The organism is Corallococcus sp. bb12-1, from assembly GCF_026626765.1.
In the GTDB taxonomy this organism is placed as follows: Bacteria; Myxococcota; Myxococcia; order Myxococcales; family Myxococcaceae; genus Corallococcus; species Corallococcus terminator.
Genome location: NZ_JAPNJZ010000010.1, coordinates 226,932 through 284,602 on the forward strand (window position 1 = coordinate 226,932; position 57,671 = coordinate 284,602).

Sequence of the window (57,671 nt, forward strand, 5' to 3'; positions counted from 1 at the left end):
ACACCATCATCCGCAACAAGCCTGACAACCAGCCCGCCCCCTTGGATCGCCGCAAAGAAGTTGCGAACCACGGAGTCCGCAATGGACTCCTTCCAGCCATGGGGATCGAATCCCATGATGTAGAGATCCGTCCCAACGGACGTTCGCCGGAAAGGCTCAATGATGTCATTGGCGTTTCGCACCGCACGCACTCCGGGAACACCCCCGGACTGTTCTCCCCAGAAGCCAATCGGCCGATGAACCTGCCCCTTCTCGCGAAACGAACTCAGGATCGTCTTGCCGATGAACGCATGCCTGCCATCGCGTGTCTGCGTGGAGTAGAAGACCGTGCGGAGGCCCGAGAAGGCAAAAGGTGCGCGTTGCCCGATGCCGAAGGTGCCACCGCCAACGCCGTGCATCGAGGCACTTCCTTGCTTCTTGATGAGTCGGAACCACGCCTTGTCTTCATCCAGTTCCCCACCTTCAAGCCCTGTCGTGTTCTCATCCCGGATGCGGAGAACGGGCAGGTGTGATCCGGAAAGAAGCTGCAATGCCTTCTCGAACCACTTGCGTCCGTTTTCGTCCTTCTGGCGCTCGGTCTTGCACGGTTTGAGCATGTACTCGCGGCACTCCCCGATGATGGCCCGCAGCCTGTCCACCTCCGGGACCTGAGTCATGGGCAACTGAAGCAGTTCAAAAGTCACGGTCACAGGCTTCCCGTATTCGACTCGAGCATCCCCGCTGTTCTGGATGGTTTCACGGGCAAGCGAACCGGATTTCCGGAAAAATTCGATTCCCGGATCATTCAATCCGCTCTCTTCCCCGCCTTGAGTCGTAGGAAAGAACCACTGTGTCTCTGACATCGGATACTCCTGCAAGGAGGTCACCCCGACCGACTATTCGCCACCCCTACGGCACAGCGTACATGACGGAGTAATCGCACACCACACTGGCCAGCCATGCCGGCCCGGGTTCCGTTACACCTGGAGGGTCAGGGTCATTGCGTGCACCAAGGCGAGGGCCTCCCAAGAAGCCCTGTGCCCTGTCCTTCCGGTTCTCAGGAGGGGGATGGCAAGCTACCTTCCCATCAATCCCGTCGCATGCGGGCCTGCGTTACCACCAAAGTAGTATGGATTCAGGAGGAAGGGCTGCATGGGACTCACCCGCTCCGAGCAGATGTCGCGGATCCGCGGCAAGGACACCTCCCCGGAACAGCTTCTCCGCTCGGCTCTCTGGCGGGCAGGCCACCGCTACCGACTCCAATCCCGAACCCCTCACGGCAGACCGGACGTGGTCTTCGCCGGAGCGAAGGTGGCCATCTTCGTAGACGGGTGTTTCTGGCATGGATGCCCCGAGCACTATGTCCGCCCCCGGACCCGCAATGAGTTCTGGTCTTCCAAGCTTCTTGAGAACGTAGAGCGGGACCGGAGGCAGTCGCTCCGGCTTGAGGCGGAGGGATGGCGCGTCTGCAGGTTCTGGGAGCACCAGGTGTTCGAGTCACTGCCGCAGGTACTGGAGACCGTCCGGTCAGCACTCCAGGATGACTCCTGGAGCCCGGAGGGTTCGTGGAGGGTCATGCGGGTCGACGCACTGCCGGGAGAAGGCGATATGGAGGAGCGATGGCTGGAGGACCTACGTGGACAGGGACCACGGCGCTCAGTGGTGGTCCGGCGCAGCACGAAGAAGTGGAAACGTGTACACGGGCAGTCCGGTAGCGGCCTGTAGCTTGCAGGGATGAAGTGGCGGGCCGGATCCGCTGGGTTATAAATCGACCCCAGTGCTCCCGAGCGTCCAGTCGGCGCGGAGGAGGATTCAAGCGAAAGCTTCGCCGGAGCGGTCGGGCCTGTTCTTCCAGAAGACGAACACCGGGCACTGCCAGGCCATAGGACCCAGAACACCATGCTTCGACCCATCGAGTACAAGCTCAACCGCCTCGCACGCGGAGAGCGTCCACGACTGCTTGACTTGTTCTCCGGGTGCGGAGGACTGACCCTTGGCTTCCAACTCGCGGGATGCGAGATCGTTGGCGGTGTGGAATTCGACGAACATGCTTCGCGATCTCACGCCCTGAACTTCCATCATGGCCTGCGTCCGGAACTCTTTGAAGCGCATGCCGCCCCAAAGGACATCACGGTCACCGGCCCCCACGCCCTGCTTCGTTCCTTCGGAATCAAGAAGCCGGATCACGAGGTTGACATCCTGGTGGGCGGCCCGCCGTGCCCTGCCTTCACCCGCGTAGGCCGCGCAAAGCTGCGCGAGGTTCATGAACACCCCGAGGCCTTCCGCCACGATCCCCGGGCCAAGCTCTACCTTCCGTACCTGGAGTACGTGAAGGAACTCAAGCCCGTAGCGCTCTTGATGGAAAATGTGCCGGACATCCTCAACTTCGGAGGACACAATCTGGCAGAAGAGGTGTGCGAAATCCTGGAAGGGCTGGGCTACCGCTGCAGGTACACGCTCGTCAACGCAGCCAACTACGGTGTGCCGCAGATGAGGGAGCGGTTCATCCTTGTCGCCATCCATGAGGCGGCAGGGGCCTACTATTCATTCCCAATGCCAACCCGGAAGGTTATTTTTCCTTCCGGGTATCAGGGCACACGTGATGTCGCTTTGAAACATATCGTCCTGGGTGACCTCTTTGCGCCCAAGACCCGGTATGTGCCCATCGTTGAGTCCAAGCGGAAGAGCCGCCCGCCAGTCACCGTAGGCGAAGCCATCGCGGATCTTCCATCAATCACCGGCCACCTTGACGGGACCATCCGCCGCGGCGCGCGGCGGTTTGATGAGGCGGTAGCATATCGCTCGGATGTCACGCCTTCGGCCTATGCGCGCTTGATGAGAACGTGGTCCGGATTCAAGGGCGACGGTCAGATCTGGGACCACTCCATCCGTTCCTTGAGTGACCGCGACTATCGACTCTTCCGTGCCATGAAATGCGGCGACGATTATCCGAAAGCCTATGCGCTGGCCGAGCGCCTCTTCACAGAACACCTTGCGAAGGAGAAGCGGGCTGGCCGTCACTTCGAACCCGGATCCCCGGAGTATGAAGAACTCCGCAGCAACTATGTCCCTCCCTATGATCCGGGGAAGTTCCCGAACAAGTGGCGGAAGATGGCGCCGGATGAGCCCGCTCGCACGTTGATGGCCCATCTCGGCAAGGACTCGTACAGCCATATCCACTATGACAGTGACCAAGCGCGTGTTCTTTCGGTGCGTGAAGCAGCCCGTCTCCAATCGTTTCCGGATGGGTTCAAGTTTTCGGGCACCATGAATCCTGCGTTCAGACAGATCGGGAACGCCGTTCCCCCCCTTCTGGCCAATGCCCTCGCGGAGCCACTCCTCAAGGAACTGGGTGTCCATGCTGGAGCACCTGTCGACATCCACGACGATTCAAAAGCCCAAGTCAGCGCGGCCGGCTGAGAATCAACACGAAGCAGCACCTGGGACTGGTGGACATGAGCAGTGCCAAGATCGCGATCAAATCCCTGACGGCATCCGACCTGTCGTTCTTCAAGGCGCACGTAAAGCTGTCGAAACAGAAGGCAATCAACCTCAATAGCGACATCTTCATTGAGCGTTTCTACCCCGGCCTCAAGGGTACCTTCGATCAGGTCCCCATCGCACTGACAGTGATGGGCCCAGGAGGGAAGGCTGCGCACCGCCTGATGCGCAAGGCCCTTCGAACCAAAGGAGCAAAGAACTGGCGCCTCAACGGTGAGGTCATTCACGATCCGGATGGAGAACCAGAGCGTTATGACGGGTTGGCGGAGGGGGATTTCGCGGTCATTTCCTTTGAAGGCAATGAGCGTCCTCGTTCCGCTTCGCTAGTCCTTGTTTCTGTCACGAGCGACAGCAGGCTCCACACCGCTCTTGCGAATGCTTTCGACTTCTCAAGCCAGAACAGCATGAGGTCCGTCCAGGAAGCAACCATCGCAGATCTCCGCGCAACAACCGTCAACGCCTACGCCATTGGCGAACACCCATTCGACGCCCTCTTCATCCAGGACACAGTCGAAGACATTCTATTTGGAAGCACCATAGCGGCTCCGACTGGAGCAATGTCCTCTAGGCGTTCGGTCGCGATGACGGCACAGGAGTTGCGCGACCAGCTTCTCGTCGCTGAAGAAACCGGCCAACTGGGTGAGGAACTGTTCGAGGTGTGGCTGACAAATACCGGCCACGACGAATCCGATTTTGAATGGGTCTCCGCAACCCATGCGCGCTCGGCATTCGATTACGACATTCTTGCAGCCAGGTGGCTCGGGGACGCACCCCATGTGTTCGTTGATGTGAAGACAACGCGTGGCTCATTCGAGAGGCCGCTCCACATGAGCATTGCCGAACTGCGCTTCGCAGCGGCCACGCCGGGATATCGGATCGCGCGCATCTACGACGTAGCCGGCTCCAAACCAAGACTCAAGATCCTTCGCGATATCAGCGCATTCGCGCAGCAGATCCTGGCCAGTCTCGTTTCTCTTCCCGCCAACGTGACGATCGATAGCGTCCAGATAAAGCCGGATGTTTTCACGTCTGAATACGACGGCGCCCTCGGATGAGGCGGAACAGCAGCATCCCCGCCAGCATGGATCCAACGAACAACAACACGTCCCGTCCACCCGTGGCCAACGCGGTGAACGCAGGGCCCGGGCAGTAGCCCACGAGCCCCCACCCCACGCCGAACAGCGCGGCGCCAACGATGAGCGACCTATCCACCCGCGTCTGTGAAGGCGTCGGGAACCGGGGGGCCAGCACCGGAGCAGGCCGACGGAGGATCAGTCGCAGGAAGACGGCGTGCACGCCCACCGCCCCGATCATGACCATCGCCAGGGATGGATCCCAACGGCCCGCGACATCCAGGAAGCCCATCACCTTCTCGGGCTGTGTCATCCCGCCCAGCCCCAGGCCGAGCGCGAAGAGGACACCGCACAGCCCCGCGCTCAAGAGGGCCTTCACGTCCCACCTCCCAGCACGTGGCGGACGATGAAGACCGTCAGCACCGCCGTGACCATGAACGTGAGCGTGGCCACCAGCGACCGCCGCGAACCCCGGGCGATGCCGCACACGCCATGCCCGCTGGTGCAGCCATTCCCCAGCCGCGTCCCCACCCCCACCAGCAGCCCTCCCGCCACCAGCCACCCAGGCCCGGGGACATCGGGAGCCCCCAGCGCTCCGGGCCAGACGATGCGCAACAGCAACCCTCCTCCCACCAGTCCGCCCAGGAAGGCCAAGCGCCAGCCGCGCTCCCCATCCACGGAGCCGAACAGTCCCCCCGCGATGCCACTGACGCCCGCGATGCGCGCGTTGAACAGCAGGAGCAGCGAAGCGCTCAACCCGATGAGTGCTCCACCCAGGAGAGGAAGAATCAAGGAGGCCATGGATACCCTCGGGAGCGTGTCCTCGGGTGATTAACACCTCCGACGCCGACTCGCGGACCTGAAGCTATTTCCGCGAGGCCCAGCACTGCCAGGTGAGCCACGCGGAGACAGGCACGGCCAGAAGCCATCCAGTGCCCGCGCTCCAGCCGAGCCACAGACTGAAGAACAGCCAGGCACCATCGAAGAGCCCGAGCGGAAGCCAGGCCTTTCGATGCCCCAGCATGAACGCGACGCTACAGCCCATGACCAGGACGCCCACGAGGCCCACCGCGAGTGACACAGCGGAAGCCTGGAGGAGCCCCTCCCCACGGTGCCCCGGAGCCACCGCAGGCTCCGAAGCCCAGACGTATCCAATCCCGCCCAGGAGCGCCGTATAGACGCCTCCGACGAGGTTGAGCCCCCCCACCGTCCACGTGCTCGCGTTCCTTCCGACTGGCATCCCACGCATCCGCCCCTCCAGGCATCGAGAACATCTCACCCCTTGCCTCCCGGAACTCTGGAGCCCCAACCACCAGACGCTCCAGCCCTCCGTCCACGGCCCCTGCCCGCCCCCCTGCCCCCCTGCCGTCAGCCCCGCCTACATGGGCCGTCCCACAGGGGATGACCCGTCCAGGAACTGCTGCGTCCGGCCCTCTTGTGGCATATACCCACACCATGCCTTCCGCCCTCACCGCCTCCCAGATCCGCGAGGCGTTCCTCCAGTTCTTCGAGGAGCGCTCCCACCGTCGCGTGGCCTCGTCCTCGCTGGTACCCGTCGGCGACCAGACCCTGCTGTTCACCAACGCCGGCATGGTCCAGTTCAAGGACGTGTTCACCGGCCGCGAGCAGCGCGACTACCGCCGCGCCACTTCGTCGCAGAAGTGCGTGCGCGCCGGCGGCAAGCACAACGACCTCGACAACGTGGGCTACACCGCCCGGCATCACACGTTCTTCGAGATGCTCGGCAACTTCTCCTTCGGCGACTACTTCAAGGCCGAAGCCATCGCGTTCGCCTGGGAGTTCGTGACGAAGCGGCTGGGCCTGGACATCTCCCGGCTCGCCGTCACCGTGTTCAACGGCGAGAAGGGCATCCCCTGGGACGAAGAGGCCTTCGCCCTCTGGGAGAAGCAGGGCGTCGCGACCGACCGCATCCTGAAGCTCGGCTACAAGGACAACTTCTGGGCCATGGGCGACACCGGCCCGTGCGGCCCCTGCTCGGAAATCCACTACCACCAGGGCAACGACATCCCGTGTGTCGAAGAGGCCGCGGGCCGTCCGTGCCAGGGCGTCGCGTGTGATTGCGACCGGTGGCTGGAAATCTGGAACCTCGTGTTCATGCAGTTCGAACGCAAGGAGAAGGACGCGCCCCTCATCCCGCTGCCCAAGCCGTCCATCGACACGGGCGCGGGCCTGGAGCGCATCGCCGCCGTCGTCCAGGGCAAGCGCTCCAACTACGACACCGACCTCTTCCAGGGCATCCTCGCCACCGTCAGCCAGCTGTGCGGCCAGCCCTACACCCAGGAGACCGGCGCCTCGCAGCGCGTCGTCGCCGACCACGCCCGCGCCACCGCGTTCCTCGTGGCCGACGGCGTCCAGCCCTCCAACGTGGAGCGCGGCTACGTCCTGCGCCGCATCATGCGCCGCGCCATCCGCCATGGCGCCACGCAGCTGGGCCTCAAGGACCTGTTCTTCTACAAGGTCGTGGACCGCGTCATCGAGCTCATGGGCGACGCGTTCCCCGAGCTGCGCGAGAGCCGCACCTTCCTGCTGGAGGTCGCCAAGCACGAGGAGGAGGGCTTCCGCCGCACGCTCGACCGCGGCCTCAAGCTGATGGACGACGAGCTGGCGAAGCTCCAGGCCTCCGGCCAGAAGATCCTCACCGGCGACGTCGTCTACCTGCTGCACGGCACCTACGGCTTCCCGTGGGACCTCACGCAGATCATCGCGCGTGAGCGCGGCTTCGACGTGGACCTGGAGGGCTTCCAGAAGCTCCAGGAGGACGAAGCCTCCCGGCAGAAGTTCGACACGAAGACCCAGTCCGTCGGGGACATCTTCCAGGACGTCGTCGGCCGCACGGGCGCCACCACGTTCCTCGGCTACGACGGCGAGGGCCACGAGGGCGAAGGCAGCGTGCTCGCGCTCGTGCAGGACGGCGTGGAAGTGCCCCAGGTCTCCGCGGGCGCCACGGTGGACATCGTGTTGGACCGGACGCCCTTCTACGGCGAGTCCGGCGGCCAGCAGGGCGACACCGGCCGCATCGTCGCCCATGGCGGCAAGACCGTGGTGCAGGTGAAGGACTCGCAGCGCCCGGTGCAGGGGCTCATCGTCCACACCGCGGAGGTGGCGGAGGGCACGCTGAAGGTCGGCGACATGGTGCAGACGTCCGTAGACGTGGAGCGCCGCAAGTCCATCCGCGCGAACCACTCCGCCACGCACCTGCTCCACAAGGCGCTCAAGCGCGTGCTGGGCGAGCACGTGAAGCAGGCGGGCTCCGTCGTCGCGCCGGACTTCCTGCGCTTCGACTTCTCGCACTTCTCCCCCGCCACGCAGGACCAGTTGGAGCAGGTGGAGGACCTGGTCAACACGTGGGTGCGCGACAACGCGGGCGCCCAGACGCGCATCATGTCGCTGGACGACGCGAAGAAGTCCGGCGCGGTGGCCATGTTCGGTGAGAAGTACGGCGACACCGTGCGCGTCGTCACCGTGCACCCGGAGTCCACCGAGCTGTGCGGCGGTACGCACGTGAAGCGCAGCGGTGACATCGGCCTGTTCAAGGTGACCAGCGAGAGCGGCATCGCGTCCGGCGTGCGGCGCATCGTGGCCGTCACCGGCGTGGGCGCGCTCCAGTTCGTGCGCGAGCAGGAGCACGAGCTCAAGAAGGTCGCGGCGCTCCTACGCACGACGCCCAAGGAGGTCGCCCTGCGCGTGGAGGCGACCCAGAAGCGCGTGAAGGAGCTGGAGCGCAAGGTGGAGGAGGTCGCGGTGAAGGCCCAGACGGCCTCCAACAAGGACCTCCTGGAGCAGGCGCGCGACGTCAACGGCACGAAGGTGCTGGCGACGCGCGTGGACCCCGCGGACGACAAGGTGTTCCGCGGCATGGCGGATCAGCTGCGCGACCGCATCGGCTCCGGCGTGATTGCCATTGGCGGCGAGAAGGACGGCCGCGCCATCATCCTGGTGGCCCTCACCAAGGACATGGTCGCCAAGGGCATGAGCGCGGGCAATCTGGTGCGCGAGATGGCCAAGGAAGTGGGCGGCAAGGGCGGCGGCAAGGCGGACATGGCGCAGGCCGGCGGTCCGGACGCAGCCAACCTGCCCGCGGCGCTGGAGAAGCTCTACGAGCTGGTGAAGGGCGCGAGCCCGGCGTGAGTCTCCACGCCCCAACCTGGCCCGGGATGTTCCTGACGGCGGCCCTCCTCCTGGGGGGCTGCACGCAGGACGCCTCCACGCCCGAGTCCGGGCAGGAGGCCGCCTCGAACACGCTGGAGAAGCTGCGTGCGGAAGCGGACCGCGTGAAGAAGGGCGGCGCGGCCTCCGCCCGTCCGAGGCAGGAACCCGAGAAGGAGTCACGGCTGGCGGGGCTCGCCGCGGAGATGGGCGACACCGGCCCGAGCAAGCTGCGGTTGCCCGCGCCCAACGACACCGTGCACGTGGACACGGTGGCGATGAAGCTTACCGGGTTGCAGTCGTCGCACTCGGTGAAGGGCAACTCCGGCAAGACGGGGTTGGGGCTCACCACGGAGGACCTGTTCCTGCGCGTGGAGCTCGTCACCCAGAACGTGGGGAAGGTGCCCGCGCCGCTGTCGCTGGACGGCGCGTGGCTGACGGACGCGAAGGGGCAGACGTACGCGCTCGCGCGTGACGCGCAGGCGGTGGCCGGCACGCGGCCCCTGCCCACCACCTGGGCGCCCGAACAGCGCACGGAGGTGGTGCTGATGTTCGAGCTGCCTCCGGAAGCGGTGCAAGACGAAGGGCTGGCGCTCGTGGTGAAGGGCGCTGGCGGGGACGTGCGGATCCCCTTGCGATGACCGGGCCGGCCCCCAAGCTCCTCCCCCTGCGCATCCGCCTGCCGTACACGGCGGAAGAGGAGTTCATCGAGCGGTATGGCTCGAACGTGGGGCGTGGCGGAGTCTTCGTGGCCACCCGGGCCCTCAAGCCGGAGGGCACAGGACTGGCGTTCGAGTTCGTCCTCGCGGACGGCACGCGGCTGCTCCGCGGTGAAGGCGTGGTGAGCAAGGCCCAGCCGGACGTGGGCAACGCGCGGGCCGGGATGACCGTGCGCTTCACCAAGCTGGATGCCGCGAGCAAGGCGCTCATCGACCGCATCGTCGCTCGGCGCGCTGGGACGGAGGCGGAGCGGGAGGATCCAACGCTGGCGTCGCCCTCCGCGCCCAGGACGGAACCGGCGCCGCTCCCGCCGGGGCTCGTGCGCAAGGCCGCGGCCGTGGCGCCCTCGCGGCCTTCGATGCGGATGGCGGCGCTGCCCCCCGCGCGGAGTTCGGGCGAGACGCCGTCCACACACCGCGAAGTGCCTCCGCTTCCGGGTACCCCAGGCGTGCCGCCACCGGGACCGGAGGTGTCGTCGGGAAGTGCGCGGCGGGATCTGGATGCGACGCCGAAGGCGCCCGTACCCGTGCCCGTCGTGGAAGCGCCTCACGCGGTCGCGCCCCCGGTCCTGGCCGAGCCCGAAGAACCGGTGTCGCTCTTCCCGGAGCACGAAGCGGGAGAGGAAGCCCTCGCGTCGATTCCGGACGTGGGTCCTTCGCGCGATGCACGGGGGAACAAGTCCATCCCGGGGATGCCGCAGCGGTCGACCCGGGAGATGTTCACCGTACGCTCCGCCTCCGCGGAGTCGCCTGGGATGAGGCAGGAAACGAAGGACTGGAAGGCGCCGCCTGCCTCTTCCGGATCCTTCCCCGCCGTGAGGCTGCCGTCCGAATCCGGTTCGACGGCGCAGGGCGGGTCGTCATCCGTGGCGGGGCGTGAGCCGGTCCGGCCCACGGATCCGGATCCGTTCGAGTCCTCCGAGGAAACGACGGACGCGGCCGGGACAGAGGCCTTCGCGCTCTTCACCGAGCCGGAGTTTCCGGAAGGACGCGCGGAGACGCCGGTCTGGAACCAGTCCCCGGTCGCGCCTCCCGCCTTCGAGGAAGAAGCACCTTCGCCTGGACCGGCGACGTCCGAGTCCGCCCCGGGGCTTGATGCCACCGCGATGGCTGGGCTCACGCCTGCGTCGGTGGAGGCGTTCGATCCGAACGGGGTGCTCGGGGAAGTGCACGCACCAGGGCTCTCGCAGGAGGCGCCCGCATCCCACGCGGACGTGGCGGTTCCCGGCGACACGGACGCAACGCCAGACGCGCGGTTCGATGCTGGTGCGGCGGAGGCTGCATCCCAGGACACGCCCGCGTTCGTGGAGACGGAGTCGGCCCGTGTTGAGGCGGCGCGCACGGGAGTGGCGACCGATGGCGAGCAACCGCTCGACTTCGATGTCGACCTCCACATGGATGCCGAGGAGGGAACTTCTCCGGAGGCCAGCGCCCCTGAAGCTGCTGACGGTGTGCTCGGGGTCGAGCCCACGGAGCCCGCCTCCGAACCGGAGCCCGAGGTTTCGCCGTCACTGACGGCCTCGGAGCCGCTCCGTGCGTGGGAGCAGGATGCGGTGCCTCGCAATCCGGAGGCCGAGCGCCTGCTCGCGTGGGGCATCGACCCCGCGTCCATCCAGCGCGAAGCGAGCGACCGACCGGAAGAGGTGGATCCGTTCGCCGCCGCGCTGGAGCAGGCCGTCGCCACGAGCGGCCCGGCGGACCTGTTTCGCGACGATGAGGTCGCGGCTTCGCGTTCCGATGCGCCTGCCACGAAGACGCCAGGCAGCGGCGACAAAGTCGCGACGGCGGACGACCGGACCGGTGCGAGTCCGGACGCGGATGCGGTGTTCGAGAACACGGCGACTCCGGAGGCCACGGAGCCTTACGTCACGGCACCGTTTGAATCACGCGCCGACGAGCCCGCAGAGGGGTGGGCATTCTCGCCCCCGGTGGATTCCGAGTCCCCAGCGGACGAGGCCCAGGCGGAGCGGCCGCGCACGGACGCGGAGGCTTCCGCGCCAGTCGAGACGCCCGCGAGCGCGCTGAGCGAAGAGGATGCATGGACCGCGCTCGTCGGGGCGCCCACGTTTCCTGAAGCACCTCCGGATGCGGAAGTGCTCGCTTCCGGATTCACACCGACGCCCGAGCAGGAGGCCGCGCAAGCTGATGCAGTTCGTGCGGAAGAAGCTCCCTTCCCTCCCGCGCGGACACACGCGGAGCAGTTCGCTCAGGGCGAGGACTCTCCAGATACCGGGGTCTCATCCGCAGCGGAGTTCCACACGGAAGAAGCGCCTTCTTCCGAAGCGGCGACGTTCCAGTCGGAGGGGTTGAGCGAGGAAGCGGCTACGGCGGAGTTTTCGACGACGCATGCCGCATCGACGGTCGAGGAGGCCTCGACGGAAGGCGTGTTCTCGGACGCCGATGCCGCGCCCGAGCAGTCCCTGAACAACGCGGAGCGCTCACACGCATCGCTGGAGGATCCTGCTGCCGAGGCGTTCGCGGATGCCACTCCGGTCGAAGAGGGATGGGACGACGAAGAGCCGTCGGTTTTCACGGCGGACTCCGAACCCACCTCCGGATCCTTTGCGGACCACCGTGGCGAAACAGTCGCGGGGCAGACTGGCATCGAGCCTTCGGCGGCGAACTCCCTTGAGCCCGCGAGCGAGGAGGCGCCCCCGCTTCCCACCTCCACGTCCGTGGCTTCTGTCGGGGCAGGGCCAGAGGGCACGGATCCGTCCGCGACCGAGTCTGCGAACCTCTTCGCTGGCGATGGTCCTGCCCCAGAAGTGGCAGCTCACGCCCTTGAGACCTTCTCGCAAGAAGAGACCCCGCACGACGGTTCGGCCACCCCGAAGGCACCGCCCTCGCTTGAAGCCACTTCTGTCTCTGGCCAGCCAGCTTTCCCCAACGTCGCGGCACATGCCTTCGAGCCGGGGGGCTCCACGTCGGTAGGCCAGGAGGATGCGGCCTCTGCCGCCCAGACACCGTCGGATTTCGTCGCGAGCACGACGGAAGCGCCCTCTCCGGAAGCTGAGTCCGCGAGCACCACATCCTCGGAAGCAGGCACCCTGCCTGCGCAAGACACGGCAAGCACTGCGCCGGATCCGCTCGCGCTCACCACGGAGCAGTCAAACACCGCGACCCATACGGACCCGTCCGAAGGCGCGTCGAACGCGGACGCTTCGGTGCCCTCCCGGCCAGACGCGGAAGACACCGCAGCGGATGCGTTCGCTACCAGCACGGTCCCACCGGGTGAGCCACCGCACGAGGAAGCAACGTCCGCATCTGAGACGACGCCGACCCGTGTCGAGCCTTCGACGGACGCAACGCACCACGCGGCAGCGGCATCCGCGGTCTCGAAGGAGTCTGCCGCCACGACGGATGCAACGTCCCACGCGGTAGCGGCATCCGCTGCCTTGATGGAGGCTGTCTCTACGACGGATGCAGCGCCCCACGCGGCAGAGGCATCCACAGCCTCGGAGGAGTCGGCTTCAACAGCGACCGCAACGCCCCTTGCGCCAGCGGCATCCGAAGCCTCGAAGGAACCTGCCTCCATGGCGGGTGCAGCGCCCCACGCGGCAGAGGCATCCGCAGCCTCGGAGGAATCTTCATCCACGGCGGATGCTGCTTCCCACGCGCCAGCGGCATCAGCAGTCTCGAAGGATTCAGCCTCCACGACGGACGCTGCGTCCCCGACAGCCTCAACCGCCCTGCTAGCACCTGTCTCCGCCACGCCCACGACAGAGGCAGCAGAGAGCAAAGCCGCAACACCAACCGGCACCCACACCGCGCTTCCCATCGCAGAGGCCGCGTCCTCGGCCGGCCCCTCCGCCGACACGAAGCCCACCAGCGCTCCGTCCCCATCCTCAACGCCCCCCACCGAGGACGCCGCCAGGCCCACCGCATCCCAGCCCACCCCGGATACGGATCCAGCGGCCCCACCGTCGCGCCCCGTTGCTGTCGCAACTCCCGCCCCCGCGCAGCCCCCAGCCCCCAGCCCCTCGGAGACTCCTCCGCCTCCCGCCACCGAAGCGCAGGGCCGAACCCCCAGCGACACCGCCGCGCGAAACCGCCGCCGCACGCTCTTCGACCTGCCCACCGCCGCCCCCGCCACCACGCCCGCGGCAGCGGAGGTCGTGCTCGGCATCGACGTGGGCACCTCCCACGCTCGCGTCGCGGTCTTCATCGACGGCGTCGCCACCCTCATCCCCATCCCCGGCACCGACAGCGCGGGCCTCCCCTCCGTCATCGCGATGGACAGCGACGGTGAGCTGCGAACCGGCCACGCCGCCCTCATCGAAGCCGCCCGCGCACCCCGCCGCGCCACGCTCGGCCTCAAGCGCCTGCTCGGCCTGCGCGCCCGATCCCCACACCTGCGTTGGCTCGGGCCACAGCTCCCCTTCCCCATCGCCACCGACCTTCGCGGCGACGCGGGCGTGGAGCTCGGGGGCCGCGTCGTGAGCCCCGCCCTCTTCACCACGCTGCTCCTGCGCGAGCTGCACCAGGCCGCCACCGCGTTCCTCGGCCGCAAGGTGACGCGCGCCGTCCTCTGCGCGCCCTCACACTTCACCGAACGCCAGCGCGCCGCCCTTCGCGACGCCGCCCTCGATGCCGGCCTCGACGTGCGCCGCGTGCTCACCAACAGCGCCGCCGCCGCGCTCGCGTACGCGCACGGACGAGGCATGGCCCGAAAGCGCGTCCTCGTCGTGGACCTGGGCGGCGGCGGGCTGGAGGTCTGCGTGGTGCAGGTGACGGGCGACGACCTGGAGGTCATCACCACCGGCGGCGACCCCACCCTGGGCGGCATGGACTTCGACGCCCGCATCGCCGAAGCGCTCGTCAGCGACCTCTCCGAACAGGGCCATCCCCGCCCCGAACACCCGCTCGACTGGCTCCCCCTGCGCGCCATCGCCGAAGCCACCAAGGAGACCCTCTCCACCCAGGACTCCGTGGACGTCGTGCTGCCCTCCGGCCGCGGCCCCACCCTCGACCGCGAGCGCGTGGAAGCCCTCACCGCCGACCTCGCCCAGCGCGTCGTCGCCGTCACCCGCGACGTGCTCGAATCCAACGCCCTGTCCCCACAGGGCCTGGACGCCGTGGTGCTCGTGGGCGGACAGGGCCGCTCGCCCCTCGTGCGCCGCCGCCTGGAAGAGAGCCTGGGCGTACCCGTGCGCGAGGACGTGGACGCGCGCAGCGCCGGGGTGCGCGGCGCCGCGATGCTCGGCCACGCGCTGCTGCTCGCGGAGGTCGGCAAGCCCGCCGCCAGCGTCTCCGAAGTCCTGACCTCACCCATCGGCATCGCCGAACACGCCGGCACCTTCCGCCGCGTGCTGGAACGCAACACCCCGCTGCCCACCTCCAAGACGCTGGTGCTGCCCATGGCGGCGCCCGGCCCGCTGGTGCTCGCCTTCTTCCAGGGCACCGCGCAGGCCTCCGCGGAGAACGAGTGGCTCGGCGCCCTCACCCTCTCCGTGGAGCGCCCCGGCGAGGTCGAGGTGCACCTGGAGCTGTCCACCGACGGCACCCTGGCCTTCAGCGCCACCCTGCCCGGCGGCAAGCGTCAACCCGTGACGCTCGCGACCGAGGACCTGGACGACGCAACCCGCGAGGCCCTCGTCGCCCGCTCGCCCTTCCTCACCGAACCCGAGGCCCGCCCCAGCGGCCTGCTGTCCGGACTGAAGAAGCTCTTCGGCCGCCGGTAGGGCCCTGGGTCCCCTGGCTCCTCCTCCAGGGCAGGTGCGGTGTCTGTCCCGGAGGACCCAGCTTCCATTCCAGGTTTCACAGTTCACAGACCGGGAGGAGCCTGGACATGAGAAAGCTTTCGATGATGGCGGGAGTGGTGGCGGCGGGCGTGGGCATCGCGGCCCCGGCCTTCGCGGTGGACGCGACCCAGGTGGGGCGCAAGGTGGGCCTCAACGAACAGGATGTCGAAGCCGGCCTGGACGTGCGCGTCGGCCTGGGCGGCTTCACCGGCGACCTGGGTGACGAAACGGGGATAGGCGCGCTGTTCGGCATCACCGCCGTCGCCCAGCCCTCGCCCCTCGTCGGCGTGGAGGTCGGCTACGAGGGCCAGAGCATCCCCATCGATGATGCCCGCGTGAGCGGCGGCAACCATATCTGGCGCAACAACGGGACCATCCTGGGCAAGCTGGGTCCCATCGTCGACGAGAAGTGGCACCCGTTCGTCGGCGTGGGCCTGGGCCTGAGCTACCTGGACGCCTCCAGCGGCTCGGAGCCCGTCTTCAGCAACGACTGGCAGACGGAGCTACCCATCGCGGCGGGCATCGACTACCGCCTGGGCAACCTCTTCGCCGGCGTGCGCGGCACCTACCGCCTCGTCGGCGGCGAGGAGCTGGTCACCGTCCCCGGCACCGACGACGACGCGAAGGGCAGCCTCTTCAACGGCAACATCACCGTGGGCGGCCGCTTCTAGCCCGCCGCCCCGGGGTCCGCGTCCGCGAAGGGACGCGCTTCACGGCCTCACAGCTCGAAGCGCGTCATCAACACCTCCGGACGCGGATCCTCCGCCCACGCATCCAGCACCGCCTGCGCGGGCGACTTCCCTGAAGCGGCCACGGCCTCCAGCGGCGCCAGCAGCGGCGCGTCCAGCGGATCCAGCCGCATCAGCCCCCGCTTCGCGATGGCCACCATCTCCCCGGCCAGCCGGTGCAGCTCGTGCGCACCCAGCTTCCCGGCAAGGCCCTCGCGGCGCGCGGTGTCGTGGAAGGACAGGTGTTCGGTGAAGTTCAACCGGGGCAGGAGCAGCTGCGCCTCGTCCAGCGCCTGGGGGTCATAGAGGATGCCGCGCCAGAGGGCTCCAAGCGCCCCCGTCATCGCCGCGCTGGCACAGTCCGCGCCGCGCACCTCCAGCACCTTCTTCAGCCGCACCTCGGGGAAGAGCGTGGACAGGTGGTCCGTCCAGTCCCCCATGTCCGGCGGCCTGCCCTCGTAGCCCTCCTTCAGCAACTGGCGGAAGGTGAGCTCCGGGTGGCGGTACTCGCCGTTGCGTCGCAGGAACAGGAGCGGCGCATCCAGCGCCCAGTCCACGTACGCTTGATAGGAGAAGGAGCCGTCGAACCAGGACGGCAGGTAGCCGCACCGCGTAGGGTCCACCTCTTCCCAGACGCGGCTGCGGAAGGTCATGTAGCCGGACGGCTTGCCTTCCACGAGCGGGCTGTTGGCGTACAGCGCCACCAGCAGCGGCGACAGGCGCGCCACCGTCACCGTCTTCTTCACGCAGTCCGCTTCGTCCGACCAGTCCAGCGACACCTGCCCGGTGGACGTCATCAACATCATGTTCAGCGCCAGCCGGCCGCGCTTCGGCAGCGTGCGGCGCATCACCTGGTAGCGCGTCTTGGGCATCCACGGCATTTCGCCCGTCGTGCCCACCGGCCGGTAGCCCAGCCCCACAAGGCGCAGGCCCAGCTCCTTCGCCGCCGCCTTCGTCTCCCTCAGGTGCGCCAGGTTCTCCTCGTGCGCCTCGCGCGCCGTGAAGAAGGGGCTGCCGGACAGTTCGAACTGGCCGCCCGGCTCCAGCGAGATGGCCTCGATGCCCTTCTGCAGCGCGATGACCGGCGACTGGGGCGTTTCGCGAAAGGGCTCGTAGCCCCCCGGCGCCAGCTTCTCCAGCAGGGCCCCCACCCCGTTCGGCCCCTCATAGGGGACGGGTTGGGCGGACCCCACCGGGTAGATGAACTTCTCGTGCTCCAGCCCGAGCCGGTGCTCGGCCCGGGGCTTCTGCGCCTTGCGGAGCTCTTCCACCAGGGGGGCGGAGGAAGTGAGGGGCTCGGAGGCCACGCGCTTGAGGTCGAGGGACATGAGGGCGCCCTATATAACGGGGCTCGTTTCCCTTGCCCTCATTTGAACGACCCGACCCCATGCGTCCTGTGTCCCCCGTCCCCGTCCTGTCGCCCCGACCCCGTCTGTCGGATTTCTTCCAGGGGGTGGGGCTGCTCGGTCGCGCCTTCGGGCTGGTGTTCCGCTCGCGCCGGCTCCTGCTGCTGTCCACCGTCTGCGCGGCCATCACCGCCATCGCCCTGGTGGCCCTGGGCGTCCTGCTCTACCGCTACGCCCCCGGCGTCCTGGGCTCCGTCTGGACCCGGCCCGAGTCCTGGTACGGCCGCGCCGGCTGGTACACCGTCCTCATCCTGTCCTCCCTGGTCGCCTGGGTGGTGGGCGCCAACGTGGTGCCGCCCCTCCTGCTGACGCCGCTCCAGGACCCGCTGTCGGAGGCTACCGAAGCCGAGTGTGGGGAAGCGGACGCCTCCACGTCGCCCGCTTCGTTCCTGCGCGGGATGACGACAGGGCTGTTGCACACGCTCGCGCGCATGGCCCTGCTGTTCCTGGGGCTCCTGCTCCTCCTACCGCTCAACCTGGTGCCGGGCCTGGGCAGCATCGCGTTCACCGTCCTGGCCAGCCTGTGGACGATGCTCTGGATGGCCGGTGAACATCTGGCCGCCCCAATGACGAGGCACCTCTACCCGTTCTCCCAGGTCCGCCGCATGCTTCGCGAGCGACGGGCCCTGTGCATGGGCTTCGGGGCGGGCGTCTACCTGCTGCTCTGGGTGCCGATCCTCAACACCTTCTTCCTCCCGGTGGCCATCATCGGGGGCACCCTGCTGTACCGGGGCCTGAGGGCCACGGGCGACCTGGCGGCGCCCCCGGACGCGCTTCCCACGCCCGGGAAGCCCCCCCAGAAGCTCCGGGGAGGCTCGGAGGGGGCGAAATAAAGGGGGCGGCCGGCTGTCCGTACCCGTGAGGCGATCCGGGAACGCATTGCCTGCGGCAGACGTTCTCGGACGCTAGTGACATGGCCATGCCTTGAAGCACCTGGAAGCCGTGATTAGGCTTGCCCGGCCGCTACCAGGACCCTGGCCCACGCCGAAATGTTCGGATTCACAGGGTTTTTCACGCATCACCCCGGGGTGCCCAGAGTGCCCCAGCTTGGATGAACCGCATGCCGCGTATCTTCCGCCGCATCACCGCCGTCGCCGTTCTGTTGGGGGCCTGGGCATTCGCGGGCAGTGACCGCGCGCCCCTCCCGCTCACCCTGGGAGCGGCACAGGCGGGGCAAGACTCCTGGGACGGCGCCCTGCCGTCCAACGCCAAGAGCGAGAAGGCTCCGCACGACCTCAACAGCCTGCGCGTGCTGACGAAGGTCATCCTCTACGTGAAGGAGAACTACGTCGACCCCAAGCGGGTGAAGCCCAAGGAGATGATGATCGCCTCCCTGGAGTACGTGGAGAAGAGCGTCCCGGACGTGCTCGTGGACGGCAACCCGGAGACGGGCAAGCTCAACGTCAACGTGAACGGCAAGCAGAAGGAGTTCGACATCTCCCACGTCGACTCCCTGTGGAAGATGTCCTTCGCGCTCAAGGACGTCTTCGACTTCCTGTCGAAGAACATGCGTCCCATCGAGGAGACGCGCGACATCGAATACGCGGCCGTCAACGGCATGCTCTCCACGTTGGATCCGCACTCGGTGCTGCTGCGCCCGGAGCTGTACCGGGAGATGAAGCTGTCCACCAAGGGTGAGTTCGGCGGCCTGGGCTTCGTCATCCAGATGAAGGAGGGCAACCTCACCGTGGTGAAGGTGCTGCCCAAGACGCCCGCGTCGCGCGCCGGCATCCAGAAGGACGACCGCATCAAGAAGATTGGCGAGGAGTCCACGGTCAACATGGACCTCAACGAGGCCGTGTCCAAGCTGCGCGGTCCGGTGGACAGCCGCATCACCATCACCGTGGAGCGCGACGGCTGGGACAAGCCCCGCCCCATGACGGTGGCGCGCGCGATGATTTCGATTGAAAGCGTGCAGCACAAGCTGCTCGCGGGCGGCGTGGGCTACGTGCGCCTGAAGAACTTCCAGGGCAACACCACGCGCGACCTGGAGTCCGCGCTGACGGAGATGCGCAAGCAGGCGGACGCCAAGGGCGGCTTCAAGGGCCTGGTGCTGGACATGCGCGGCAACCCGGGCGGCCTCCTGGATCAGGCCATCCAGGTGTCGGACACGTTCCTGTCCAAGGGCACCATCGTCGCGACCGTGGGCCTGTCCGACAAGCTGCGCGAGGAGAAGCGCGCGCGCATGACGGAGGGCGAGGAGTCCTACCCCATCGCGGTGCTGGTGAACGCCGGCAGCGCCTCCGCCTCTGAAATCGTCGCTGGCGCGCTGAAGAACCTGGACCGCGCGGTCATCATCGGGCGGCAGACGTTCGGTAAGGGCAGCGTGCAGGTGCTCTATGACTTCCCGGACGACAGCGCGCTCAAGCTGACCATCGCCAAGTACCTGACGCCCGGCGACCTCTCCATCCAGGAGGTCGGCATCGTCCCGGACATCCAGCTCATCCCCACGCGCGTCACCGCGGACCGGGTGGACGTGTTCGCGCCCCGCAAGTCCATGGGCGAGGCGGACCTGGATCAGCACTTCGGCAACCCGGACTCCACCACCGTCGCGAAGAAGCGCGAAGAGGTGCTGGACCGCGAGAAGCCGGGCACCAGCCTCAAGTACCTGAAGGTGGACGAGAAGGCCGCCCAGGCCGCCGCGAAGAAGGAAGAGCCCAAGGAGAAGGTCGCGGCCAAGCCCGGCGCCAAGGAGAAGGACAAGAAGGCGCACGGCGAGAATGATCCGCTGCTGGACGTGGACGTCGCGGGCCAGGGCGAGGACCTGGACGACCAGCTGGACGCGGAGTCCCAGGAGGAGATCAAGGAGGACTTCGAGGTGCAGTTCGCCCGCGACTTCGTCCTGCGCGTGCCGGCGGTGAAGCGCACCGAGCAGATCAAGCAGGGCAAGACGTTCGTGGAGCAGAAGCGCAACGAAGAGGAGCAGCGCATCAACAACGCCATCGCGGCGCTGGGCGTGGACTGGAGCCCGGGTCCGACGCCGAAGAACGTGCTGGTGGACGCCAGCTTCTCGCCGGGCAACGACGCGAAGATCGCCGCCGGTGAGGCGCTCGACATGGTCATCCAGGTGGAGAACAAGGGCACGGAGCCGCTCAAGCGCGTGCGTGGCTGGACGGAGAGCGACAACGCGTTCCTCGACCGCCGCGAGTTCCTCTTCGGCGCCATCGCGCCGGGGGAGAAGAAGTCCTGGAAGGTGCAGGTGCGCCTGCCCAAGGACCTCACCAGCCGCCGCGACGACGTGAAGGTGAAGCTGTTCGACGACCACGGCTCGCTGCGCGACACGCTGGTGTCGGAGCTGTCCTTCGTGGAGCTGCCCCGCCCCACGTTCGCCTTCAACTGGCAGGTGCAGGATGACTGCGCCGAGTGCAACGGAGACGGCGTCGTGCAGCGGGGCGAGGACGTCACGGTGGTGATGGACGTCACCAACACGGGCGCGGGCGCGGCGCTGGATTCGTTCGCGCAGATCAAGAACGGCGGCGACGCGAACGTCTTCATCGAGAAGGGCCGCTTCAAGCTGGGGGAGATCAAGCCCGGCGAGACGAAGACGGCGCGCTTCCAGGTGTCGCTGAAGAAGGGCTTCAAGGGCGACACCTTCCCGCTGAAGCTGGCCATCCTGGACGAGCCCCTGGAGGAGTTCGTGCTGGAGAAGCTCCAACTGCCCGTGAAGGACGGCCCCGTCGCGACGCTGGAGGCCAAGAAGGGCCTGGTGAAGCTGTCGGACAAGGCGGAGCTGTTCGGCGCGCCCACCTCCGACGCCCGGGCCGTGGCGAAGCTGCCGCAGGGCGCGACGCTGGCGCTCGAAGGCGCCACGAAGGGCTACTACAAGGTCGCGCTGGAGAAGGACCGCTTCGCCTTCGTCCGCACGCAGGACGCGAAGGAAGTGAAGGCGGGCAAGGCCGTGGCGCCCAAGACGGTGGCGTGGAGCACCACGCACCAGCCGCCGGACATCAAGCTGGACGTGGACCCCTCGCACGGCGGCGTGGTGGTGAACGGCGACAAGTTCACCCTCTCCGGCGTGGTGAAGGACCCCAACGGCCTGCTGGACGTCTACGTGCTGGTCAACGACCAGAAGGTCTACTTCAAGGCCGTGGACCCCAAAGGCGGCGAGCCCAACACGCTGAAGTTCACCGCGGACTTCGCCCTGAAGGAGGGCAACAACAACGTGCTGGTGGTGGCCCGCGAGAGCACCGAGTTCGCCAGCCGCCGCACGCTGGTCATCCGCCGCCGTCCGGCGGAGGTGGCGCAGAAGGTGACGACGCCCGCCGCCGCGGCCACCACGCCGGTGAAGCCGCGCCAGCAGTAGTGTCCCCGGCCTCGATGCCGGAGCCTGGGCGCCTGAGCGCCTGAGCCGGGCGGCCTGCTTCCAAGAGCCTCCTTCCCCACACCGGAGGAGGCTTCTTGGAGGAGGGCCGCCCGTTTTGTTGACGCTCTACCGAAGGCCGATTTAGGGTCCTCGCAGGTGGGCGCCCGCTTGGCCGGAACGCGTCCCGGAGGCGTGAATCCCCAATGCGGACGTTCAGTCGGTGGCTGGTCCTCGCGACGGCGCTGTCCGGGGCTGCTGCCCACGCGGACGACAATGACCTGCAGATTGCCCGGTTCGGCATCGACAGGTACGGGCAGGAGAACGCCGCGGCGCTGGCGAGCGCGGACTTCCGCGCCTTCGCGCGCACGTTCGGCGCGGTCATCAACTCCGCCAACCTGATGCCCCCGCGCACCACGGGCCACTCGGGCTACGCGTTCAACGCGGAGCTGTCCGTGGTGTCGCTGCCGGACAGCGTCTTCCTGCCCACTGAGCGCGAGCAGCCCGGCTCCGTGCTGGTGCCCTCCGTCCACGTGCGCAAGGGCCTGCCCTTCTCACTGGAGCTGGGCGGCCGCGTGGGCTGGGTGGAGAAGAGCGGCATGGTGACGGCCATGGGCGAGCTGAAGTGGGCCGTCAACGAGGGCTTCACGTACCTGCCGGACGTGGGCGCGCGCCTGCACGTGACGAAGCTGTTCGGCGCGCACGACCTGGACCTCACCACCACGGGCCTGGACATCGGCGTGGGCAAGCAGTTCCCGCTGGGCGGGATGATCACCCTGACGCCCTACGGCGGCCTGGACCTGGCCTTCGTCAGCGCCGCGTCGCGCACGCTCATCTTCAACCCCGACCTGACGCTGGAAGAGTCGCAGGACGACGACTCGCGGGCGACCCTCGCCAACGGCAACGCGGGCGCGTACGCCCGGGTGTCCGCGGGCGACAACCTCACCCCGCGCTTCTACGCGGGCGCGCGCTTCATCGGCGGCGCGCTGCAACTGGGCGCCGAGTTCTCCGTGACGAGCCTGGGCAGCTTCGACGTGACGGGCGACGGCACCCGCGACCTGCCCTCCGTCGTCGCCTTCAACACCACGCTGGGCCTGGACTTCTAGGCCAGGCCCCCCACCACGTCCGGGGCGCGGTCGCGCAAGGCATCGCGCATGCGTCCCGGGCGGTTGGTGATGAGGTAGGAGACGCCCAGCTCGCGCAGCTCCCGCGCGCGCCGAGGGTCGTCCACCGTCCACGCCGCCACGCTGAGCCCCGCCTCCCGCCACGCGCTCACCCGCTCCGGCGTGCACGCCTCGTGGAACGGGTGCACCGAGTGCGAGGACACCAGCGGGCTCACCACGTACGCCTGGGGCGCCCAGGCCTTGTCCGGATCAATGAGGAAGCCCCGGCGCAGCGTGGGGGCCACCGCCGCCAGCCGGAAGAGGCTCAGCGGGTTGAAGCTGGAGAGCACCACGCGGCGGGAGAGGTCGCGCTCGGCCACCAGCCGGGCCACGCTCGCGGCCAGCCCGCCGTCATCGAAGTGGTCGCACTTGAGCTCGATGTTGACCAGGAAGTGCGCCGGCAGCGCGTCCAGCACGTCCTCCAGCAGCGGGATGCGCGCGGGGGCGTACCCCAGGGACGAGCCCACGTCGGCCCGGCGCAGCTTCCACCAGGGCGTGGTGCGCACCTCCCAGGGCAGTCCGGCCAGCCGCTCCAGGCGCTCGTCGTGGCACACCACCACCTCGCCGGAGCCGCACACCATGGCGTCCAGCTCCACCCCGTCGGCGCCCTGGCGCACGGCCTCCGTGAAGGCCTCCAGGGTGTTTTCGGGGGCATCGGCGCTGGCACCACGGTGAGCGAGCAGGAGCATGGGCGCGCAGTCTGCGCTGGAACCGGACGCCAGGGCAGCGCCGTGGACGGCCGGGCGTCCGGGGGCGGACGTGCGCCCAACTTGCCTCCCGGGAGGGTTTATTGCAGTGTCCGGAGCATGCTGGGTGCTGGAGAATTCATCGTCCTCGGCTTCGTCCTGCTGGTGGTCTTCTCGGCCGCACGGATGGGGCAGTTGGGCAACGCGATGGGCAAGTTCGTCTACTCCTTCCGCAAGGCGTCGCGCGGGCAGGACCTGGTGGACGTGAAGACCCTGCCCGGCTCGCGCCGGGGCAGCACCGACGCGGACTTCACCGAGCCCCCCAAGGACCGCCGCGCCTAGCCGCGCCTCAGAACTCCTCGCCGTCCGGTAGCACCAGGGGACCGGGCGGGGTGCCGGGCGCCGGCTCCAGCAGCAGGCGCGCGGCCTGCTGTCGCAGCGCGGGGAGCAGGCCCGCGTCCGCCACCAGCTCGCGCAGGTCCGAGGCGTTGAGCAGCGGGACGATCTTCGCGCCCACCTCCGGCGGCAGGTACGGGTTGAAGACGAGCGCGCGACGCACGGCGTGCCGCACCGACCAGCGCGAGGCCTTCCAGATTTCGACCAGCGGCTCCGGACGTGCGGGCCTGCGCGCGGCGATGCGCACCACCAGCGGTTCGGTGAGGCGGGGGTTGATCAGCACGTTGCGCAGCACGGCCGGGTTGCTGACGGTGGCCAGCCGCGACAGCACGTCCGGGTCGCGCGTCATGCGGGCCTGCTGCTTCAAGTGGCCCAGGGACTGGTTGGCCGCGAGCGCATCCGAGCGGGCCGCCGCGTCCGCGTCCAGCTCCTTGCGCGCGGGCCCCTGGGCGAAGAGGTCCGCCACGGCCTCCAGTGACTGCACGTGGGCCATGCGCCGGAGCGCGTCCACGTGGGGGATGTGCTCGGCCTCCTGATCCAGGGCGGCCATGAAGTCCGACAGCACGCAGGTGGCGGGGGCCTGGCCGGCGCGGGCCAGGGACAACAGGTGGCCGATGAGCTCGTTCGTGTCGAACGGCTCACGCCGGGCCAGCTCTCGCGCGGCGGCCTTGCGGCGCACCGTGGCGCCTCCGCCCAGGGCGTGCAGGTTGCGCGCGAGCGCGCGGGCCTCCTCCAGGGTGGACATGGCGCCTTACTCCCCCGTGCGGTCCGCCGTGGGCGCGGAAGGCGCGGGCTCCAGCGTCACCTCCAGACGGAAGCCAGCGAGGTCCGCGGGGTACTCCTGGAACACCACCAGGAAGGGCACCTTGCCGCCCGGGGGCACCGGCAGCGAGGCAGCGTCCAGGCGCTGGCGCAGGGCGGTGGCGGCCTCCGCGTTCGTGACGGCGTAGAGGTCCTCCGGGGTGGCCAGCGCGCCCGCGAGCCCTTCGGTGGAGCGCACCCGCTGCTCTCCATCGAAGAGGGCGGCGCGCACGCGCACGGACGCGGCGGCGCCGGTGCGGTTCTCCGCCTCCCCGCGCACGACGAAGAGCATGCGGCCATCGCGCGTGGCGTACAGGCCGTTGGACACGTCGCTCGCGGTGAACGGGCGGGCCGGCGGCATCACCAGCGTGCGCAGCCGGTCCGGGGACAGGGTGGAGGCGTCCACCTGTCCATCGCGCAGGTACACGATGCCCAGGGCGCCCAGGGCCACCACCAGCACGGTGGCGACGGTGAGGTTGACGACGAAGCCCGTGAGCTTCCGCGCGCGGCCGGGCAGCCGGCGCTGGGGCATGCCCACGTCCTCCAGCCGTGCCGAGGGCTTGGTCACCGTGACGGCGGGCCCTCCGCGCATGGAGGCCAGGTCCACCACCTCGCGGCGGGGCGTGGTGATCTTGAAGGGGTCGCCGTCGTCGTACGCCGGCATTTCTCCCAGGAGGGAGACGCCGTCCGCGTCCGGTGCGGCCTGGGCGGGAACGTCCCCCAGCAGCGCGGCACGGCCGGTGTCCGAGGCGGCCATCCCCTCTTCCCCGGAGGCGCCGCCGCCGGAGAAATCGAACAGGTCGCCCATCGCGTCCGAAGGGGCGGCGGGCGGCGGGTCCTCGGGAGCGGGGGCGGACAGGTCCGCGGACGGCGCGGCCATGTCGATGGACGCGAACGGATCCTCGGACTCATAGCTGGGCGCCGGCGCGGCGGGCGTGGGAGGGAGCGCCCCTCTTGGAGGGGCCGTCACGACGGTGTTCGCGGCCGGGGGCGCGGCGGCGGGAGCGTCATCCAGGGAGAAGTCGAAGAGCGGGTCGGGAGCGGCAGCAGGGACAGCGGCCGCGACCGGAGCGGGACGGCCCGCGGGCGAAGGCGCGGTCCGGGGCTGCGAGGAGGCACCGGCCCTGGCACCCGAAGACGGCGCGGAGGCACCAGGCCCAGGACCTGAAGGCCGCGCGGAGGGTCCCGCCGGAAACGCCCCGGGCGCCGAAGGGCGCGCGGAAGGTTCCCCCAGGGAGCCATCGAGCCCCACCGGAGCGGATGAAGCCCCGAAGGCGCCAGGACCCGAGGGCGGCACCACGGGAGCACCCGCGCTGGGACGCAGCGCGCCCGGAGGCCCCGCCGCGAACGCGCCCGGAGGTGCGGGCCGAGGAGCCGGAGCCGGGGGCGCGAAGGCTCCAGGAGGCACCGACCGGAGGCCCGTGACCGAGGGCCTGGGCGGAGCACCGGGGCCCGCCGAGGCCACCGGCCGGGGTGCCGGCGCCGGGGAAGCCACGGGCGGAGCGCTGGCCGGCGCGGGCAAAGGTCCAACATCGGACATGAAGTCCGCGAACGGATCCTCCTCGTTCAGCCCGGAAAGGTTCACCGGGGGAGCCACCGGAGCGGGGGCCACCTGCCGCCGGGCCGCGACGCCAGGAGGCGGCATGGGCGCATCGAAGGGCGTCAGCGGCCCCCCGACACCTGACGTGGCGGGGGCCCGCACGGGAGCCGCTGGCGCGTCGTCCACGTCGATGTCCACATCCACATCCCCCCAGGAGCGCGCGGGGGACGGCTTCGCTCCGGGCGCGCCAGGGCCGCCGGGCGCGTAGTAGGCCGAGCCCGGACGGGTGACCTCCCCGGTGGGCTCGGGGGCATCACCGAACGCCTGGAACGGGTCCGCCTGCTCGGCCGGAGCCGGAACTGGCAGGGGGGCCCTCAGGTCAGGCGCGGGCTCGCGCGCCACCCGAAAGGTGTTCTGGCATTTGGTGCAGCGGACCTTGACCCCCTTTTCCGTCACCTTCTCGTCGGGGATCTTGAACCGCGTCTGGCACTGTTCGCACTGGACGATCATGAGGTAGGGCCGGGGGGAGTTGGAGCATAGGCCCACCAGGAGGGCACGGCGAGTTGGTCCCGGGTAACTTGCTCGCTTCGAACCCCTTTGATACGAGGTTCGCCCCTTTGGAACTCAAGTAGTAAACCAGTAAATGCCAAGGCGCAGCCGGGGTCGGAGACGACAGACATGAGCGAGGCCGAGCAAGCAGGCGCTCCCAGCAGCAAGGAGCCGAAGATCATCAAGCGCTACACGAACCGGAAACTCTACGACACCGTGGAGAGCCGGTACGTCACCCTTGATGAAATCGCCGCGATGATCAAGGAGGGAACCGAGGTGCGGATTGTCGATAACCGCACGAAGGAAGACCTGACCTCGGTCACCCTGGCGCAGATCATCTTCGAGGAGGAGAAGAAGAAGAACCAGATGCCGCTGTCGGTGCTGCGGGAGATCATCCGCCACCCCGGCGAGTCCATTTCCGGGTTCATCCAGAAGGAAGTCACGCCGCGCGTGGCCTCCATCCGCGAGGAGGCCGAGCAGCGGCTGGACAAGCTGCTGCGCCGCGAGGACGGCTCTCTGGAAACCACCCCGGACCCCGCCGCCGTCGCCCCCGCGCCCACCCCGGGCACGCCGTCGGCGGAGGCCACCGCGAGCCTCAACCCCGCGGAGCTGCTCAAGGCCAGCCAGCGCGCCTTCGAGGACTTCCAGCGCCGCATGGATGAGCGCGTGAAGCAGGTCGTGGAGAACCTCACCGGCAACCTCCCCGCCCTGGGCCGCGACATGCAGGCGCTCACGCAGCGGCTGGAAGAGCTGGAGAAGAAGCTCGACGCCGCGGAGAAGGGCGACAAGAAGGACTCCGGCGCCGCCTAGGCGTGGAGTGAAGCACCGGTCGCCTGCGCGGACTCAACCGCCGGGTGCCGCTCAGGCCACCTTCCGGGGGGCCCGCTTCCGCTTCGTCGGGGCGGGCCCGCCGTGGATCTCCGCCGCGATGGCCGCGAGCATCTTCGCCCCCGGGCTCTGGGGTGCGTACTCCCAGACCGTCTTGCCGTGGCTCTGGGCCTCGTCCACCTTGACGTTGTAGCCCAGCGGCGTGGCCGCGAGCGCGTCCGGGAAGTACGCCTTCAGCCGCTCCAGGATGGCCGTCGCCAGCGCCGTCTTGCGGTACAGCGTGGGCACCACCTTGGTGACGCGCAGGTCCGGGCGTCCCTCGGACTCGCCCACCTGGCGCACCGTCTCCGCCAGCTCCGCGCACCCATCCAGCGCCAGGTACGTCAGCGCCACCGGCACCACCACCTCCGTGGCCGCCACCAGGATGTTGCGCGTGGTGAGCCCCATGGAGGGAGGCGCGTCGAACAGCACGACGTCATAGCCCGCGGCTTCCGCCTCCCGCATCCGGTCCGCCAGCCGGTGCGCGCGCCGGGGGTCCTGCGCCACCACCACCGGGAAGTCCGCCATCTCCTTGTACGCGGGCACCACGTCCAGGCCGGACACGCCCGTCGGCTGAATCACGGACGCGAGCGTCACGCCCGGGTCCGTGAGCAGGTGGAAGACGTTCCGGGGCAGCGTGCGCACGTCCAGGCCCAGCGACTTGCCCGCGTGGCCCTGCGTGTCCAGGTCCACCAGCAGCACGCGGCGGTGCTTCGTCAGCGCGAGCCACGCGGCGGTGTTCACCGCCAGCGTCGTCTTGCACGTGCCGCCCTTCTCGTTGATGAACGCGATTCGCCGCATGGCCATGGCCCCGGAAGGCGGGTGCTACTTCTTCTTCGGGTTGGACGTCGCGTGCTCCACGAGCGTGTCCACCTTGCCCTCGACGGAGGAGAGCAGCCGCTCCAGGTCATCCACCTTCGAGCGCAGCTGCTCCAGGTCCGCGGTGGACGGCAGGTTCATGGCCGACAGCGCCGTGCGCAGCGCGGTGTCCAGCGTGCCCTTGGCCGCGAGCGAGCGCGACACCAGCGACTGCACCGCCGCCACGAACTTCTCGTTGGAGAGCAACTGCTGCGCGAGCTTGCCCACGCGCTCCTCGCCCGTCTCCACGAGCATCTTCATCATCGGATTGTTCTTGAGCATGGCTTGGAACCGTTCAGGTCCAGGCCCGCCGCCGGGCTTCGGCCCCCGGGGACAGGCGGGACGTCGGGAAAAGGACGCCGCACTCTGGGAGGGGCCAACGCGACGTGTCAAGCAGGGGAACAATGGGTGTTTCCCGTCGTGGACTCTCGTTGACTCTCCAGGGGGCCATCCCTACGGTTCGCGCGCCCTTATGCCCGGACTGCTCGACAAACGTCTCTGGATCGTCTCCGGCAAGGGGGGCGTGGGAAAGACCACCGTCGCCGCCGCGCTGGCACTGGCCTCCGTGCGCGCCGGGCGCCGCACCCTGGTGTGCGAGGTCAACACGCAGGAGCGCGTCAGCCGCTTCCTGGAGCTGCCCGAAGCCGGCCCGGAGGTGAAGAAGCTGGAGGAGAACCTCTGGGCGGTGAACGTGCGCCCCCAGGAGTCCATGCGCGAGTACGGCCTGATGGTCCTGCGCTTCGAGACCCTCTACAAGACGGTCTTCGAGAACCGGCTGGTGCGCTACTTCCTGCGCTTCATCCCGTCGCTTCAGGAGCTCGTCCTGCTGGGGAAGATCCTCTTCCACCTCCAGGAGAAGCTGCCGGACGGCCGCTGGAAGTACGACACGGTGGTGCTGGACGCGCCCGCCACCGGCCACGCCATCTCCTTCCTGAGCGTGCCGCAGGTTCTTTTGCAGACAGTGCCGCCGGGACCGATGACGCGCGAGGCGCTGAAGATGCGCGACCTGCTGGTGGACCCCAGCGTCACCGCCGCGGTGCTGGTGGCGCTGCCGGAGGAGATGCCGGTGAACGAGGCGCTGGAGCTGCACAGCGCGCTGCGAGAGCGGGTGCACATCCGCACGCACGCGGCGGTGCTCAACCAGGCGTTTCCGCAGCGCTTCACGGAAGCCGACCTGGAAGCGCTCTCGGGCTGTCCGGAGCTGCAGACGGTGGCGAAGGCGCACCACGACCGGGCCTCTCAGGCGGTGCTCGCGGGGACGAAGCTGGAGCGCAACCTCCACGCGCCGGTGTACACGGTGCCGCGGCTGTTCGTGCCGCGCTTCGGACGGGATGCGGTGGAGACGGTGATGGGGCATCTGCAGACGCTGGTGACGGGAGGCGCGGGAGCATGACGGCGCTGCAAGCGGCGCTCGCGAACAAGCGCGTGCTCATCTGCGTGGGCTCGGGTGGCGTGGGCAAGACGACGGTGGCGGCGACGCTCGCCCTGCGCGCGGCGGTGGATGGACGCCCGAGCATCGTGTGCACCATCGACCCGGCGAAGCGCCTGGCCAACTCGCTGGGCCTGTCCGGCCTGGGCAACACGGAAGCCGAAGTGCCAGCCTCCGCGCTGGAGCCGCTGGGCGTGCACCCCAAGGCGGCGCTGCACGCGATGATGCTGGACATGAAGGCCACCTGGGATGACCTCATCACCCGAGTGGCCCCGCCTGATCAGCGCGAGCGCATCTTCGCCAACCGCTTCTACCAGTCCCTCTCCACGGCCCTGGCGGGCAGCCAGGAATACATCGCCATGGAGAAGGTATGGGACCTGCGCCGCAGCAAGGACTACGAGTTGGTGGTGCTGGACACGCCGCCCACCGCGCACGCGCTGGACTTCCTGGACGCGCCCAACCGGGTGCTGGACTTCCTGGACAACGAAGCGGCCAAGTGGCTCCTCACGCCCGCGCTGAAGGCGGGCAAGGTGGGCCTGTCGCTCTTCAACCTGGGCGGAAGCTACGTGACGCGCGCGCTGTCGCGCTTCACCGGCACGGAGATGCTCCAGGAGCTGTCCTCCTTCATGGTGACGCTCTCCTCCATGAACGAGGGCTTCCGTGAACGGGCGCGCGGCGTGCGCGAACTGCTGGAGGACAAGACGACGGGGTTCGTGCTGGTGACGAGCCCCAACCCGGAGCGCCTGGACGAGGCCATCCACTTCCACGGCCTGCTCAAGCAGAACCGCATGGAGATGACGGCCATCGTGGTGAACCGCGTGCACCCGGTGCCCACGCCGGAGCTGTGGAAGGACGCGGCCTCGCTGACGCCCACGCGGCGCGCGAAGGTGGAGGAGACGCTGCGCGAGCTCCAGGTATTGGCGCAGCAGGACCTGGAAGGCATGGCGCAGCTGCGCGCGGCCTGTCCGGGCACGCCCCTCATCCAGGTGCCCCGCTTCGGGCTGGACGTGCACGACCTCACCGCGCTGTGGAACACCGGACGCTATCTGCTGGGCGACGACGTCCTCGTCTGAGCGCCCTCCCCCACCGCGCGGGGCCCCGCCCCACCAGGGCTTCTGGGGGATGTCTCCGGCGGATATTTCCGGCGGCATTCCCAGCAGGCGGGCGACGCGCAGCGCGGGGACGCGCCCCGCATTAGACTGGCCCACCCCGAAGGCAGGCGGAGGAACGCCTGGGGAACCCACCGGGTCTCCGGGATGTCGATGTCTGGCAAGCCACGGTGGGACGGGCGGACTCCGGAAGGAAGCAGGCGCATGGACGGCATGAAGCGGATGGATGCAACCGGAGGCGCCCGGCGGTGGCTGGGGTGGGGTGTGCTGGCCCTGGGACTCACGCTCACGGGCTGCCGCACGGCGGGCACCGCGGCGAAGCCGGACGGGGTCCAGACGAAGCAGGTGGTGGAGTTCGACCCCGTGACGGTGACGGCGGACCTGGAGCTGGACCGCCTCAACGACGAGGAGCTCTTCGCGGGCGGCACCTCCGCCTTCGCGGCCAACGACTTCAAGCAGGCGGCGCGCTACTTCGGCCGGCTCGTGGACTTCCACCCCAACAGCCCGCATCGCCGGCAGGCGCTCTACAACGCGGGGCTCTCCCACCAGCGCCTCAAGGAATGGGATGACGCCTACGGGCGCTTCTCCGAACTGGCGGAGCCGGCGAAGGGCCAGGGCGACGCGCTGGAGGCGTCCTTCCGCGTGGCGGAGACGCTCTACCATCTGGAGCGCTACGACGAAGCCACCCGGATGCTCTCCACGCTGGTGGCGCGCGACGACCTTCCCGCGGGCCGCCGCATCGAAGCCCAGGTGCAGCAGGGCATCTGCCAGGTGGAATCCGGCAAGACGGACGACGCGGAGGCCACGCTGCGCAAGGCCCTGAGCGCCTACGACGCCCTTCCGGACAAGGCGGAGGTGGAGGACTACTTCCCCGCGCAGGCGCACTTCTTCGTCGGGGAAATCTACCGGCTGCACTACGAGGCCGTGAAGCTGGAGGCCAGCCGGGGCAGCGACGGGCTGGCACAGGACCTCAACTACAAGGCGGAGCTGCTGCTGTCCGCGCAGGGCCACTACCTGCGCTCCATCCGCGTGGGCAACGGCTACTGGGCCACCGCCGCGGGCGCGCAGATTGGCGCCCTCTACGAGAACCTCTACGAGCACATGGTGCACTCGCCCACGCCCCCGGAGCTCAACGCCGAGGAGGCGGGCGTCTACCGCCAGGAGCTGCGCAAGAAGATCCGCGTGCTGCTCACCAAGTCCATCAACATCTACGAGCGCACCCTGGAGGCCGCCGAGCGCATCGGTTCGCAGAGCGCCTTCGTGGACCGCACGCGCCAGAGCCTGGAGAAGGTGAAGAGGCTGCTGCTCGCGGACGCGGACGGCGAAGGCACCCCGCCCCCCGAAGACGCCTCCACCGCGCCGCACTCCTGAGCGGCCGTCCCGAGCCCCCGGACCGGGCCCCGGCCTGACGGGGGCCCGCTGGGCACGAGGCCCCCCGGGGGCGTAGCCTCGCGGTCCACCGCCCATGGAACCGCTCTTCACCCCCGAACAGCTCGCTGAAATCCACGCCTACCACCAGCCCCACTACATCCGCGCGGCGGTGGATCCGCTGGTGCACGTGGCGCTGGTGGTGCTGCTGCTGGCCGTGCTCGTGCGCCCCGTGTACCGGGGGGCCACGGCGGCGGCGGCGGCCCTGGAGCGCAGGTTCGGGTTTCTTCGCACGGCGCCGGTGAGCCGCGCCTTCTTCACGGCCATGGACCGGCTGTGGGGCGAGTCCGGATGGGGCGCCGCCATCTTCTTCGCCCTCTTCATCGACCTGGCCACCCAGGTGCTCTACGCCCCCGCGAACGTCTGGTTCTACTACGTGCTGGAACACCAGTACGGCATGTCCAACCTCACGCCGCTGAGCTTCGCGTGGATCTGGTTCAAGGCCATCGTCGTGGCCGCGCTCGCGCTGACCGCGCTCGTTGTCGGCATGTATGGCCTGGCCCGCCGCGTGCGCCGCTGGTGGCTGGTGCTGGGCGTGCCGGTGGCGCTGCTGATGCTGGTGGCGGCGGCGTTGGATCCGTACCGCGCCCGCCTCTACTTCGACCAGGCGCCCCTTGAAGAAGGTCCGCTGCGCTCGCGCATCACCGAACTGATGCGCAAGGCGGACATCCCCTTCTCCGATGTGTTGGTGGAGAAGACGTCCGTGACGTCCAAGCGCGTGCAGGCGTACTTCGCCGGCCAGGGCCCCACGCGCACCATCGTCCTCAACGACGTCATCGTGAAGGAACTCTCCGAGGACGAAGTGCTCGCCGCCGTGGCGCACGAGGCGGGACACGTCAACGAGGCCCGCTGGCCCGGCCGCATCGCCTCGTCGCTCGCACTGGTGGCCCTGCTCTTCCTCATCGACCAGGTGCAGCGTCTCTCCGTCCGCCGGGGCTGGTGGGGTGTCCAACGGACGGGCGACATCCGCACCCTGCCCCTGGTGTCGTTCCTCGTCTTCCTCTTGTTCAACCTCGCGGCCCCCATCTCCGGGGCCCTCTCCCGCGAACGCGAACGCGAGGCGGACCGCTACGGCCTGCGACTCACCGGAGACCGCGAGGCCTTCCGCCGCATGCTGGTGAAGGCCGCGCGGGTGAACAAGATGGACCCCGACCCTCCCCGCTGGCTCGTCTTCCGGGGCATGAGCCATCCCCCCATGGGGGAACGGATCGCCGCGCTCGACGTGCCCTGACCCGCAGGTGCTGCATCAAGAAGCTGCCGGTGGATGGGCCCCCCACTCCACTACATCCCCCTCGCCAACCAGGCCCACCCTCCAGCAGCCGCCCCCGGACCGCTCCCCAACTGTCCGGTGGCAAATTCCGTCTTGAAGAACTCCCCTCGCCTCACCCCCTATCGGGCGAGGCCCCCTGCCCCTGACAACGGCTCGCCCGAAGGCTCGCCTACGTCTGCGCGTCCGCCTTCAGCTTCTCCACCGCCACCATCGTGATGGCCTTCACCAGGGCCCGCGCGCGGCGCCCCGCGGAGGTCTCCCCGTGCGGATCCACCTCCACCGCGTTGGCGATGTCCGTGAAGCCCTGCCGCTCCCCCCGGCGCAGGTGCAGCTCACCCCGGCCCGTCAGCGCCACGGGGTTGCGCGGATCACTGGACAGCGCGTGCGTGTACTCGGTGAGCGCGTCCTCCACCCGTCCGAGCTTCTGGTACACCGTGCCCAGCGCCGCGTGCGCCGCCGAGTCCTTCGGGTTCCCCTCCACGAGCCCCTCGAACAGGATGCGCGCCTCCTCCAACCGTCCCGCCGCCGCCAGGTCGCAGCCCACCTGCGCGATGGCCTTCGCCTCCTCGAAGGTCATCCCCTCCACCTCCGCCCAGGTCGTCTCTCCGCGCGCGAACGCCTTCAGCCTGCGCGCCGTTCCGGTCTCCATCCGCTGCCCCTCGCCGCCTTCGTGTTTGATGACGCGTCCCATGGCGGCTCTCACGCGCTGCGCAGGTTGGAGATGGCCGTCTTCGCCATCTCGTTGAACTTCGAAGACATGTTGCTCATCAGGTCGAACATGGCCTTGCGCTTCTCCATCAGCGTCTGAAGGCGCAGCTCCAGCTCCTTCATGCCGGTGTCCAGCTTCGCGCCGCGCGCCTTGTCCGCATCGCTGGTACCGAGCGTCGCGCGCTCCTCACGCGCGCTGGCCATCTCGTTCATCACGTCCAGCAGCTCCGCGTCGGTGTCCTCGGTGATGCCCATGAGCAGCGCCTGCACCTTCTGCTCGATGCTCATGTTCGGGTTGTCCACGATGTCCCGCGCCTTCGAGCCCCCCGTGCTCGGACGGGTCGAGGACGCGCCCGGCACCTCTGGCAGCTTCGCCACCGCGGCCAGCTCCGCGCTCAGGTCCTGCCGGTTGGCGACGCCGTCCTTGCTCCCGCTCCCCGCCGCCATCTCCAGGCGGTTGAAGTACTCCGGGTTGTCCTTGAAGAACTGCGCGGCGCGCTTGAGCGTGGGGGACGCCGCCGGACTGCCGAGCAGCGCCTCCAGGTTCGCCATCGAAAGCTTGCCGTCCTTCGCCCCCACCGCCGTGTCGAAGGTGTCCCAGTTCTGGTCCAACACGCGGAGCGCGTCGCGATAGCCGGCGAGGTTCGGATCCAACGAACCCGGGTTGCTTCCGCTCCCACTTCCGGGCCGGCCCGCCCCGCCCCCTCCTTCCGCGCCGTGCCCCGACGAGCCGCCCGTGCCGCCACTGCCCGGACGCCCCGCGCCGCCCGTGCCGCTTCCCGGACGTCCCGTGCCGCTGCCCGGGCCCGGCCCGGAGCCACCTCCCGTGGTGGGCGGCGCGCAGTCCGACGGCTTGGGCTCGCAGTCCGACGGCGTGGGCGACGGGCGGCCCGGACGCTCCGGACGCCCGTACTTCGCGAAGTCCGCGGCCAGCCGCTTCGACTCCTGCTGGAGGCTCATCAGGTCGATGCGGTCGTCGTTGAAGTTCGGCACCGGCAGCAGGAGCACCTTGTTCTTCGACGTGTCCACCTGCTCGAAGAAGCCCCGGTTCTCGACCATGAACTTCGCCGCGTCCCGCAGCGACGGCGACACGTTCGCGTCCTGGGCGATGCGCTGGAGGTCCCCGTGCGACAGCGTGCCGTCCTTGCGGCCGTCCATCAGGTCCAGGTAGCCGAAGTTCGCCTCCAGCGTGCGCAGCGAGTCCGCGTAGTCCAGCAGCTTCGGATCCAGGGGACTTCGGGCACCGGAAGCGCCAGACCCGGCCTGCGCGGAGCCCGTGTTCGCGGAGGGCGCGTAGCCCGCTCCCGCCTTCGCCGCGTCCTGGGGCGCGCAGTACTCCGTCTTCGCCGGGGGGTTCTTCTTCAATTCGTCCGCGACGCCCAGCGCGCCACTGGCCGCCATCATCACGTTGCCGGTCATCACCCCGGCGGCCGTCTTGATGGAGTTGGTGAGGACCGGGGGCAGACCCAGGGCATTTCCCGCCAGGTCGACCACGGCGGTCATGGGACCGCCCAGCAGGTTCGCCACGCCTTTGAGGATGTCGAGCATCGAAACTCCCGCGCGACGGGTTGAAGTAGGTGCTGCCGGTGGACCGCGCGCCGTCTCTTCGGACGGGACCCGGTCATTGCAGCGGCGATGCCGGCCCCGGCACGGGCCGACGCAAGCCATATCCAGGGGTTGGACGCGCAGGAGGCCCGCGTGCGTCCCCAGCCACGGACGGGTCGGTCCGCCACGGGGGATTGCGGTTAGAGTCCGCCGCGCATGCGCACCTTCGGGCTCGACTACGGCACCAAGACCATCGGGGTGGCCGTCTCCGACGGGTTGGGACTCACCGCCCAGACCGTCACCACCGTGCGACGCGCGTCAATCAAGGCGGACCTCGCGGAGCTGTCCCGGCTCGTGAAGGAGTACGAGGTCACCCGCATCGTCCTGGGGCTGCCGCTCAACATGAACGGGTCGGAAGGTCCGCGCGCCGAGGCCTCACGCAGGTTCGCGGACGTGCTCGGGCAGTCGCTCGGACTGCCCGTGGAGCTGTGGGACGAGCGGCTGTCCACCGTCGCGGCCCAGCGCACCCTGCTGGAGGCGGACGTCAGCCGTGCGAAGCGGCGCGAGGTCATCGACCAGCTCGCCGCGCAGTTCATCCTGCAGGGCTGGCTGGACGCGCACCGCGCCCCCGTCGAAGAGGGCTACGACCCGGAGGATTACGACCCGGAGGCGTGAAGGGAGCCCCCGCGGCCTGTCAGCGCTCTACGGCTGACGGCGGTACACGTGCAGCGGCGCCTGGAAGCCGTCCTGCTCCACGTACGGCACGCCGTCGAGCGTCAGCGTCCGCCCGTCCAGCTTCACGCCCGGGTCCTTCAGCAGGTTGCCCTGGTCGAAGCGCACCAGCACGTCCGGCTTCGCGTCCTGGAGGCGCTGGCGGAAGGTGTCCCAGCGCACGCGCGCCATGCGCAGCTCCGGCAGGTTGGAGAAGAAGGCCACCTGCAGGTCCATGTAGCGCGGGTCGTCGTCGATGGCCGCCGCGCCGCCCTGGGCCGCCACCTGCTCCTTGAGGTAGCGCGCCACCTGCATCACCGCCACCGGGTTGGTGGACGTGGGGCTCACCGGGCGCAGCGAGTCATGCAGCCCGCCCTCCACGCGGAACGTGTAGATGCCCAGCGCCACCGGCATCACCACCGCCAGCACCGCGCTCACGCCCACCACCGCGCGGCGCGCGAAGGCGCTCCGGCCCGCCACCACCGCCGCGAAGCCCGGCGCCAGGAACACGGGCAGCAACACCAGCTGCGTCACCGTGAAGCGCGCCAGCGGCACGAAGCTCAGCATCACCGCCGCGCGGAAGGTGAAGTACAGCGCGGGCAACACCGCCGCCGCCACCAGCCAGCGCGTCTCCGGGTGCTGCTTCCACGCCTTCACCATGCCCACCGCGCCCAGCAGCGCCACGCCGGGCGTCAGCGTGAACAGCGCCACCCCCGGCCAGAACCCCAACTGCTGCAGCCGCCACCCCAGCGAGCCGCCGGCCCCACCGGAGTCCACCACCCACTGCCGGTGGAAGTCCTCCACCGCCTTGAGGGGGAAGAACGGATCGCCGTGCGCCAGCTCGTTGCCCTGCATCCACAACAGCGGGAACGGCAGGCACACCAGCCCGAAGCCCACCGCGCGCGTGAGTGACGCCACCCGGTCCGCGCTGCTGAACACCAGCGCCACCGTGAGCAGCGGGATGTACATCCACGCGTCGTAGCGCAGCGCGCACGCGAAGTTGAGCAGCACCCCGCCCCAGAACAGCGGCTGGAAGCGGTTCTCCTCCACCCCTTCGGCCACCAGCGCGAACACCCCCAGCATGAAGCACAGCGACACCGCCTCGCTGCCCGCGGTGGTGGAGAACTGCAGGTGCATGCCCCACGCGCTGAAGGCCAGCCCCGCCGCCACGCCCGCGCGCCAGCCGAACAACCGCCGCGTCAGCGCGAACAGCGGCACCACCGACAGCACGCCGAACACCAGGCTCACCAGCCGGCCCGCCACGTCCCGGTCGAACACCGACAGCAACGGGCCCACCAGGTACAGGTGCAGGGGGCCGAACTGGTACGTCCCGTCCTTGTAGGAGGTGATGACGTGCGGAGAGGCCCACCACCGCTCCGCCAGCTCCGTGCGCACCACCGCGTCGCCGAAGAGGTTCTCGTTGATGAAGAACACGCCCAGCCGGGGCAGGAGCGCCGCCAGGAGTAGCAGCCCCACCAACCACCGCATCGACGGCTCGGGCTGTGGCGCGGGCACCGCGGACAGGCCGGGCACTGCGGAGGGGGAGGCAACGGCGGCGGGACTCGAGGCGGGGACCATGGCGCGCGCGAGGATACGCAGGCAGGGCTCAAAGCCAAGCCGGCGACCCACCCACCTGCCCGATGCCCGCCCGCCTGCCGTCTCCTCCCCGCCGCGACGCCACTTCCCCGGGCAGCGCGGGATTCGCGCCGTTACGCACCCTTCCGAGCGGGACGGAATGCAGCACGGGCCATCACGCCGACATGTGGAGCGGACGGAGACGCTGCCCCACAGTGGGGGTTCCCTCGGACAGGGTGTCCTCCAGCAAGGGCCCAATCGTCGGGAAGTACGCGGTTGGGCGCGGTGGGACCCGACATCTCGCACCGGGGGGGCTCCTCCCAGCGCGGGCCAGGGTCCTTATAATCGAAGTGCCTTTTCACCCCGTGAAGGAGAGCGCTTTCTCTCCGACACGAGCTGACGCGCGGTCCCACTCCGCGGCGGGGTCCCGAAGGGGCGAGAGCTTCGCGATTGTCGTCGCCTGGGACCTCATCGGGGTGGGTGTGGAATGGCCTTCCAGCCCTCCAGGTTCACCATGCTGGCTTCTCCGAAAAGGACGCGACCGTTCGCGCTCCACCGGGTGGCTTCGAGGGAGAGACATGAAGGACGCTGAGAAGGGCTCGTGGGTCTCCAGAATCGCCGCGTTCCAGGATGTGAAGACCTACGCGGAACTCAATTGGGACGGCTCCTTCGAGGACTACCTCGAAATCGTCCGCAAGAACCCCAAGGTCACCCGCACCGCCTTCCAGAGGATCTACGACATGATCCTCAGTCACGGAAAGTCGGAGTACATCGACAACAAGAAGAAGCTGACGCGCTACCACTTCTTCAGTGACGAGCGCTTCGGCGGCCGTGACGCCATCTTCGGCCTGGACGTGCCGCTGATGAAGCTGGTGAACGTCTTCAAGTCCGCCGCCCAGGGCTACGGCACGGAGAAGCGCGTCATCCTCCTGCATGGGCCCGTGGGGTCGTCCAAGTCCACCATCGCCCGCCTGCTCAAGAAGGGCATGGAGGAGTACTCCAAGGTCCCGGAGGGCGCCGCCTACACCTTCTCCTGGCTCACCGACAAGAAGCAGCCCGACGGCACGGTGACCAAGGAGAAGATGAAGTGCCCCATGAACGAGGAGCCGCTCAACCTCATCCCCAAGGAGTGGCGCCCGAACATCTTCGCGGAGCTGTCCCCGCCGGAGTCTGGCTACACCATTCCGAACGGCTGCGAGCTGTGCCCCGCGTGCCGCTTCGTCTTCAAGGAGCTCATGACCGAATACAAGGGCGACTTCGCCCAGGTCATGAATCACATCCACGTCAACCGGCTCATCTTCAGCGAGAAGGACCGCGTCGGCATCGGCACGTTCCAGCCCAAGGATGAGAAGAACCAGGACTCGACCGAGCTCACCGGTGACATCAACTACCGGAAGATCGCCGAGTACGGCTCCGACTCCGATCCGCGTGCCTTCAACTTCGACGGCGAGTTCAACATCGCCAACCGCGGCATCATTGAATTCGTCGAAGTGCTCAAGCTGGACGTCGCGTTCCTCTACGACCTGCTCGGCGCGTCGCAAGAGCACAAGATCAAGCCGAAGAAGTTCCCGCAGACGGACATCGACGAAGTCATCATCGGCCACACCAACGAGCCTGAGTACAAGAAGCTCGAAAGCAACGAGTTCATGGAGGCGCTGCGTGACCGTACGGTGAAGATTGACATCCCGTACATCACCAAGCTCACGGAGGAGGTGAAGATCTACGAGAAGGACTTCAACTCCCGCGCCATCAAGGGCAAGCACATCGCGCCGCACACGCTGGAGATGGCCGCCATGTGGGCCGTGCTCACGCGCCTGGAGGAGCCCAAGAAGCACAACCTGTCGCTCCTGCAGAAGCTCAAGCTCTACAACGGGAAGACGCTGCCCAACTTCACCGAGGACAACATCAAGGAGCTGCGCAAGGAGAGCGTGCGCGAGGGCCTGGAGGGCATCAGCGCCCGCTACATCCAGGACAAAATCTCCAACGCCCTGGTGAGCGACAAGGGCGAGGGCTGCATCAACCCCTTCATGGTGCTCAACGAGCTGGAAGCCGGCTTGAAGACGCACTCCCTCATCAACAACGAGGACGCGCGCAAGCGGATGAAGGAGCTGCTCACCACGGTGAAGCAGGAGTACGAGGACATCGTCAAGAACGAGGTCCAGCGCGCCATCAGCGCCGACGAGGACGCCATCGGCAAGCTGTGCGGCAACTACATCGACAACATCAAGGCCTTCACCCAGAAGGAGAAGGTCCGCAACAAGTACACCGGCATCTACGAGGTCCCGGACGAGCGCCTCATGCGCTCCATCGAAGAGAAGATCGACATCCCGGAGAGCCGCAAGGACGACTTCCGCGGGGAGATCATGAACTACATCGGTGCGCTCGCCGTGGAGGGCAAGACCTTCAACTACCGGACCAATGAACGGCTGCACAAGGCGCTGGAGCTGAAGCTCTTCGAAGACCAGAAGGACAGCATCAAGCTCAAGAACCTCGTGTCCTCCGTCGTGGACAAGGAGACCCAGGAGAAGATCGATCTGGTGAAGGACCGGATGATGAAGAACTACGGGTACTGCGAGATCTGCTCCACGGACGTCCTCAACTTCGTGGCCAGCATCTTCGCCCGTGGTGACGCGAAGGAGTAGCTCCGGACACCACACAGGGGAGACGTGCCGCCGTGACCTTGAAGATCCACCAGGACCACTCCCGCTTCAAACAGATCGTCCGCGGGAAGATCAAAGCCAACCTGCGCAAGTACGTGCAGAAGGGCGAGATGCTGGGCAAGAAGGGCAAGGATGCCATCAGCATCCCCATCCCCTTCATCGACATCCCGCGCTTCAAGTACGGCCACAAGGAACAGGGCGGCGTCGGACAGGGAGACGGCGAGGTGGGTCAGCAGCTCGGCCCCGGGGCGGTGGAGCCCGGGGACGGGCACCAGGCCGGTCAGGGCGAGGGAGACCATGCCCTGGAGGTGGACGTCACCCTGGAGGAGCTGGCGCAAATCCTGGGAGAGGAGCTCCAGTTGCCGCGCATCGAGCGGCGGCAGAGCGAGCGCATCGTCACGCAGAAGGTGAAGTACACGGGCGTCAACACCACCGGCCCGGAGTCGCTGCGGCACTTCAAGCGCACCTTCAAGCAGGCCCTGAAGCGGCAGATCGCCACCGGCACCTACAACCCGAAGATGCCGGTCATCATCCCCACGCGCGAGGACCGGCGCTACCGCAGCTACAAGTTGCAGGAGCTGCCGGACACCAACGCGGTCATCATCTACATGATGGACGTGTCGGGTTCGATGGGGGACGAGCAGAAGGAGATCGTCCGCATCGAGAGCTTCTGGCTCGATACGTGGCTCAAGCACCAGTACAAGGGCCTGGAGTCGCGCTACATCATCCACGACGCAGTCGCCCGCGAAGTGGACCGCGATACGTTCTTCCACACCCGTGAATCCGGCGGGACGATGATCTCCAGCGCGTACAAGCTGTGCCGGGAGATCATCCAGGCGGACTACCCGAAGAGCGCGTGGAACATCTACCCGTTCCACTTCAGCGACGGTGACAACTGGAGCGCGGACGACACGCGCCAGTGCATCGAGATGCTGCGCAACGACATCCTCCCGCAGGTGAACCAGTTCGCCTACGGCCAGGTCGAGTCCCCCTACGGCAGCGGGCAGTTCATCAAGGACCTGCGCGAAGCGGTGGGTGACACGAACAATGTCTCGTTGAGCGAGATCGCGGACAAGGACGCCATCTACGCGTCCATCAAGGACTTCCTCGGCAAGGGCCGCTGAAGCGGTCGTTCATTCCCAATCGGAGCAACCTTCAGCGGAGCACCCGTCCGATGCCCAAGAGCCTGACACCCCGCCTCGCGTCGCTGCGGGACGAAATCCACGGCTATGCCAAGGAATTCGGCCTGGATTTCTTCGAAACCGTCTTCGAGATGGTCAGCTACGACGAGATGAACATGGTCGCCGCCTACGGCGGCTTCCCCACCCGCTATCCCCACTGGCGCTGGGGCATGGAGTACGAGCAGTTGGCGAAGGGGTACGAGTACGGGCTCTCCAAAATCTACGAACTCGTCATCAACAACGACCCTTGCTACGCCTACTTGATGGAGAGCAACCCGGAGGTGGACCAGAAGCTGGTCATGTCTCACGTCTACGGGCACTGCGACTTCTTCAAGAACAACTTCTCCTTCCGGCACACCAACCGCCGGATGATTGACGACATGGCCAACCACGCCACCCGCGTCCGGCGCTGGGTGGACAAGATTGGCGTGGAGAAGGTGGAGGACTTCATCGACCGGACGCTGTCGCTGGAGAACCTCATTGACCAGCACGCGCCGCACATCCGCCGCAATCCCGACCCGCAGCGCGCGGAAGAAGAGCTCAAGTCCAACGAGCGCGTGGAGGGCTTCAAGGTCAACCGCGAGTACATGCGCGGCTACATCAACCCTTCGGAGTTCCTGGACTCGCAGCGCAAGCACTCCGAGGACGAGAAGGCGCAGCGCAAGCGCTTCCCGGAGCGCCCGCAGCGGGACGTGCTCTACTTCCTGCTGGAGCACGCGCCGCTGGAGCCGTGGGAGGTGGACATCCTCTCCATCCTGCGCGACGAGGCGTACTACTTCGCGCCGCAGGGCCAGACGAAGATCATGAACGAAGGATGGGCCAGCTACTGGCACTCCACCATCATGACCCGCAGGGCGCTGCGCGATGAGGAGATCATCGACTACGCGGACCACCACTCCGGCACCATGGGCGTGCGCCCCGGCGCCATCAACCCGTACAAGCTGGGCATCGAGCTGTGGCGGGACATTGAAGACCGGTGGAACAAGGGCAAGTTCGGCAAGGAGTGGGACGAGTGCGACGACCTGCGCGCCCGCCAGTCCTGGGACAAGAAGCTGGGCGCGGGCCGTGAGAAGATTTTCGAGGTCCGCAAGCACTACAACGACATCACCTTCATCGACACGTTCCTCACCGCCGAGTTCGCCATCCAGCAGAAGCTGTTCGTGTATGGCTTCAACGAGAAGCGCAACTCGTGGGAAATCCTCGACCGCGAGTTCCGCAAGGTGAAGAACAAGCTGCTCACGTCGCTCACCAACTTCGGGCAGCCCATCATCGAAGTCGTGGACGGCAACTACGAGAACCGCTCGGAGCTGCTGCTCGCGCACAAGCACGACGGGCAGGACCTGAAGGGCGACTACGCGCGGGAGACGCTGCGCAACCTCCAGAGCCTCTGGCGCCGGCCGGTGAACATCGTCACCCGCTACGACGGCAAGGGCGCCCTCTTGCGCTTCGACGGGCAGCACCATTCGGAGAAGAAGGTGGAATTGTAGGTTTCCGAGCCACAGGCACCAGCAGGCAGGCGGACAGGCGGGTGAAGCCGGAAGTTGGGCGGAGGTGCAACAGTCCTCTACACTCCTGTCCGCCCTCATGAAGACCGCCTCCCTCCTGTGCCTCGCCGCCCTCGGGGTGGCTTCGACGTCGGAAGCCGCCACCCAGTTCGAAATCAAGAACCGCCGCATCGAGCCGCGTCAGACGCTGGCGGGTGCGCTGCATGAAGCGGCGCTGCCCGACGCGCAGGTGGAAGCGGTCATCGCGGCGCTGGAAGGCGTGTTCGACTTCCGCCGCTCCCGCGTGGGCGACCAGTTCCGGCTGGTGATGCGCAACGGCGAGCTGGACTTCTTCGACTACCGCCAGAGCACCGTGGACGAGTGGCAGGTGCGCCGCGACGGGGAGAAGTACGTCGGCAGCAAACGCTCCATCGAGGTGGAGAAGCAGGTGTCGCTCGTCTCCCTGGAGATCAGCACGTCCCTGTATGACGCGACGCTGGCGGCCGGCGAGGACCCGTCCATCGGCCTGGTGCTGTCGGACGTGTTCGCGTGGGACATCGACTTCTACCGGGACGTGCGCAAGGGCGACAAGGCGAAGGCCCTGGTGGAGAAGTTCGTCTCCAAGGGCCGCGTGCTGCGCTACGGCGAGGTGCTGGCCGCGACGTACGAAGGCGGCCTCGTGGGCAACAAGCGCGTGTTCCGCTACGTGCTGCCCAACGGCGAGGCGAACTTCTTCCAGGAGGACGGCGCCAGCGCCAAGAAGACCTTCCTCAAGAGCCCGCTGAAGTACGCGCACGTCACCAGCAGCTTCGGGTCGCGCTTCCACCCGGTGCTCCAGTACCTGAAGAACCACAACGGCGTGGACTACGGCACGCCCATTGGCACCCCGGTGTGGGCCGTCGCGGACGGCACCGTGGTGTCGGCGGGCAACGCGGGCGCCGCGGGCAACATGGTGGTGCTGCGCCACTCCAACGGCATGGAGACGCAGTACATGCACCTGTCGCGCTTCGGGGACGGCGTTCGCTCCGGCACGCGCGTGCGGCAGAAGCAGGTGATTGCCTATTCGGGCAACACCGGCCGCTCCACCGGGCCGCACCTGCACTTCGGCCTCAAGCGCAGCGGCACCTACGCCAACCCGCTCACCCAGAAGTTCCCCCGCGCGGATCCGCTCCCCAAGGAGCTGACGGGTGACTTCCTCGCCAAGGCGCACGACATGGCCCAGCAGTTGGACGCGGTCTCCGTGGCCGCCGTCGCGGGCAAGGCGGCGCCTCCGGCGGGCGGCGCGAAGTAGCCTCCGCGCGAAAGCCTCGTGTCACCCCGGGCCCCTCTTCCTTCACCGGAAGGGCGGGCCCGACGTGTTTCTTACGACCACTCGATGAGGTACTCGGATTCGCCCAGGCAGAGCTCGGTGCCGCGCACCTGCCCCTGGCGCTGGAGGGCGGTGAGGGCTCCACCGAGGATGCCCTCGTGCACCTGTACGGGCAGCAGGTCGTCCCGGAAGAGCAACCGCACGCGCTTGTCGCCCAGGGCCTGGTACTCGCGCTGCCCGTAGCTCACGGCGGTGGCGTAGGAGATGGGCGCGTTGCTGTAGATGCGCTTGGGGTCGCTGCCCAGGGTGAGGCGCAGGAGCGTCTGCCCCACCGTGGACTCGAGGAAGGTTCCGCAGATGGCGCCGCCACACGCGCGCAGGGCCGCGTCGTGCGTGCCGAACTCTGGCTGGAGCGCCTCCGCCGCGAAGGACAGGAGGCGCAGGAAGTCCACCGCCGGGTACGAGAAGAAGTCCACCGGGTTGCGCTGCATCAGCGGAGCAAGCAGGCGCTCCGCGGTGTCGCGCCCCAGATGCGTGCGCGTCAGGTGCAGCACCGCCGCGAAGCTCAGCCCCCGCACCGTGTCCCCTGGACGGGTCAGGGCGATGCGCTGCTCCAGGTCAATCAGGGGGGAAGCCATTCACTCCCGTTTTACCCCAACTTCCCGCGCTGAGAGGCCCTTCGCGAGCGTGGCTCGCACGTCTGCCCCTGCCTGGGTTCAGCCCGCATCACGGCGGGTCCCCGGGCACCTTCCCTCCCCGGTGGGGGGAGCGGCCGACCCGGGGGATGGCTGCGGCTTTCCTGTCCCTGGGCGGGCCCGACGCGATACCCTCGCGACCGAATGCGCCATCGTCCCAACGATGGCGTCAGAAGTACCCACCCTTCGCGACCTCCGAGACGACCGACTCATGGCTCCTCCCGCCTCCGCGCGCCCCGCCCCGCCCCCGCCCTCCACCTCGGGTACGCCCGAAGACAGCGGCCGCACCGGACTCGACGCGGCCAGCGTCCGTCGCGGCTTCTTCGAACACGTGCGTTATTCGCGCGGCAAGAACCCGGAGACGGCCACCCCGCACGACCGCTTCATGGCCCTGTCCCTGGCCGTGCGCGACCGCCTCACCGACCGTTGGGTGAAGACGGCGCGCACCTACTACGAGCAGGACGTCAAACGCGCCTACTACCTGTCCGCCGAATACCTGCTGGGCCGCGCGCTGGGCAACAACCTGCTCAACCTCAACATGTACGAGGCCGCCGCCGCCGCCATGCAGGAGGTCGGCGTGGACCTGACGCAGTTGTTGGAGATGGAGCCGGACGCGGGCCTGGGCAACGGCGGCCTGGGACGGCTGGCGGCGTGCTTCCTGGATTCGCTGGCGACGCTCGGCTACCCGGGCATGGGCTACGGCATCCGCTACGAGTTCGGCATCTTCTCCCAGGACCTGGTGGAGGGACACCAGGTGGAGCGCGCGGACGAGTGGCTGAAGTTCGGCAACCCGTGGGAGATCGTCCGGCCGGAGAAGGCCGTGCCGGTGCGCTTCTTCGGGCGCGTGGAGCACCACCAGGGCCCGGATGGCCGGCCGGTGGCGCGCTGGGTGGGCGGGAAGACCGTCATCGGCGTGCCGTACGACACGCCGATCGCGGGCTACGGCAACAACACCGTCAACACGCTGCGGCTGTGGCAGGCGCGCGCGAGCGCCGAGTTCGACCTGCTGCTGTTCAACGCGGGTGACTACGAGCGGTCGGTGGTGGAGAAGAACGACTCGGAGGTCATCTCCAAGGTCCTCTACCCCAACGACGCGTTCCAGGCTGGCAAGGAGCTGCGCCTGAAGCAGCAGTACTTCTTCGTGGCGTGCTCCATCGCGGACATCGTCCGGCGCTACCTGAAGAACCACAGCGACTTCCGCGACTTCTCCCGCAAGGTCGCCATCCAGCTCAACGACACGCACCCGGCCATCGGCGTGGCGGAGCTGATGCGCGTGCTGGTGGATGAGAAGCAGCTGCTCTGGGACGAGGCGTGGTCCATCACCCAGGAGACGTTCGGCTACACCAACCACACGCTTCTCGCGGAGGCGATGGAGCGCTGGCCGGTGTCGCTGTTCGAGCGCCTGCTGCCCCGCCACCTGGAGATCATCTTCGAGATCAACCAGCGCTTCATGCGTCAGGTGCAGATCCGCTACCCGTTCGACGTGGAGAAGCAGCAGCGGATGAGCCTGGTGGAGGAGGGTACGGAGAAGAAGATCCGCATGGCCCACCTGGCCGTCGTGGGCAGCCACAGCATCAACGGCGTGGCCGCGCTGCACACGGACCTGCTTCGCCGCGACGTGCTGCCGGACTTCGCGACCATGTATCCGGAGCGCTTCAACAACAAGACGAACGGCGTGACGCCGCGCCGCTGGCTGGCGTGGTGCAACCCGCGCCTGTCCAAGCTCATCACCAGCCGCATCGGTGAGGGGTGGGCCACGGACCTGGACCAGCTGACGAAGCTGGAGGCGCACGCGGAGGACCCGGAGTTCCGCAAGGCGTTCCGCGAGGTGAAGCGCGCGAACAAGGTGGACCTGGCCAACCACGTGCGCGACCTGCGTTGGGTGCAGCTCAACCCGGACGCCATCTTCGACGTGCAGATCAAGCGCCTGCACGAGTACAAGCGGCAGCTCCTGGACGCCATCCACATCGTGGCGCTGTGGATGAAGGCGCGCCGCGAGCCGTCCAGCGTCGTGCACCCGCGAGCGTTCCTCTTCGGCGCGAAGGCGGCCCCGGGCTACCACCTGGCGAAGCTGACCATCCGGCTCATCAACGGCATCGCGGAGGTCGTCAACAGCGACGCGGGCACCACGGGGTTGCAGGTGGTGTTCGTGCCCAACTACCGGGTGAGCCTCGCGGAGCGCATCATCCCGGCGGCGGACGTGTCCGAGCAGATTTCCACGGCGGGCTGGGAAGCCTCCGGCACGGGCAACATGAAGCTGATGCTGAATGGCGCGCTGACACTGGGCACGCTGGACGGCGCCAACGTGGAGATCCGCGAGGCGGTGGGCGACGAGAACTTCTTCCTCTTCGGCCTCACCGCGGACGAGGTCATCGCGCGCAAGAAGGCCGGCTACCGGCCGCGCGAGGTGTACGAGTCCAACACGGAGCTGCGCGAGGCGTTGGACCTCATCCGCTCCGGCTTCTTCTCCCCCGAGGACCGCAACCTCTTCCAGCCGCTGGTGGACAGCCTGCTGGACGAGGACCGCTACCTCGTGCTGGCGGACTTCGCCGCGTACAGCTCCAAGCAGGAAGAGGTCGTGCGCGCGTACCAGGACCAGGAAGGCTGGACGAAGAAGTGCATCGTCAACGTGGCCCGCGCCGGCATCTTCTCCTCCGACCGCACCATCAAGCAGTACGCGGAGGAGATCTGGAACGTGAAGCAGACGCGGGTGGAGTGACGCCCTGAAGCACCGGGCGCGGGCGGCCTCCCTCGGCCGCCCGCCCCGTGCAATCCGCCGCTACGCGGCCTTGTTGAGCCAGGCCTCGTAGGCGCGGAAGTCGTAGTCGCGTCCCAGGAAGTGGTTCACCAGGTGCGCGGCGTCATCGGAGCCGCCCGGCTCCAGCACCGCGCGCCGGTACGCCTGCGCGGGCGCGGGGTTGAGCAGGCCCTGCTCCTGGAACACCGTGAAGAGGTCCTTCGCGATGACGAGCGACCACATGTACGTGTAGTAGTTGGACGAGTACCCATCCAGGTGCCCGAAGGTGAGGTGGAAGTACGTGCCCTCCAGGTATGGGAAGGGGATGTACTGGCTCTGGAGTTCGCGCACGAGCGCGGTGGCGTCCAGGCCCTTCGGGTCGCGCCGGTAGAGTTCCAGGCTGAGCGCCGCGTAGAACATCTGCTGGCGCACGAAGAGGCCCTTGCCGAACTCATCCGCGCGGAGCATGCGCTCTATCAGCTCCGCGGGCAGCGCTTCGCCCGTCTGGTAGTGCTTCGAGAAGGTCTGCAGGCACGTCACGTCGCGCGCCCACTCCTCCAGCATCTGCGACGGCGCCTCCACGAAGTCCCATTCGGTGCGCACGCCGGACAGGCCCGCCCAGCGCGTGTGGCCTCCGAAGATGTGGTGCAGCAGGTGGCCGAACTCGTGGAAGAAGGTCTCCACGTCGCCGTGCTGCATCAGCGCGGGCTCCGCGCCGGGCTTGGGGAAGTTGCAGATGAGCGCGCCTTCCGGCAGGCGGTGTCCGGTCTTGCCGCTGGTCAGCGTGAACTGGGCCGCGTGCTTGTACTTGTCCGCGCGCGGATGCATGTCCAGGAAGAAACGGCCCTTGAGCGTGGCGCCTTCGTAGACATCAAACACTTCCACGTCCGGGTGCCACACCGGCACGTCCTTCACCGGGCGGTAGGTGACGCCGAAGAGGCGCGCGGTGAGGTCCAGGACGCCCTGCTTCACGCGCGTGTATTCGAAGTAGGGGCGCACCGTCTGCGAGTCGAAGGCGTACTGCTCCGCCTTCACGCGGTCATCCAGGTAGCCGGAGTCCCAGGGCTCCACCTGCGTGGCCTTCGGGTCGTCCTTCTTCTTGCGCTCCAGCAACACCTGGTAGTCGCTCTTCATGCGGCTTTCCGAGGCGGTGGAGATCTTCTGGATGAAGTCCCGCGCGGCGTCCGCGGTGCGCACCATCTTGTCCTCGGTGGCGTAAGCGGCCCAGTGCGGATAGCCCAGCAGCGTGGCCAGCTCATGGCGGCGGGCGACGAGCCGGCCCAGCACGTCCACGTTGGCGGGATGGCCGCGCTGGCGGTTGGCGCGCCAGAGCTGCTCGCGGGCCTTGCCGTCGCGCGCGTAGGTGAGGAAGGGCACGAGGTCCGGGTAGTCGGTGGAGATGCGCACCTGGCCGTCCGGGCCCGGGGCGTGCGCGCGCGCGTAGTCCTCCGGCAGGCCGTCCAGCGCGGACGGGGGCAGCGACACCGTGCGGGTGTCCTGGCTGATGTTGCGACTGAACTCCTGGCCGATGCGGATGAGCTCTTCCTGGAGCGCCTTCACCTTCTCGCGGGTGGCTTCGTCGCGGTCCACGCCAGCGCGGCGGAAGTCGCGCAGCACCTTCTCCATCCACTTGTGCGTGGAGGCGTCCTCGCCGGACAGGTCCACGGCGGAGAGGACGTCGTAGACGCCCCGGTCCATGCGGATCTCATTGGCGAGGTTCTCGATGGACTGCTCGGCGGCCTCCGCCGCTTCCCGCAGGGCCGCTTCCGGATGGGTGTGGCGCACGACGCTGGCGCGCGCGGAGGCGTCGTCGAGCGCGGCGGAGGATTCGTCGTAAAGCTCCAGCACCTCGCGAGGAGGCGTCTTCGCGGGCAGGGACTTGAGACGCGCGATGCCGGCGCGGGCGCGGGCCAGGGCGTCCTCGCTCGCGCGGCGGAATTCCTCCGGCGGGCAGGTGACATGGCGGGCGGCGTCGGGGACCAGGGGCTCGGACACGGGAAGGGCTCCTCTCAAGCCGTGGGTGGCGGAGACGGGCCCAAAGCTAATGCGCCCCGCACCCACGGGCAGCATCCGTGTGAGGTAGGAGGGTCCTTTGCCGGATGGTGGACCCCTGAGAGCACCCCGGTCCTTCGAGGACCGGACAGCCGGGCGGCCTGGGAACCGGGCGCCCCACCCCGCTCAATAGAGCGTCTTCTTGTAGCCCTGGTTCAAAGCCCAGCTCATCAGCCGCTTCGAGGACAGCACCCGCACGGCCGCCGCGAGGGCGCCGCGCTCCTTGCTCCGCTTGACGTGGTCGACGAACACCTCGCCCATCCTGGGCAGTTGGGCCGCGGGCACATGCTGGGAGGCGCTCCACAACCCGGACGCCAGGATGGCCTGGCTGGTCCCGAGGCGGGCCTCGTGGGCTTCGAGCAACAGGGCGATCTTCGGCACCTTGTCCGCGACCGCCATCGACGCGAGCAGCTCCGGCCTGGCGGACAGGGAAGCCTCCCCGGAGAGCTCCAGCACGCCGTCCTCGCCGGGAATCAGGGCCAGCAAGGCGACCCGTGGCTGTTCAAGCACGTTGTGGAACGTGTCCGTGCGGCGGTTGCCCGGCCTGTCGGCCACTGCCACGCGCGTCCCCTCAAGCCGCAGGAAACCCGCGGGGTCGCCCCGAGGACTCACGTCCGCGTGCCCTTCCCCATCCCACGAAGCCACCACGACGAACGGCGTGCGGGAGAGCCAGTCCCGCAGGGTGGGGTCGCGCAAGGGGCCCTCGGTCACCTCCCCCATGGGCTTCGGCGCGATGGCCACCGGCGGCTTCCAGAACCCCGAGCGCAGGAAGGCCTTCGCGCAGTGCGCGAACGCCTCCTCCACGGAGAAATGAACGGTGTTGCCTTCGAGCGTCGCGCGCCCGTTCAGGCGCAATGTCTCCCCCAACCCGGGGATGAAGAACAGGAGCCCGCACCCCACGGTGAGGTTGAGCGAGAGGGGCTCGGGCAGGTCGATTCGCAGCCGCGTGGCGTCCACGACCCGGGCGAAGCCCTTGGGGCCCCCCACCGTCGTCATCCGCGCCCGCCCCTCCTCGTCGATGAAGCCGAGGACGGCGAACGAGGAGAGCGAGAGAAGCCGGACGCAGTGATCATCCAGGGCGTCCAGCGACTTCAGCGTCCCCATCACCCGCGCGCCGACAAGTTGCTCCAGGGCTTCGACCGACTGGACCTGTGACATGGCCAGAGCATACCATATTGATTTTGATTCGCAAATTCAACAATTCCCCAAGAGGGGCCGCCCCGCCAGGAAGAGCGCTGTGTTGGGTGCATTGAAACGGCGGAGGCCGCCCCGGCGTGGTGCCGTGAGCGGCCTCCTGGGACTTCGGGCGGTGGTACGGCGAAGGCTTCAGTAGAACTCGAGTGGGCTTGTGGAGTTCTGCGGCTGCCGTGCCGCGCGGGTCACGAAGTCCACGGAGTTGTTGTCCGTGTCCTGCCCATTGCCGCGCGAAGCGTCCGCGCCGCCCACGGCCAGGGTGGCGGAGGTGGACGTGGACACCGCCTTGCGCTCCAGGCTTCCACCCACCGCCGGATGGCTGGGGGCCGCGGTGCCTTCGGGGGAATTCCCGGTGCCGTACCCCAGCTTGTCCACGTCCACGTACGTCCCGCTCACGAGGCGCTGCACGCGGACGTGGCCTCCAGCCGTCGTGGAGGCAGAGGCGTCGAAGGTGTACGAGACATCCGCGGGGGTCGTGCCACCGCCGCTGTAGTTCGCCCCAGCCAGGAGGAAGTATCCGTGGGCGCGAATGACCTTCCCGGCCGGAATGGTGACGGTGGAGCTCCAGGTGGTCCCGGTGGCCGACTTGTAGCTGACCTGCCAGTTGGACAGGTCCACGTCTGAGTTCGTCGGGTTGTAGAGTTCGATGAACTCATCCGTCGCGGCCGTACCTGAGCCGTTGCCCCCGCTGAACTCGCTGATGACCACGTGGTTCGTCAACGGCGGCTTGCCCACCGTCACCGAGCCGTAGGTGCCAGCCGGCGGCACGGCGATACCGTTCTGATCGCAGTACACCCACGGCGCGCCCGCATCCGTGAACCGGTAGCGGAAGCCATAGCGGTACGTGCCAGCGGTGGGGATGCTCAGTGACGCCTTCATCTCGTCGTTGTTGGAAATCGACGGGGCGTAGCCCGCGTTGGGGGTCGCGGACGTCCAGGTCCAGCCCGCAGGGTTGGTCGCGTCCGCGCCGTAACCCAGTTGCGCCTCGATGCGCGGGTAGAAGTCATTGCCGTTCTGGTTCCGGGTGGTGACGTCGAAGCTGTAGAACTGGCTGAAGATGTCGTAGGCGACGTTGGGAGCGATGCTCGCCGGGTAGTCGGGGCCGGACGGGAACGTCTTCGGGTACTGGATGGCGCAGTAGTTCAGCGGCTTCTCGACGTTCAGCCCGCAGTCGTCGTTGGGCAGGTGCGGCGTTCCACGGTCACCGCCCTCCAGGAATCCGGATGAATCACACCAATACCAGGGCCGGGCGCTGCCCTCCGTGCCCACGATGCTGGACGCGAGGCTCATCGCGCGGCCGGTCGTCTGCGGGAAGGCGTTCGTGTAGCTCAGGCTGGTCACCGTCGTCGTGCCCTGCTGGAGGGTGATGGAGCCGGTGTTGTCCATGAACACATCCAAGCCGTACGAGTCGTTCGCGTACACGCCCCCGTTCCTGCCCGGGTGCGCGTCCTGCGCAAGCACCACCCGGTCGCCCGGAGCCACCAGCAGCCCGATGCCATGCTGCACCGTGAAGCCAGAGGTCCCGCCCACGCTGTCCACGAAGGACACCGCCATGGAGTGCAGGTTCAAGAGCTTCGAGCTGACGTTGGTCAGCTCCAGGTACTCGGTCGTCCCGACGGACGGCGAGTGCATCACCTCCGACACGGCCAGCTCGCCCGCACCCGGAGGCGGCGCCGTGGCGCATGCCGCCGCGTAACAGACGGCATTCGCGCCGGGGCAAGCCAGGAGCTCCATTTCACCGTCCTGGCAGGTCGGCATGCCCGACACCACCACGCACACCGACGTGAAGATCTCCAGGGACGTGCCGTCCTCCGCGCAGTACGGAGGAAGAGGCGTGCACACGTAGCCGTCGCAAGGGTTGGTGGTGCTGGCGCTCGCGGTGGCGAGCGCGCTGCCGTTGCCCACACCGTCGAAGGTCTTCAGCGCGAAGAAGTACGTCGTCGCCGCATCCAGGCCGGAGACGGTGAAGGACTCCGCCGTGCCCGGAGCCTGGGGCGCGGATATGCCCGTCGCCGCCGTGGCCGCGTCGAAGTTCGCCTCGGTGATGGCCGCCTTGGCGTAGCGAACCTCGTAGCGCGTCGCCGTGCCCAGGTCGCCGTCGTCGCCCGGGGCCGCCCAGTCCAGGCGGATGCTGGAGCCGGACGGCGCGCTCGCCGTGAAGCCCTGCGCGACGGCCGGAGCCACCGCGTCGGTGATGATCAGGTCTCCGGACGTGGTGACCGCCAGGGCGTCCGCGTCCGCTTCAAACTGATACGTGCCGTCGTCATTCACGATGAGGCCAGCGAAGGTCGCCACGCCATCCACGGTGGTGTTCGTGGGGTTCGCCAGAGAGAAGCTGCCGCCCGCGAGCGCCAGCGTCACGTCCGTCGGGATGTCGCTGACGGTGTTGCCATACGCATCCCGCAGCGCCACCTGCACGTCCGCCAGCGCCTGCCGCACCGAACCTGTGGTGGGCGCGGAGATGAACACCAGCGTGTCGATGGCCGCCGGCACGATGGAATAGGTGTGCGTCCCCTTCAGCGCCGTCTCCACCACGTCCTGCGCGACGACCTCCTGGGCTCCAGCGGTGAACAGCTCCACGCTGAACGTGTGCCGACCCTCGTCCACCAGGGTGAACGTGTAGGCGCCGGGCAGCACCGCCTGGCCGTCCGAGGACGTGAACGTCACCGTGGAGGCGTAGTCCTTCGCGACGTTGCCGTAGGTGTCTCGCGCCACCAGCTCGTAGCTCAGCGCATGCCCCGCGACGAACGGACCGGCCTCCGCGATGACCTGGAAGGACACGGCCGACGTGGAGCGCACATCGGCGTCCACCGTGGCGGTGAGGGCCGGCGTGACGGTGTCCGTGGCGGTGAGCGACTGCGTCCCCGCCGTCTTGAACACCACGCCCGTGAGGTGCTTCTGCCCCCGGTCCGCCGCCGTGAAGGTCGTGTCCGGAGGCAACACCGCCTGCGCATCCGAGGACGTGAAGTGCACCGTGCCGGTGTAGTCCAGCAGCAGGTTACCGAACGCGTCCGTCAGCGCCACGCTCACCTCCACCGCGCTGCCCGCGTCAATCGGGTCATTGAAGGGCGACAGCACCAGCTCCGCCGCCGGTCCCGCGCGCACGGTGAAGGCGTTGCTCGTCTGGCTGAGCGACCCCGCCGTGGCGGTGAACTTGAACGTGTCCGCCGTGTCCACGCGCAGCCCCTGGAACGAGGCCACGCCGTTGACCGCCGCCACCGTCACCGCCGCGAAGGAGGGCTGACCCACCAGCGTCAGCGTCACCGTGGTGGTCGCCGTGGGGACGACATCCCCGCGCGCGTCCTGGAGCGCCACGCGGACCTCCGCGAGCGCCGTGCCCGCCGTGCCGTCCACGGGCTGCTGCACGAACGCCAGCTGCGTCACCTGCGGATCCGCCGTGGACACCGCGAGGCTGTCCGACCGCGTGGAGCTGCCCCGCTTGTCCGTCGCCTTCAGCGCCACGTGGTACGTCGTGCCCGCCGCGAGCCCCGTCAGCGTCGCGGACTGCACCGAGCCCGGAGGCACCGGGCTGCCAGTGGTCACCAGCGTGCCCGCCGCGAAGTCCGCGTCCGTGGTGATGGGGGCCGTCGCGTAGCGCAGCTCCTGCGCCGTCAGCGTGCCCTGGGTGCCGTCATCGCCTACGCCCGTCCACTGCACCGTGAGGCCCGTCTCCGTCGCCGCCGTCTGCGTCAGCACCGGCTTCGCGGGCGGCACGTCGTCCACCACCTCGATGTTGGCGCTGTCCGCATCCGACATCCCGTCCGCGAAGGCGACCAGGTGCGTGGTGCCATGGCCCGCCACGCTCAGCGTCGTGAACGTCGCGACGCCCTCCACCGGCACCGCCTCCGGCGTACCCGACAGCGTGAACCCCGCCTGCGGCAGCGACAGCTTCACCGTCGGCGCGTTCACCTTGGCCATGTTGCCGAAAGCGTCCTTCAACTGGACCGCCACGGTGCCCAGGGGCTCGCGCGTCGATACGCGCGTGGGCTGCTGCGTGAAGACGAGCAGCGTGGGAGGCCCGGCAGCCACGTCCACCGTCAGGGTGAACGCGATGGCGCTCGTGCCGTCGTCAATCATCAGCCGCTGGCGTCCGGCGGTCTGGAAGGTGACGCCCGCGAAGGTGTGCGTCCCCTCGTCCGCGGCCGTGTACACATGGCCAGCGGGCAGCGTCGCGGCAGCGTCCGTGGACGTCAGCGTCACCGTGCCCGTGTAGTCCGTCACGGTGTTGAAGTACGCGTCCTGCACCGTCACCTGGAGGTCCTGCGCCACGCCCGCCACCGCGGACTCCAGCAGCGTGTTGTAGGCCAGGGCCGCCGGGACGTTGGGGACCACCTTGAAGAAGGTGCTCGCGGCCGGCTCGAAGCCGGGGGCGCTCGCGATGAAGTGGTAGTTGGCGCCCGCCCGCTTCAGCACCACGTCCGGGAAGGTGGCCACGCCGCTCACCGCCGTCACCGTCAGCAGGCCCTCCGGGAAGACAATGCCCCCGGAACCCAGCGACAGCGTCACCTCCGCCGTGGCGTCGGAGATGGGATTCCCGTTGGCGTCCTGGAGGACGACCTCCAGGACGCTCAATGCAACGCCCGCCACGCCATCCGCCAGGGTCTGCCGGAACGCGAGCCGCGACGCCGTGGGGTCGATGAACGCCACCGTGGCGGAGGCGGTGAGCGCCACCATCTTCCCGTCCACGTCCTTCACCGACGCAGTCACCGTCTTCACGCCCGTCGCCGTCGACGTCACCCTCGCCTGCGTCTCGCCGGTGACGCCCGTCGTCTCCGGCTGCGCCACGACGGAGGCACCGTCGCCCTCCACCGTCACCGTCACCGCGCGCCCGGACATCCGCGAGCCGTCCTTGCGCAGCACCGTCACCGTCACGGTGGCTGCGTCCTGGCCGTTCGCGAGCACCCCCGAGGGCCGGTCCACCGCCACCGTGGAGGCCGCCGCGTCCACCACGCCCTCCACCAAGGGCGGAGGCTGCGGGGGATTTCCAGAGTCGCTACAGCCCAGCGACAAACCCAGACACAGCACGCTCAAACCCAGACAGCGGGCGAGCAGTTCAAAACGTCGGGACATGAAGGTCTCCGTCCAGCGGGACACCGCCGCGCGGCAGGAACTGCCTGCGCGGGGTGCACCACTTTCTAGCAGACATTCCCCGGCCTCATGAAAGTGAGGCCGGAACATTGCAGCTCAACTGAATACTCAGCCGTTCATCGCCTGGAGGAGCGCGGCGCCGCCCAGCAGGGACTGGCCGCCGTCGCACACCATGATGGAGCCGGTGATGAAGGACGCCGCGTCCGAGGACAGGAACAGGGCCAGCCGGGAGATGTCCTCCGGGGTGCCGAAGCGCTGTAGCGGCAGGGCCTCGGCCAGCTTTTGCCGGGAATCCTCGGAAGGCGCGAGCCGGCTCATGCCTTCCGTGCCTTCGATGGGGCCGGGGGTGATGGCATTGACGCGTACGCCCGCGCCGCCCCATTCGATGGCGAGCACGCGGGTGAGCATGTCCACGCCGGCCTTGGCGGCGCACACGTGAGCCTGCATGGCCATGGGCAGGTACGCCTGGGGCGCGGAGATGGTGATGACGGACGCGCCCGGCTTGCGCAGGTGTTCGAAGGCGGCGCGCGACACGTTGAACGTGCCCAGCACGTCGATGTCCATCACCGCCTTGAAGCCGTTGGAGGACATGCCCAGCGCGGGCGCGGGGAAGTTGCCGGCGGCGCCGCACACCAGGATGTCGATCTCACCGAACGCGTCCCGCACCTGCTGGAGGGACTTCTCCACGGACGCGTAGTCGCGCACGTCGGCGGCCACGCCCATCGCGGTGCCGTGGGCCTGGAGGCCCTTCACCGCGCCCTCCAGCTTCTCCACGTTGCGGCCGTTGATGGCCACCTTCGCGCCCGCCTTCACGAACGCGGTGGCGATACCGAGGTTGATGCCACTGCTGCCGCCGGAGATGAAGGCCGTCTTGCCCTTGAGCAGCCCGTCCTTGAACACGCCATCCGCCATGGAGTCGCTCCTTCTTTCAAATCAGCCGAACTCCACGACCTTCTGCCCGAAGAGCTTGTCCACCGCGAGCAGCAAGTCATCATTCACCTGCACCTTGAGCGTGGTGCCGG

At 68.4% G+C, this 57,671-nt stretch carries 41 protein-coding genes and 1 pseudogene (2 of these 42 cut by a window edge); 22 read left to right on the top strand and 20 right to left on the bottom strand.

Annotated features, from left to right (window positions below; genetic code table 11):
• Nucleotides 1-842, bottom strand: the 5' end (the start) of a protein-coding gene (locus OV208_RS14835; protein ID WP_267574479.1) for a hypothetical protein. The gene continues 1,423 nt to the left of window position 1, outside the view; the window shows 842 of its 2,265 coding nt (coding positions 1-842); its start codon is at nucleotides 840-842; the stop codon falls past the left edge of the window.
• Between the two features lie 289 nt (nucleotides 843-1,131).
• Here OV208_RS14835 and OV208_RS14840 point away from each other — a divergent pair, with 289 nt between their 5' ends.
• The 3 genes from OV208_RS14840 to OV208_RS14850 all read left to right on the top strand — a co-directional run bounded on the left by OV208_RS14840 (nucleotide 1,132) and on the right by OV208_RS14850 (nucleotide 4,535).
• A complete protein-coding gene (locus OV208_RS14840) occupies nucleotides 1,132-1,704 on the top strand; it encodes a very short patch repair endonuclease (RefSeq protein ID WP_267574480.1) in 573 nt (190 codons plus the stop codon).
• A gap of 174 nt (nucleotides 1,705-1,878) precedes the next feature.
• Nucleotides 1,879-3,399, top strand: coding sequence for a DNA cytosine methyltransferase (locus OV208_RS14845; protein WP_267574481.1), 1,521 nt, complete (start codon nucleotides 1,879-1,881; stop codon nucleotides 3,397-3,399).
• 35 nt (nucleotides 3,400-3,434) lie between these two features.
• Nucleotides 3,435-4,535, top strand: a complete 1,101-nt coding sequence (locus OV208_RS14850; RefSeq protein WP_267574482.1) for a hypothetical protein — start codon at nucleotides 3,435-3,437, stop codon at nucleotides 4,533-4,535.
• Here the strand turns inward: OV208_RS14850 and OV208_RS14855 are convergent.
• The 3 genes from OV208_RS14855 to OV208_RS14865 form a co-directional block, all read right to left on the bottom strand.
• On the bottom strand, nucleotides 4,504-4,932 hold the full coding sequence (locus tag OV208_RS14855; RefSeq protein ID WP_267574483.1) for a DUF6691 family protein: 429 nt from the start codon (nucleotides 4,930-4,932) through the stop codon (nucleotides 4,504-4,506). The genes OV208_RS14850 and OV208_RS14855 overlap by 32 nt on opposite strands.
• Nucleotides 4,929-5,354, bottom strand: a complete 426-nt coding sequence (locus OV208_RS14860) for a YeeE/YedE family protein (RefSeq protein ID WP_267574484.1) — start codon at nucleotides 5,352-5,354, stop codon at nucleotides 4,929-4,931. The genes OV208_RS14855 and OV208_RS14860 overlap by 4 nt, the downstream gene beginning before the upstream one ends.
• Before the next feature lie 64 nt (nucleotides 5,355-5,418).
• Complete coding sequence (locus OV208_RS14865; protein WP_267574485.1) at nucleotides 5,419-5,793, bottom strand: hypothetical protein; 375 nt, start codon at nucleotides 5,791-5,793, stop codon at nucleotides 5,419-5,421.
• A gap of 215 nt (nucleotides 5,794-6,008) precedes the next feature.
• Between OV208_RS14865 and alaS the strand changes: the two genes are divergently transcribed.
• The 4 genes from alaS to OV208_RS14885 all read left to right on the top strand — a co-directional run bounded on the left by alaS (nucleotide 6,009) and on the right by OV208_RS14885 (nucleotide 15,851).
• The gene (gene alaS / locus OV208_RS14870; RefSeq protein WP_267574486.1) at nucleotides 6,009-8,702 is read left to right on the top strand and encodes an alanine--tRNA ligase; all 2,694 of its coding nucleotides are present in this window, start codon (nucleotides 6,009-6,011) and stop codon (nucleotides 8,700-8,702) included.
• The gene (locus OV208_RS14875; protein WP_267574487.1) at nucleotides 8,699-9,361 is read left to right on the top strand and encodes a hypothetical protein; all 663 of its coding nucleotides are present in this window, start codon (nucleotides 8,699-8,701) and stop codon (nucleotides 9,359-9,361) included. Before alaS ends, OV208_RS14875 begins: the two co-directional genes overlap by 4 nt.
• On the top strand, nucleotides 9,358-15,120 hold the full coding sequence (locus tag OV208_RS14880; RefSeq protein WP_267574488.1) for a TIGR02266 family protein: 5,763 nt from the start codon (nucleotides 9,358-9,360) through the stop codon (nucleotides 15,118-15,120). The genes OV208_RS14875 and OV208_RS14880 overlap by 4 nt, the downstream gene beginning before the upstream one ends.
• A gap of 107 nt (nucleotides 15,121-15,227) precedes the next feature.
• Nucleotides 15,228-15,851, top strand: coding sequence for an outer membrane protein (locus tag OV208_RS14885; protein ID WP_267574489.1), 624 nt, complete (start codon nucleotides 15,228-15,230; stop codon nucleotides 15,849-15,851).
• A gap of 47 nt (nucleotides 15,852-15,898) precedes the next feature.
• Here the strand turns inward: OV208_RS14885 and OV208_RS14890 are convergent, their stop codons facing one another.
• The gene (locus OV208_RS14890) at nucleotides 15,899-17,236 is read right to left on the bottom strand and encodes a glutamate--cysteine ligase (protein ID WP_267574490.1); all 1,338 of its coding nucleotides are present in this window, start codon (nucleotides 17,234-17,236) and stop codon (nucleotides 15,899-15,901) included.
• A 59-nt stretch (nucleotides 17,237-17,295) separates the two neighbouring features.
• On the opposite strand from OV208_RS14890, the gene OV208_RS14895 reads away from it, so the two are divergent.
• The 3 genes from OV208_RS14895 to OV208_RS14905 all read left to right on the top strand — a co-directional run bounded on the left by OV208_RS14895 (nucleotide 17,296) and on the right by OV208_RS14905 (nucleotide 22,720).
• Entirely contained in the window at nucleotides 17,296-18,147 is an 852-nt protein-coding gene (locus tag OV208_RS14895) for an EI24 domain-containing protein (protein ID WP_267574491.1), read from the top strand.
• Nucleotides 18,148-18,365: 218 nt separating this feature from the next.
• Nucleotides 18,366-21,617, top strand: a complete 3,252-nt coding sequence (locus OV208_RS14900; RefSeq protein WP_267574492.1) for an MXAN_5808 family serine peptidase — start codon at nucleotides 18,366-18,368, stop codon at nucleotides 21,615-21,617.
• A gap of 203 nt (nucleotides 21,618-21,820) precedes the next feature.
• A complete protein-coding gene (locus OV208_RS14905; protein WP_267574493.1) occupies nucleotides 21,821-22,720 on the top strand; it encodes a hypothetical protein in 900 nt (299 codons plus the stop codon).
• Here the strand turns inward: OV208_RS14905 and OV208_RS14910 are convergent.
• Entirely contained in the window at nucleotides 22,717-23,466 is a 750-nt protein-coding gene (locus OV208_RS14910) for a glycerophosphodiester phosphodiesterase (protein WP_267574494.1), read from the bottom strand. The genes OV208_RS14905 and OV208_RS14910 overlap by 4 nt on opposite strands.
• A 117-nt stretch (nucleotides 23,467-23,583) precedes the next feature.
• Here OV208_RS14910 and OV208_RS14915 point away from each other — a divergent pair, with 117 nt between their 5' ends.
• Complete coding sequence (locus OV208_RS14915; protein WP_120542894.1) at nucleotides 23,584-23,805, top strand: twin-arginine translocase TatA/TatE family subunit; 222 nt, start codon at nucleotides 23,584-23,586, stop codon at nucleotides 23,803-23,805.
• A gap of 7 nt (nucleotides 23,806-23,812) precedes the next feature.
• Here the strand turns inward: OV208_RS14915 and OV208_RS14920 are convergent, their stop codons facing one another.
• The 3 genes and pseudogenes from OV208_RS14920 to OV208_RS41360 all read right to left on the bottom strand — a co-directional run.
• Entirely contained in the window at nucleotides 23,813-24,604 is a 792-nt protein-coding gene (locus OV208_RS14920) for a hypothetical protein (protein WP_267574495.1), read from the bottom strand.
• Nucleotides 24,605-24,610: 6 nt separating this feature from the next.
• Nucleotides 24,611-26,602 carry a DUF3426 domain-containing protein gene (locus tag OV208_RS14925; RefSeq protein ID WP_267574496.1) on the bottom strand — a complete coding sequence of 664 codons (1,992 nt, stop codon included), beginning with the start codon at nucleotides 26,600-26,602 and terminating at the stop codon, nucleotides 24,611-24,613.
• 9 nt (nucleotides 26,603-26,611) lie between these two features.
• Nucleotides 26,612-26,710 (bottom strand): annotated as a pseudogene (locus OV208_RS41360) (zinc-ribbon domain-containing protein); the annotation flags it as partial.
• A 168-nt stretch (nucleotides 26,711-26,878) separates the two neighbouring features.
• Between OV208_RS41360 and OV208_RS14930 the strand changes: the two are divergent.
• Nucleotides 26,879-27,559 (top strand): polyhydroxyalkanoate synthesis regulator DNA-binding domain-containing protein, encoded by a 681-nt coding sequence (locus OV208_RS14930; protein ID WP_267574497.1) that lies wholly within the window; start codon nucleotides 26,879-26,881, stop codon nucleotides 27,557-27,559.
• A gap of 51 nt (nucleotides 27,560-27,610) precedes the next feature.
• Here the strand turns inward: OV208_RS14930 and OV208_RS14935 are convergent, their stop codons facing one another.
• Both OV208_RS14935 and OV208_RS14940 read right to left on the bottom strand, forming a co-directional pair.
• Entirely contained in the window at nucleotides 27,611-28,417 is an 807-nt protein-coding gene (locus OV208_RS14935) for a ParA family protein (protein WP_267574498.1), read from the bottom strand.
• A gap of 24 nt (nucleotides 28,418-28,441) precedes the next feature.
• Complete coding sequence (locus OV208_RS14940; RefSeq protein ID WP_120542898.1) at nucleotides 28,442-28,756, bottom strand: hypothetical protein; 315 nt, start codon at nucleotides 28,754-28,756, stop codon at nucleotides 28,442-28,444.
• Nucleotides 28,757-28,946: 190 nt separating this feature from the next.
• Between OV208_RS14940 and OV208_RS14945 the strand changes: the two genes are divergently transcribed.
• From OV208_RS14945 to OV208_RS14960, 4 genes are all read left to right on the top strand, one after another.
• Nucleotides 28,947-29,867, top strand: a complete 921-nt coding sequence (locus tag OV208_RS14945; protein ID WP_267574499.1) for an ArsA family ATPase — start codon at nucleotides 28,947-28,949, stop codon at nucleotides 29,865-29,867.
• Complete coding sequence (locus OV208_RS14950) at nucleotides 29,864-30,976, top strand: ArsA family ATPase (RefSeq protein WP_267574500.1); 1,113 nt, start codon at nucleotides 29,864-29,866, stop codon at nucleotides 30,974-30,976. The genes OV208_RS14945 and OV208_RS14950 overlap by 4 nt, the downstream gene beginning before the upstream one ends.
• 240 nt (nucleotides 30,977-31,216) lie before the next feature.
• Nucleotides 31,217-32,383 (top strand): tetratricopeptide repeat protein, encoded by a 1,167-nt coding sequence (locus tag OV208_RS14955; RefSeq protein ID WP_267574501.1) that lies wholly within the window; start codon nucleotides 31,217-31,219, stop codon nucleotides 32,381-32,383.
• A 94-nt stretch (nucleotides 32,384-32,477) separates the two neighbouring features.
• Nucleotides 32,478-33,671, top strand: coding sequence for a M48 family metalloprotease (locus OV208_RS14960; RefSeq protein ID WP_267574502.1), 1,194 nt, complete (start codon nucleotides 32,478-32,480; stop codon nucleotides 33,669-33,671).
• A 208-nt stretch (nucleotides 33,672-33,879) separates the two neighbouring features.
• Here OV208_RS14960 and OV208_RS14965 read toward each other — a convergent pair whose 3' ends face one another.
• Entirely contained in the window at nucleotides 33,880-34,401 is a 522-nt protein-coding gene (locus OV208_RS14965) for a tetratricopeptide repeat protein (RefSeq protein ID WP_267574503.1), read from the bottom strand.
• A gap of 8 nt (nucleotides 34,402-34,409) precedes the next feature.
• Nucleotides 34,410-35,966, bottom strand: a complete 1,557-nt coding sequence (locus OV208_RS14970; RefSeq protein WP_267574504.1) for a hypothetical protein — start codon at nucleotides 35,964-35,966, stop codon at nucleotides 34,410-34,412.
• Between the two features lie 213 nt (nucleotides 35,967-36,179).
• On the opposite strand from OV208_RS14970, the gene ruvX reads away from it, so the two are divergent.
• On the top strand, nucleotides 36,180-36,638 hold the full coding sequence (gene ruvX / locus OV208_RS14975; protein ID WP_120545646.1) for a Holliday junction resolvase RuvX: 459 nt from the start codon (nucleotides 36,180-36,182) through the stop codon (nucleotides 36,636-36,638).
• Between the two features lie 27 nt (nucleotides 36,639-36,665).
• Here the strand turns inward: ruvX and OV208_RS14980 are convergent, their stop codons facing one another.
• Nucleotides 36,666-38,252 (bottom strand): ArnT family glycosyltransferase, encoded by a 1,587-nt coding sequence (locus tag OV208_RS14980; protein WP_267574505.1) that lies wholly within the window; start codon nucleotides 38,250-38,252, stop codon nucleotides 36,666-36,668.
• A 575-nt stretch (nucleotides 38,253-38,827) separates the two neighbouring features.
• Here OV208_RS14980 and OV208_RS14985 point away from each other — a divergent pair.
• From OV208_RS14985 to OV208_RS15000, 4 genes are all read left to right on the top strand, one after another.
• Entirely contained in the window at nucleotides 38,828-40,891 is a 2,064-nt protein-coding gene (locus OV208_RS14985) for a PrkA family serine protein kinase (RefSeq protein ID WP_267574506.1), read from the top strand.
• 32 nt (nucleotides 40,892-40,923) lie between these two features.
• Nucleotides 40,924-42,033 (top strand): DUF444 family protein, encoded by a 1,110-nt coding sequence (locus OV208_RS14990; RefSeq protein ID WP_120540197.1) that lies wholly within the window; start codon nucleotides 40,924-40,926, stop codon nucleotides 42,031-42,033.
• A 50-nt stretch (nucleotides 42,034-42,083) separates the two neighbouring features.
• Entirely contained in the window at nucleotides 42,084-43,577 is a 1,494-nt protein-coding gene (locus OV208_RS14995) for a SpoVR family protein (RefSeq protein ID WP_267574507.1), read from the top strand.
• A 97-nt stretch (nucleotides 43,578-43,674) separates the two neighbouring features.
• A complete protein-coding gene (locus tag OV208_RS15000; protein ID WP_267574508.1) occupies nucleotides 43,675-44,865 on the top strand; it encodes a peptidoglycan DD-metalloendopeptidase family protein in 1,191 nt (396 codons plus the stop codon).
• Nucleotides 44,866-44,936: 71 nt separating this feature from the next.
• Here the strand turns inward: OV208_RS15000 and OV208_RS15005 are convergent, their stop codons facing one another.
• Complete coding sequence (locus OV208_RS15005) at nucleotides 44,937-45,521, bottom strand: DUF2378 family protein (RefSeq protein WP_267574509.1); 585 nt, start codon at nucleotides 45,519-45,521, stop codon at nucleotides 44,937-44,939.
• Between the two features lie 268 nt (nucleotides 45,522-45,789).
• Here OV208_RS15005 and OV208_RS15010 point away from each other — a divergent pair, with 268 nt between their 5' ends.
• The gene (locus OV208_RS15010; protein WP_267574510.1) at nucleotides 45,790-48,297 is read left to right on the top strand and encodes a glycogen/starch/alpha-glucan phosphorylase; all 2,508 of its coding nucleotides are present in this window, start codon (nucleotides 45,790-45,792) and stop codon (nucleotides 48,295-48,297) included.
• 60 nt (nucleotides 48,298-48,357) lie between these two features.
• Here OV208_RS15010 and OV208_RS15015 read toward each other — a convergent pair whose 3' ends face one another.
• From OV208_RS15015 to dnaE, 5 genes are all read right to left on the bottom strand, one after another.
• On the bottom strand, nucleotides 48,358-50,310 hold the full coding sequence (locus tag OV208_RS15015) for a M3 family metallopeptidase (protein WP_267574511.1): 1,953 nt from the start codon (nucleotides 50,308-50,310) through the stop codon (nucleotides 48,358-48,360).
• Between the two features lie 183 nt (nucleotides 50,311-50,493).
• The gene (locus OV208_RS15020; protein WP_267574512.1) at nucleotides 50,494-51,525 is read right to left on the bottom strand and encodes a pyridoxamine 5'-phosphate oxidase family protein; all 1,032 of its coding nucleotides are present in this window, start codon (nucleotides 51,523-51,525) and stop codon (nucleotides 50,494-50,496) included.
• 168 nt (nucleotides 51,526-51,693) lie between these two features.
• Complete coding sequence (locus OV208_RS15025; RefSeq protein ID WP_267574513.1) at nucleotides 51,694-56,631, bottom strand: lamin tail domain-containing protein; 4,938 nt, start codon at nucleotides 56,629-56,631, stop codon at nucleotides 51,694-51,696.
• Nucleotides 56,632-56,757: 126 nt separating this feature from the next.
• Entirely contained in the window at nucleotides 56,758-57,561 is an 804-nt protein-coding gene (locus OV208_RS15030; protein WP_267574514.1) for an SDR family oxidoreductase, read from the bottom strand.
• 21 nt (nucleotides 57,562-57,582) lie between these two features.
• On the bottom strand, nucleotides 57,583-57,671 hold the end of the coding sequence (gene dnaE, locus OV208_RS15035) for a DNA polymerase III subunit alpha (RefSeq protein WP_267574515.1). It continues 3,457 nt past the right edge of the window; 89 of the gene's 3,546 nt are visible here — the last part of the coding sequence; the start codon falls outside the window, past its right edge — the gene reads right to left on this strand; it ends in the stop codon at nucleotides 57,583-57,585.

Excerpts from the sequence above, each read along its gene's own strand:
- OV208_RS14840 (WP_267574480.1), top strand. The coding sequence starts at position 1,132 with ATGGGACTCACCCGCTCCGAGCAGATGTCGCGGATCCGCGGCAAGGAC.
- OV208_RS14845 (WP_267574481.1), top strand. The coding sequence starts at position 1,879 with ATGCTTCGACCCATCGAGTACAAGCTCAACCGCCTCGCACGCGGAGAG.
- OV208_RS14850 (WP_267574482.1), top strand. The coding sequence starts at position 3,435 with ATGAGCAGTGCCAAGATCGCGATCAAATCCCTGACGGCATCCGACCTG.
- OV208_RS14860 (WP_267574484.1), bottom strand. The coding sequence starts at position 5,354 with ATGGCCTCCTTGATTCTTCCTCTCCTGGGTGGAGCACTCATCGGGTTG.
- OV208_RS14865 (WP_267574485.1), bottom strand. The coding sequence starts at position 5,793 with ATGCCAGTCGGAAGGAACGCGAGCACGTGGACGGTGGGGGGGCTCAAC.
- alaS (WP_267574486.1), top strand. The coding sequence starts at position 6,009 with ATGCCTTCCGCCCTCACCGCCTCCCAGATCCGCGAGGCGTTCCTCCAG.
- OV208_RS14880 (WP_267574488.1), top strand. The coding sequence starts at position 9,358 with ATGACCGGGCCGGCCCCCAAGCTCCTCCCCCTGCGCATCCGCCTGCCG.
- OV208_RS14885 (WP_267574489.1), top strand. The coding sequence starts at position 15,228 with ATGAGAAAGCTTTCGATGATGGCGGGAGTGGTGGCGGCGGGCGTGGGC.
- OV208_RS14890 (WP_267574490.1), bottom strand. The coding sequence starts at position 17,236 with ATGTCCCTCGACCTCAAGCGCGTGGCCTCCGAGCCCCTCACTTCCTCC.
- OV208_RS14895 (WP_267574491.1), top strand. The coding sequence starts at position 17,296 with ATGCGTCCTGTGTCCCCCGTCCCCGTCCTGTCGCCCCGACCCCGTCTG.
- OV208_RS14900 (WP_267574492.1), top strand. The coding sequence starts at position 18,366 with ATGAACCGCATGCCGCGTATCTTCCGCCGCATCACCGCCGTCGCCGTT.
- OV208_RS14905 (WP_267574493.1), top strand. The coding sequence starts at position 21,821 with ATGCGGACGTTCAGTCGGTGGCTGGTCCTCGCGACGGCGCTGTCCGGG.
- OV208_RS14910 (WP_267574494.1), bottom strand. The coding sequence starts at position 23,466 with ATGCTCCTGCTCGCTCACCGTGGTGCCAGCGCCGATGCCCCCGAAAAC.
- OV208_RS14915 (WP_120542894.1), top strand. The coding sequence starts at position 23,584 with ATGCTGGGTGCTGGAGAATTCATCGTCCTCGGCTTCGTCCTGCTGGTG.
- OV208_RS14920 (WP_267574495.1), bottom strand. The coding sequence starts at position 24,604 with ATGTCCACCCTGGAGGAGGCCCGCGCGCTCGCGCGCAACCTGCACGCC.
- OV208_RS14930 (WP_267574497.1), top strand. The coding sequence starts at position 26,879 with ATGAGCGAGGCCGAGCAAGCAGGCGCTCCCAGCAGCAAGGAGCCGAAG.
- OV208_RS14935 (WP_267574498.1), bottom strand. The coding sequence starts at position 28,417 with ATGCGGCGAATCGCGTTCATCAACGAGAAGGGCGGCACGTGCAAGACG.
- OV208_RS14940 (WP_120542898.1), bottom strand. The coding sequence starts at position 28,756 with ATGCTCAAGAACAATCCGATGATGAAGATGCTCGTGGAGACGGGCGAG.
- OV208_RS14945 (WP_267574499.1), top strand. The coding sequence starts at position 28,947 with ATGCCCGGACTGCTCGACAAACGTCTCTGGATCGTCTCCGGCAAGGGG.
- OV208_RS14950 (WP_267574500.1), top strand. The coding sequence starts at position 29,864 with ATGACGGCGCTGCAAGCGGCGCTCGCGAACAAGCGCGTGCTCATCTGC.
- OV208_RS14955 (WP_267574501.1), top strand. The coding sequence starts at position 31,217 with ATGGACGGCATGAAGCGGATGGATGCAACCGGAGGCGCCCGGCGGTGG.
- OV208_RS14960 (WP_267574502.1), top strand. The coding sequence starts at position 32,478 with ATGGAACCGCTCTTCACCCCCGAACAGCTCGCTGAAATCCACGCCTAC.
- OV208_RS14965 (WP_267574503.1), bottom strand. The coding sequence starts at position 34,401 with ATGGGACGCGTCATCAAACACGAAGGCGGCGAGGGGCAGCGGATGGAG.
- OV208_RS14970 (WP_267574504.1), bottom strand. The coding sequence starts at position 35,966 with ATGCTCGACATCCTCAAAGGCGTGGCGAACCTGCTGGGCGGTCCCATG.
- ruvX (WP_120545646.1), top strand. The coding sequence starts at position 36,180 with ATGCGCACCTTCGGGCTCGACTACGGCACCAAGACCATCGGGGTGGCC.
- OV208_RS14980 (WP_267574505.1), bottom strand. The coding sequence starts at position 38,252 with ATGGTCCCCGCCTCGAGTCCCGCCGCCGTTGCCTCCCCCTCCGCAGTG.
- OV208_RS14985 (WP_267574506.1), top strand. The coding sequence starts at position 38,828 with ATGAAGGACGCTGAGAAGGGCTCGTGGGTCTCCAGAATCGCCGCGTTC.
- OV208_RS14995 (WP_267574507.1), top strand. The coding sequence starts at position 42,084 with ATGCCCAAGAGCCTGACACCCCGCCTCGCGTCGCTGCGGGACGAAATC.
- OV208_RS15000 (WP_267574508.1), top strand. The coding sequence starts at position 43,675 with ATGAAGACCGCCTCCCTCCTGTGCCTCGCCGCCCTCGGGGTGGCTTCG.
- OV208_RS15005 (WP_267574509.1), bottom strand. The coding sequence starts at position 45,521 with ATGGCTTCCCCCCTGATTGACCTGGAGCAGCGCATCGCCCTGACCCGT.
- OV208_RS15010 (WP_267574510.1), top strand. The coding sequence starts at position 45,790 with ATGGCTCCTCCCGCCTCCGCGCGCCCCGCCCCGCCCCCGCCCTCCACC.
- OV208_RS15020 (WP_267574512.1), bottom strand. The coding sequence starts at position 51,525 with ATGTCACAGGTCCAGTCGGTCGAAGCCCTGGAGCAACTTGTCGGCGCG.
- OV208_RS15025 (WP_267574513.1), bottom strand. The coding sequence starts at position 56,631 with ATGTCCCGACGTTTTGAACTGCTCGCCCGCTGTCTGGGTTTGAGCGTG.
- OV208_RS15030 (WP_267574514.1), bottom strand. The coding sequence starts at position 57,561 with ATGGCGGATGGCGTGTTCAAGGACGGGCTGCTCAAGGGCAAGACGGCC.